Consider the following 40,912-nt stretch of genomic DNA (forward strand, 5'->3'; position numbering starts at 1 on the left):
GGACGTGTTGTTGCGGTCGCCCACCTGCCACAGACCGGTGACTCCGGGCTTGAGCGCGTAATACGCTTGGCCGGGGTAAAGGTCGCGCTGCGAGGGCAGCATCGGACGCGGGCCGACGACGCTCATGTCGCCCAGAAGAACATTCCAGAATTGCGGCAGCTCATCCAGCGATGTCTTGCGGATGATCCGGCCCACGAAAGTGATGCGGGGATCGGATTTCAGCTTCTGGTTGCGGTTCCATTCGTCGCGGGCCTCTTCGTTCTGCGACAGGAAAGCGGCCAGCTTGCGGTCCGCATCCACCACCATCGAGCGCAGCTTGACCATGTTGAAGATCTTGCCGTCCTTGCCGACGCGCCGCTGCACGAAGAACGGCGAACCGCCATCGGACATGATCATCAGGGCAAGGAGTACAGTGACAGGGACCGCCACGATCGAGGCGGCCAGCACGAACAGAATATCGAACACACGCTTGAAGACAGAGCGGTAAAGGCTCTTCCGAGGCGTGTAATCCACAATTCCTTTAATCACGTCTGACGAGTTCGGGAAATGTGCCGTCACTACCGTTCACCCTCATTTAACTCTATTCACCACTCATACAAGTCGTGGCTCAGGCAGACTTCCACCGTGTAGCGCACAACATCACCCCTACCATGCTCAAGACAATCCTTTCAACATTTAGCAGCTTTTGGCCCAAATTTCACCAAAACTGGAAACCGCTTGGTAAACAGTTGGTTACACTACTTTAGGTGGAACCGGGGACACCAAACCGTGTCAAGAATCACACAATCGGGAGGCGAATTTCCGCTCGAAATCAGATCAACCGCCCGATCGCTGGGCATCTGGACAACGCATGGACAGGCCAGTGCAGCGCACACAGAGTGAATATCGGACCGAAGCAGAACAGGAAACCGGCATGCAACACTTGGAATACTTGCGACTTTTTGAACGTCTTCCGCGATTCATCCTTCATACGGCTTGAGTTTGCGCATAAGACCCTGTGAGGTTAAGTGTGCTTGTGTGTGTGCCCGAAGGGCAGGAACTCAACGCCGGGTTGCTGGTGCTTCAGGTCGGGCTGCGGGATAATGAATACAACTGCTCCAGTAGATATTTACAATTCGTTCTTCGGGTTTCACGAGCGTCCATTCACGCTTGTCCCCGATCCTGACTTCCTGTTCTGGTCCAAGTCGCACCGACTGGCCTATACGATGCTGGAATACGGTATCCTCACGCGCTCGCCGATCACCGTGGTGACGGGAGAGATCGGCGCCGGCAAGACGACCTTGCTGCAGCATCTGCTGAAAACCCTGCCCGACGACGTGCTTATCGGCCTGATCTCGAATGCGCAGGGCGACCGGGGCGAATTGCTGCAATGGGTGCTGCACGCCGTCGGTCAGAAATTCGATCCGCACGCCTCCTATGTACAGCTGTTCCAGCAGTTGCAGGATTTCCTTCTGGAGTCCTATGCCAACGGGCACCGGGTGATCCTGATCATCGACGAAGCCCAGAACCTGAACGTGAACACGTTGGAAGAGCTTCGGATGCTCACCAACATCAACTCCAACAAGGATGAACTGGTGCAGCTTGTGCTGGTGGGGCAGCCGGAGCTGCGCAGCCTGATCATGCGTCCCGAGTTGAAGCAGTTCGTGCAACGGGTCGGGTCTAGCTTCCATCTGTCGGCCATGTCCGAGGAAAACGTCGGCGCCTACATCGCACACCGGCTGCGAGTGGCGGGCGGCAGCGGGCAGGAATTCAGCCCCAATGCGATCCATCGCATCTATGAACTTTCGCGGGGCATTCCCCGTCTCGTGAACCAGATCTGCGATCTGGGATTGGTCTATGCCTTCTCGGCAGAGGAACATGTGGTGACCGAAGAAACCATCGAATGCGTGCTGAACGACGGCGTCTTCTTTGGTGCTTCGAGCCTGGAAGGAGATCAGGCATGAAGCTTGACCTGAAATATTACCTGCGCGTCTTCATGCGCCGCAGCCCGTACTTCATTCTGATCACGGCGCTGTTTTCCTCGATCGGCTTCTCGGTGGCGATGCTGCTGCCCGCCGAATACGAGGCCCGCGCGACGCTGCTGGTGGAAGCCGAACAGATCCCGGCGGCCCTGGCAGCCTCGACGGTGCAGGTTCAGGCGGCCGAACAGCTTCAGATCATCGAACAGCGGCTGATGACCCGCGCCAACTTGCTCGACATGGCCAACCGGCTGGGTCTGTACCAGGACAGCGATCAGGGCAATGCGCCGACCGCGACCGCGATCGTGACGGATATGCGCAACCGCACCACGTTCCGGACCACCAACACGGTCAAGCCGGTCTCGCGCAGGAACGCCCCGGCCACGACACTTCTGACGATCACTTACCGTGGCGACTCTCCCGGCAAGGTGGCCGAGGTGACCAATGAATTTGTCACCCTGGTGCTTCAGGAAAACGTCGAGATCCGCACCGAACAGGCGGGTGACACGCTGGAATTCTTCGAACAGGAAGTGGATCGGCTCGGGACCGAGCTGGACACGCAAAGCGCGCGCCTTCTGGAATACGAAGCGCAGGCCGGTCTGGCCCTGCCCCAGCATCTGGAATATCTGCGCGGCCGCCTTGGCAGCCTGAACGCCGGGATCGATTCCCGCGCCCGCCAGATCACGGTTCTGGAAGATCAGATCAAGCGGCTGGAGGATCTGTTCCGCCTGACCGGCGGCGTTGCCGGCGCGAGCGGTGGCCAGCTCACGCCCCGTCAGCAACAGCTGGAAGCCGCGCGGCAGGCCCTGTCGGATGCCGAGCTGATCTATTCCCAGACCAACCCCAAGCGCGCCATGCTGGCAGCCAAGGTCAAGCAGCTTGAGGAACAGGTCGCCACCGAAGCCGTGACGGCCAGCGGTCTTGCCGAGGAAGTCGAGGACCAGAAGATTTCCCAGCAGGAGGCCCAGTTCCGCGCCCAGCTGTCGGACCTTGATTCGCAAATCGAGCTTCTGCAGACGGAAATCGAGGAAATGAACACTCAGATTGCCGCAACTGAGGTGTTGATCGCCGAAGCCCCCGCCAATGGCGTTGGCCTGTCCAAGCTGCAACGCGACTTCAACAACACGCAGGGTCAGTACAACACGGCTGTTGCGCGCCTGTCCAAGGCCGCGACCGGTGAGCGGATCGAATTGCTTGCCAAGGGCCAGCGGATCTCGGTGATCGAACAGGCGATCCGCCCTGACCGGCCGTCCAGCCCCAACCGTCCGCTGATCATGGCAGGAGGCGTGGGTGCCGGCATGGCCACGGGTCTGGCCATCATTCTGCTGATGGAATTGCTGAACAAGTCGATCCGGCGCCCGGTGGAACTGACCAACAAGCTGGGGATCACCCCGATCGCGGTGCTGCCCTACATCCGGACCGACCGCGAAATCTTCGTCAAACGTATGATGGTATTCGGCGCGATTGCCTTCTTTATCATCTTCATCCCCCTTGGCATGTACGCCATCCACACGCTGGTCGCCCCGCTGGAAACGATTCTGGAACCGTTTCTGAACAGGGTCGGCTACTCGATGATCTGATCGCGACGCATTCGTGCGCCCGCACGCGGGTGCAGGCGGGGCTCTGAACAAAGGCTTGGCAATGGAACGACTTCAAGACGCCCTCAACCGGGCACGCGAACGGCGCAACGAAACCATCGGCGCACAGCAAACGCCGCCGAAGGACAAGGCCGCACCCGTTCAGGAGACGCCCCCGGAGCAGGCGCAGGTGCCGCAATCGGCCCAGCCCGCCGCTGCCGATGATGCCGTCCTCTCGGCCTGGCGCGCCCTGCCGCAACTGGCCCCGAACGAGGAACTGTACCGCACCAACCGGCTGGTGTCCTTCTTCGGTGGCAAGCAGGCCGCCGAGATCGACATGATGCGGACCAAGATCCTGCAACAGGCCAAAGTCAACAATTGGCATCGCATCCTCGTGACCTCGCCGACGCCCCGCTGCGGCAAGACCACCGTCACCGCGAACCTGGCGTTTTCGCTGGCCCGGCAAACCGACCTGCGCATCCTTGTGATCGAGACCGACATGCGCCGCCCGGAAATGGCCCGCGTGCTGGGCATCAAGGAAAACATGGCTTTCGCCCGCGTGCTCAGCGGTCAGGAGCCAGCGGAATATCACATGGTGGCCTATGGCAGTAACCTCGCCTTTGCCACCAACCAGGTGCCAGCTGCGAATTCGTCGGAACTGCTGCAAAGCAGCAAGGCCCGGCAGGCGCTGAAGAAGGTCGAAGAGACCTATGCGCCCGACATCATCCTGTTCGACGCGCCGCCGGTTCTGGCCTCGGACGACACCGTCGGGTTCCTGGAATACGTGGATTGCAGCCTGCTTGTCGTCGCGGCCGAAGTGACCTCGATCGACGAGATCGACGTTGCCGAAACACAGATCGCCGCAGTCTCGAACGTGTTGGGCGTGGTGATGAACAAGGTCCGCTACACCAGCGGCGGCTACGGTTACGACAACGCCTATTACTGATCCGTGCCATCGGCGCGAACTGTCACCAGGACCAGCGGCCCCTTCCGCGATTTCTGGGCGATATGCGCGACCGGCCCGTCTGCGGTGCCATAGCCCAGCCCCGATTTGTTCAGGGTAAGAACGCCGCCGCCGCCATGGTCGCGGCGCAGGATCCAGCCCCCCGACTCTGCCGCCTCGAAGCTGTCGGTCCAGGCGGCGGTCGGCCAGATCAGCGGATCGGCATAGGGATCGCCCGGATCCGCGCGGTAGTTCATGGATTGCGGGACCGGATCTCCGGTCTGGGCATAGACGCGATTCTGGAACAGCGGCAGGCTGACCGAAAAGAACGACGGTGCCGAAAGATGCACGCCATTGTTGGCAATCACGGCCACCTCGATACGAGAGGGACGCGGCGTGGTGGGTGGCACCACCGTTACCGGGTCGTGCCAGTCCATTTCGATGGTCACACGGCCGCCGCGCGCATCTTCGGGCGTGATTCGCACCTTGGCGGGATCGCCCTTCACCACCACCCAGTGAAATGTCAGATCACGTCCTGACGGGTCTTCGGTGCCGGTCACGTCCAGCGTGATGCCACGCCGACTGGACAGGCCGCGCCACGCCCGCCCGATGGCCGTGGATGTCGTGAACAGAACCTCGCCCAGATTGCCGGCCAGGAAATCGCGGCCCGGCACCCCTGAAAAATCCCGCACCACGCTGAGCATCACCACCGGCGGAAGCGCGTCCGGCGCGATGGAATTGGCCAGCGCCACCATCACCGAGGGCCGCAGCAGATTGCCCGCAAACGCCGTGGGATGCGCGCGAGGGGTCAGATAGTCGGTGTCGGACTGCACGCCGGACAGGCTGCGCCGCAGGATCATCTGGGCGGTCGGTGCCAGCAAGCCCAGAGCCTCGGCCCGGGCGCGGGTTTCCGGTTGCAGGGCGGCCAAGGCCTCGGCCACCGCTTCCATGACCGGGCGGTCGGTGCGCGACGACCCTTGCGACAGCGCGAAATGCGGGGTCATGGCGAACAGCCGGTCGCCCTTGTCGACATCGTGGTCGCGATGCTCGGGGTACACGTAGAAATGGTTGGACAGGTACAGCGTGTTGGCGCGGCTGGCATCGGCCTGGCTGCCGGTGGCCATGCGCCCGATCGACCGCTCCAACGGCCCCTTGGTAAAAGCCGTCGAGGAATTGCCGATCACCGGAAGCGAGAATTTCATCCGCCCCGCCAGCCCGTGATCCAGCATCTGGGTCAGGAACGGCGGGTCGTAGACGACGCGCGCCATCTGCGGAAAGGCATCGGGCAACAGGGCGGAATGCCCCCGGTCGCGGTTGTCATACAGGACGCCGGCCAGACCCGCCGCCCTGCCCTGCGCATAAAGCCGCCGCAGCTGACCCGCCACCGGATCGCTGCGCGACGGATCGACGATGGGCAGGGCGGCCATTTCGGGATCGGGTAGCAACTCGACCAGCCACTGATCGCGCAGCGCCTGCCGCCGCGTGTTGGCCGAGGTCACGGGGGCAATGCGGTCAGCCACGGGGGCCGCGACCTGTGCCAGCCCGGCACCGGAGCCGCCCGCAAGCCAGACCAGGGCGACCGCGCAACGCACGGTGGCTTTACAGAAGGTTAAACCGAACTTCCGACAGTTGTTGCGCATACAGACGTCATCCGCTTGTGGCCTCATCCTTCTGGCACAGTCTGCGCCCGAAGCCACCTGCGGTTCAACAACTTGCACGCTGACCCCGGCCCAAGTGGCCTGAACGGAGAACCCTATGGCTGATCTTTTCGCTGACACCGCCCCAGGCCTGACCTCGCCCGCCATCGACGGCATCATGGTGGCCCCGCATGATTCCAACCCGCTGGGCCATGTCTCGCGCGCAGTCTACGTGGGCGTCGGCGGCGATATCCGGGCCGAACTGGTATCGGGCGCGCAGCTGACCTTTTCCGCCGTGCCCGCAGGCTCGATGCTGCCCATGCGCGCCACCAAGATCCTGTCGTCGGGCACCACCGCAAGCAGCATCGTCGCCTTGTGGTAAGGCAACCGGCCTACATGGTGCGCAGACTGTGCGCACAAGGACACGGGCCCCGGCAATCTGCCGGGGCCTTCGCGTATTGAGGGGGCCGACAACTTGTTGTTCGGTGGGGCGCACTCTATGTGCTGACCATGAAGAAATTTGTGCCCTTCCTGAACCGCCCCCCCCGCGTGGCCGTGGTCCGGCTGTCCGGCGTCATCAACGGCGCCGGGTCCGGCACCTCTGGTCTGAGCGACGAATCCCTCGCGCCGCTGCTGGAACGCGCCTTTGCCAAGCACAAGCCGGTGGCGGTGGCCCTGTCGATCAATTCGCCCGGCGGCAGCCCGGTCCAATCTTCGCTGATCGGCGCGCGCATCCGGCGGCTGGCCGAGGAAAAGGACATTCCCGTCTATGCCTTTGTCGAGGATGTCGCGGCGTCGGGCGGCTACTGGCTGGCCTCTGCAGCGGATGAGATCTGGGTCGATCCCAGTTCGGTGATCGGCTCCATCGGCGTGATCTCGTCGTCCTTCGGCGCGCATGAGTTCATCGCCCGCCACGGGGTCGAACGGCGGGTTCATACCGCGGGCACGTCGAAAAGCATGCTGGACCCCTTCCGCCCCGAGAAGGAAGAGGATGTGGCCCGTCTGAAGGTCATCCTTGAAGACATTCACACGGTCTTTATCGATCATGTGAAGGCGCGGCGCGGCGCGAAGCTGGATCTGTCGCAGGATCTGTTCAACGGCAACATCTGGCTGGGCCACCGTGCCGTCGAGGCCGGTCTGGCCGACGGCATCGGTCATCTGGTTCCGAAGATGAAGGAACGCTTCGGGCCCAAGGTGAAATTCCAGAAGTACGGACCGAAGAAGGGCCTGCTGCGCCGATTCGGGATGCAGGCCGCCGAAGGTGCCCTGCTCGGCATTGAGGAGCGCGCGCAGTTTGCCCGTTTCGGGCTCTGATGCTGGTCAAGATCGTCACATTCTTCCTGATCGGCATGGCGGTTCTGGCCATGTTCGGACGCCTGCGCCTGCCCGGCCAAGGCAAGCTTGAGGCGCGCAAGTGTCGCGACTGCGGCACCTACCGGATCGGCAAGGGACCGTGCCGCTGCAAGGACAAGAAATCTTCATGATGGATTGGGTATATGTCGCGCTTGGCCTGGTGATCCTGCTGCTGGCCGGCGACGCGTTGGTGAAGGGCGCGGTCAACCTGAGCCTGCGGCTGGGTGTTCCCGCTCTGATCGTCAGCCTCACCATCGTCGCCTTCGGCACCTCGGCGCCCGAGCTTCTGATCTCGATCAACGCGGTTCTGGATGACGCACCGGGAATCGCGCTTGGCAATGTGGTCGGCTCGAACACCGCCAACATCCTGCTGGTGCTGGGGATACCCGCGATGATGAAGGGACTGGCCACATCGGGCTGCGATACGCGGCACAGCTATCTGCTGATGATCCTGGCCTCGATCGCGTTCATTGGGCTGTGTTTCACCGGACCGCTGACATGGATGCACGGGCTGCTGCTGCTGGCCGGGCTGACCTTCATGCTGGTCGATCAGGGACGCCGCGCCCACAATCACCGCAATGCCGCAGCCCTTGTCACCGAGGATCCCGAGGAACTGGAAGGCGCCGATCCCAGCCTGCCGGGCTGGCGCATCGCGCTGCTGCTGGTGCTGGGCCTGATCGGCCTGCCCCTGGGCGCCGATCTGCTGGTGGACGGCGGCATCAACATCGCCCGCCGGTTCGGCATCAGTGAAACCGTGATCGGCCTGACCCTGATCGCCATCGGTACCTCGCTGCCGGAACTGGCCACCACCGTCATGGCCGCGATGCGCAACAAGGCGGAAGTGGCGCTTGGCAATGTCATCGGGTCGAACATCTTCAACCTGCTGGGCATCATCGGCGTGGCCAGCCTGTTCGGCACCATCCCGGTGGATCCCGAGTTCCTGCACCTGGACCTGTGGGTGATGCTGGCCGCCTCTGTCCTGATCGCCCCGTTCGTGTTTCTGAAGTGGAACCTGACACGTGGGTGGGGTGTGCTCTTGACCTTGATATATCTGGTCTACCTGAGCATTCTGCTCGCCTGACACCAAGGAGATCGCCATGGCCGAAGCTGCACTTGTCACCGGAGCGGGCAAGCGCCTTGGCCGCGCCATGGCCCTGGCGCTTGCCGACGCCGGACACGACGTGGCCGTCCACTATGGCACCTCGCGCGGACCGGCCGAAGACGTGGTGGCCGAGATCGAGGCCAAGGGCCGCAAGGCCGTCGCCCTTGGCGCGGACCTGCTGGACGAGGCCCAGACCGTGCCACTGGTCGGGCGCGCCTCTGCGGCCCTTGGCACGCCGCTGACGGTGCTTGTGAACAACGCCTCGATCTTCGAACACGACGATCTGGACACCGCGACCCGCGACAGTTGGGACCGGCATCTGGAAAGCAACCTGCGCGCGCCTTATGTCCTGACCCAGGCCTTCGCCCGCCAGGTGCCGCCGCCCGATCCCGATGCGCAGGGCGAACCGGTCGCGCGCGGGCTTGTGGTCAACATGCTGGATCAGCGGGTGCACAAGCTGACGCCCGAATTCAGCACCTATACCATCGCCAAGATGGGCCTGTGGGCCTTCACGCGCACCGCCGCCATGGGGTTGGCGCCGAAGGTGCGGGTGAACGGCATCGGTCCCGGCCCGACCCTGCGCGGCGGCCGCCAATCTGCAGAGGATTTCGCCCAGCAACGCGCCGTGACTCTGCTGCAACGCGGGGCCAATTCCGAAGATATCACCGGTGCGTTGATGTATTTCCTGACCGCCAGGGCGGTGACGGGACAGATCCTTTGTGTCGACGGAGGTCAGCATCTGGCATGGAGAACGCCGGACGTCGACGGGGTTGAATGACCATTCTCAAATGCAAGTTTTGCACTGCGCACAGGCCGTCACATTCCTGTCACGAAAACGTTAGGCTTCTCATGCACTTATCCTGCGCGGAAAAAACTATGCAGCAAAATCAGTGCCTTGAAAAACAGCACATTTTTTAGGCAAACCAAGGAAGTCCTATCCTGACAAGGGAAAAACCGGATACCCCAAAACTTGCCAACAGAGTTATCCACAGAAACCGTGGACATGTTCGCCCTTGTGATCAACCGCAAATGGTTGCAGCGACACAAGGGAATCGCGTTGATGGACCCATGCCCGACACACTGCCCCCTACCCCCGCGAAGACCGGCCATGATTGCATTCAGGGATACCTGAAATCGCTGGACAGTTCGCCCGGCGTCTACCGAATGCTGGATGCGGAAAGCCGGGTGCTTTACGTCGGCAAGGCTCACAACCTGAAGGCGAGGGTGTCGAATTATGCGCGCCCGTCCGGCCACAGCCGCCGGATCGCGCGGATGATCTCGGAAACCGCGTCGATGATGTTCCTGACCACGCGCACCGAGACCGAGGCGCTGTTGCTGGAACAGAACCTGATCAAGCAGCTCAAGCCGCGCTACAACGTCCTGCTGCGCGACGACAAGAGCTTTCCGAACATCCTTGTGACCAAGGACCACCGCTTCCCGCAGATCCGCAAGCATCGCGGCCGCAAGTCGGTCAAGGGCAGCTACTATGGCCCCTTCGCCAGCGCCGGGGCGGTGAACCGGACGCTGAACCAGTTGCAGAAGGTGTTCCTGCTGCGCAACTGCTCGGACGCGATGTATTCCAGCCGGACCCGGCCCTGCCTGTTGTACCAGATCAAGCGCTGTGCGGCGCCCTGCACCGGCGAGATCAGCGAACAGGACTATGCCGGGCTGGTGGCGGATGCCGAACGCTTCCTGTCGGGACGCTCGACCAAGGTGCAGGAAACGCTGGCCGCTCAGATGGCCGAGGCCGCCGAGGCAATGGAATTCGAACGCGCCGCCATCCTGCGCGACCGCATCAAGGCGCTGACACAGGTGCAGACCGCGCAAGGCATCAACCCGCGCGGCGTGCCCGAGGCCGATGTGGTCGCCCTGCATATGGAGGGCGGGCAGGCCTGCGTGCAGGTGTTCTTCATCCGCGCCAACCAGAACTGGGGCAACAAGGATTTCTATCCGCGCGTGGCCGAGGCCGAGGCGTCCGAGGTGCTGCAGGCGTTTCTGGGCCAGTTCTATGATGGCAAGCAGCCGCCCCGCCGCCTGATCCTGTCCCACCCCATCGACGATCCCGACCTGATGGCCGAGGCGCTGAGCCAGAAGGCCGGGCGAAAGGTGGCCATCGACGTGCCCAAACGTGGCGAGAAGGCCGAACTGGTGGCCGGGGCCGCCCGCAACGCCCGCGAGAGCCTGGCCCGCAAGATGGCTGAGACCGCGACGCAGGGCAGACTGCTGCGCGGTCTGGCCGAGGCGTTCGGCCTCGACAGCCCGCCGCAGCGGGTCGAGGTCTATGACAACTCGCACATCCAGGGCACCAATGCGGTCGGCGGCATGATTGTCGCCGGTCCCGACGGGTTTGAGAAAAGCGCCTATCGCAAGTTCAACATCAAGGGCGAGGATCTGACGCCGGGCGACGATTTTGGGATGATGACCGAGGTTCTGACCCGGCGGCTGTCGCGGCTCATCAAGGAAGATCCCGACCGGCAAAGCGGCAGCTGGCCCGACCTGCTGCTGATCGACGGCGGACCGGGACAGGTCAGCGCCGTGCAGAAGGTGCTCGAGGAACTGGGTGTGCCCGACATCGCCATGGTCGGCGTGGCCAAGGGCATCGACCGCGACGCCGGCAAGGAAGAGTTCCACCGCCCCGGCCAGCGCCCCTTCGCGCTGCGCCACAATGATCCGGTGCTGTATTTCATCCAGCGCCTGCGCGACGAGGCGCACCGCTTCGCCATCGGCACGCATCGCGCCAAGCGCGCCAAGTCGATGAGCGCAAATCCGCTGGACGATGTGCCCGGTGTCGGCGGTGCCCGCAAGCGCGCGCTACTGGCGCACTTCGGGTCGGCAAAAGCGGTGACACGCGCAAATCTTTCCGATCTGAAGGCCGTTGACGGGATTTCCGACGCATTGGCGGAAACCATCTATGATTTCTTCCACGCCGGATAGGTGCCGGAGTCGCGCGAAGGACGTCTCTCAACCTGTTGCACGCAAATAACGATTGCCACGCGAATTGATCCTGCGGCAACAAAAGCCTTTCGCGCGTGCCGCCCCTGTGGCTTGCTGCACCCAAACGGCCCCCAAGGCACAACTTTCTGAGAGGCAGCGAGCCATGAGATTTCTGATCGGGATCATTGCATTCGTGATGATGGCGACCGCAAGCGCGGCGCAGAACTACACATTGCAGGTGGGGGACCGGGTGAACGTCGAGGTTCTGGAGGATGCCAGCCTGAACCGCACCGCGATGGTTCTTCCTGACGGCAACATCACCTTTCCCTTCGCCGGCACCATCAAGGCCTCGGGCCGCACGGTGACCCAGGTTCAAAGCAGCCTCGCCACCGCCCTGGCCCCCAATTTCGCCACCAAGCCGACCGTTTTCGTCTCGATTGCCCAGTTGAATTCGCCGCCTGTGGCCGGGTCGTCGGGGTCGTCCATCAAGATCTACGTTCTGGGCGAGGTGAACCAGCCCGGCGAGAAGATCATCGACAGCGACCTGAATTTCCTGCAGGCGCTGGCCGTGACCGGCGGTTTCACCAACTTCGCCGCGACCAAACGGGTGCAGCTGCGCCGCACCGATCCGAAAACCGGTCAGGAACTGGTCTATACCTTCAACCTGAAGGCAGCGGGCAAGGGCGCCGCGATCTCCGGCAACGCCCGCCTGCGCGACGGCGACGTCATTCTGGTGCCCGAACGCCGCCTGTTCGAGTGAGAGGAAGACCGTCCGTGAAACGCATGCGCCCAGCCATCGCTCTGGGTCTGGCAACGGGACTGGGCGTGGCGGCGGTAACCGCCGCAGCCCAGTCCACGACTCCTGCCCAGTCCGCGAACCCGCCCCTCTTGACGGGCACCAACCCGATCAACAATTCGGCGGTTCGCAACGTGAACCGGAACCAGCCGTTCCGCCAGTTCTTCCTGACCGGCGCCCGGCCAGCATTCAGCCGCCTGTCGCTGGGCGCGCCGGGACGGCGCCAGACGGCCAGCTACAACACCAACATTGAATTCAACGACAACTACGACCTGCGCGAGGATTCCCTCGGCAATGCGCTGATCTGGAACAACATCCTGGGCTACGGGATCGAACGCCGGTCCCTGACCGACGAATTCACCTTCGACGGTCTGGTCAATGTCCGCGCCACCGATCTGCCGACCTTCGGCAATGACGTCGAGGCCGACGACTGGCGGTTCAACCTGGGCTATCTGCGCGTCGTCGGTGACAATTCCCTCGATTTCGACGTGCGTTACCAGAACGTGGATGTGGCTTTCTTCAACCCGTTGAGTGACCTGGATATCAACGGCGACTTTGACGACACCTTTGGCCAGGGCCGCCGCGAATCCATGCGCGGCAACTTCGGGGCCTCGCTGAACCAGAATGGACCGGTCAGCTTCGATCTGGTGGGCTACCTGTCCCGTGTCAACTTTTACGACACCACCGATCCGAGCCTGAACGACCGCGATCGCGCCGACATTGCCGCCGATTTCGGCTTTGCGCTGTCGCCGATCCTGAAGCTGACCGCCGGCGGTTTCTACGGACGCCGGACGGAAGACGACGCTGACGATCTGGACTCGACCCACCGCCGGCTGAACTTCGGCATGGATGGCCTGGTCAATCAGCGCATGCGCCTGCGCGCCTGGGTCGGCTATTCGGAAGTCGATACGAAACGCAACTCGGGCGACAAGTTCCAGTCGGGATATGTCGGCGGCTTCAACGTCACCGTTGCGCAGAAGAATGGAGATTTCCGCTTCGGTGCCTCGTCCCGCTATGACGAGAACGGCCTGCGTCTGGACACCACCGTCGGCAAGTCGCTGAACTGGGATTCCGGCAGCCTGGATGGCAATATCGGCGTTTCGGGCACCGACACCACCGACCTGAGGCTGATCGGCGATCTGGCCTATACCTACAACCTGAAGAACGGGCAGTTCTGGGCCGATTTCGCCCAGATCACCGGCGTCGACCAGAACGGCGACAACGTGATCAACACGGCGCTGGACCTGGGCTATCGGCAGGCGGTGAACAGCGTGTCCTCGTTCAACATCGGTGTCGGCGGTGCGCTTCAGCGCTATGACAGTTCCGGCAAGACCGAGAAGGATCGTTTCAACCTCACCGCCGCCTACAACCACGCCCTTACCCGCGACTGGAGCCTGAACACCGGCTACCGCTATCGCCTGCGCGATACCGAAGCGCAGGACCGGGCGCAGTCCAACGCCGTTTTCCTGGGGCTGGGACGCAATTGGCAGTCGGATCTCTGAACGGAACCGTAACCGACCAACAATCATGTTACCTTAGGGGGTAATGCTTTTGACCCGTCGTTATTATATGACGGGACAACGTGTGGTGATGTTTGTACGGGAATCTGTTGGATGAGTGTGATTGGAGATCCGAAGTCGCCGACCGTGTCGATTGCCGGCCTGCCGCTGAACCCCGTGGGCTTCGGCGCCTTCGTCCTGCTGATCCTTGTGTCGATCCCGTTCTTCCTGGCCGGGTTCATCGAATTGGCGGTCAACTGGGCAACGCCGGAATACAGCCACGGGCCGCTGATCCCGGTCATCTCGCTGTATCTGTTCCTGCGCGAGATGCGCCGCGTGCCCCAGGTCGGGTACGAACCCGACGCCAAGCGCTGGCAGGGCCTGCTGGTGCTGCTTCTGGGGCTGGTGATCGCCGGCTTCGGCAACCTGGTGCTGATCCCCGACATCGTCGCCTATGCCTTCATCATCTGGGTGATGGGCGTCGTTCTGGTCATCTTCGGGTGGGAACGCGGCAAGACCCACTGGGCGCCGGTGCTGCATCTGATCTTCATGCTGCCCCTGCCCCAGTTCATGTATTGGCAGCTGTCGATCTTCCTGCAGGGCATTTCCTCGCAGATCGGGGTCTGGTTCGTGGAACTGGCGCAGATCCCGGTGTTCCTGGACGGCAACATCATCGATCTGGGCATCTACAAGCTGCAGGTCGCCGAGGCGTGTTCGGGCCTGCGCTACCTCTTCCCGATCCTGTCGTTCTCCTACCTGTTCTCGATCCTGTATCGCGGGCCGATGTGGCACAAGGCGGTGCTGCTGTTGTCGGCCGCGCCGATCACCGTGCTGATGAACTCGTTCCGGATCGGCATGATCGGCATCCTGGTGAACTACTATGGCATCGAACAGGCCGAGGGTTTCCTGCATTTCTTCGAAGGCTGGGTCATCTTCCTGTCCTGCGTCGGCATCCTGTTCCTGATGGCGATCTGCCTGCAGCGGCTGACGCCCAACCCGCTGCCGCTGGGCGACGCCATCGATCTGGACACATCCGGGTTTGGCCCGATCCTGGCGCGGGCGCTGGCCATGGTGCCCAGCGTGGCGCTGATCCTGGCCATCGGCATGTCCGGGACAATGTCGCTGCTGTGGCTGAACGCCCCCAGCCCACAACACATCGTGCCGGACCGCACGCCCTTCATGCTGTTCCCGCGCGAGATCGACGGCCGCTATGCCTCGTTCGAATCGCTGTCGCCCAGCGTCGCGGCAGTGCTGGATGCCGATGACTACGTCTCTGCCAACTACTCCCGTGAAAGAGAGATGCCGATCAACTTCTTTATCGCTTACTACGAGAATCAGACCGAAGGCGGCGGCATCCATTCGCCCGAGGTCTGCCTGCCCGTCGGCGGCTGGGAGATGTTCAGCCTCGCCCCCTATGAGATGAGCTTCCCCGACACCGTCTATGGCACCTTCGAAGTCAACCGCGCGGTGATCCAGAAGGGGCTGAGCAAACAGCTGGTCTATTACTGGTTCGAACAGCGCGGCCGCCGCATGACCAATGATTTCGCGGCCAAGTTCACCGTGGTCTACGACAGCTGGACCCGGGGCCGCCTGGATGGCGCATTGGTGCGCTTCGTGACCCCCATCGCGGATGAGGACGGCGGCGAGGCTGCGGCGGAGGCTCGGTTGCAGGTCTTCATGGCGGAGGCGCTCAAGAAATTGCCGCGCTATGTGCCCGAGTGAGTGACAGCGCCCGAAATTCCGCCTCGGGGAGCGGGCTGGCCGCGCTGATCCAGCGCCGGTATCGCGGCGGGCAGCACTGGGGCCCCAAGGGTGCCGCCAGGGGGCCGCGCTTCCTGCTGTGGGGGGTGCCGATCTCGCTTCTGGCGATCATGGTCCTGACCGTCGCGATCGAAGCTGTGTTGACCGCCGGCGACCACTCCGTGTTTTTTAGCAGCGCGACCCGTGGCTTCGCCTATCTGCTGGGCGCCTTCCACAACTCTTTGCTGCACGGCGCGCGCGAGGTGTTCCCCGGCCAGAGCGTCAGCATGTTCGTCACCTATGCCTTCATCCACGGCGGGCCGGTGCATCTGATCGTCAACATGGTTGCGCTGGCCAGCTTCGGCATGGTGATCGTCCAGCGCATCGGACAGAAGCGCTTTCTGGTGGCCTATTTGCTGTGCGCCATCGGCGGCGCCGCGGGGTTTGGCCTGCTCAGCAACAGCCCCGCCCCCATGGTCGGCGCCTCGGGGGCGCTGTTCGGTCTGGTCGGCATCTGGGTCTGCTGGGACTACCTGGATCGCCGCCACTATGGCGACCCGCTCTGGGTCACGCTGCGGGCGCTGGCGTTCCTGGTTCTTTACAACCTCGTGTTCTTCCTGCTGCTGCATGGCAGCCTGGCCTGGGAAACCCATCTGGGCGGCTTTGTCACCGGCTGGCTGCTGGCGATCTACTGGGGCCGCCGGGTGCTGCCGGAAAGCCGCCGCCGGCGCTTCGGCTCGGAAGATCGTCCCGACACCTGAATGGCCGCACCGATCGACAGATTGCGGCGCGGTCTGGCCGCCCTGCGCCCCGGCGCCGAGCGGCAATTCACCGGCGCCTCTGCCCCCACCCCGGCCCGACCCGCCTATGTGGTCGGGGATGTGCACGGCTGCGCCAACCTGCTGGCCACCCTTCTGACCGCCATCGAGGACGACAGAACGGCGCGCGGCTGGTCCGATACGGATCTGGTCCTTGTGGGTGACTACGTGGACCGAGGCCCGGACAGCCGGGACGTGCTCGCCGATCTCAGGGCGCGCCAATCCCAAGCGCCGGACCGGGTGCATTGCCTTTGCGGCAACCACGAGGCGATGATGCTGGATTTTCTCACCGATCCAGTCAGTGCGGGGCCGACCTGGCTGAACAACGGCGGCCGCGAGACCCTGCTCAGCTTCGGCGTGACTGTCGCCCGCCGCCTGCCCGATCTCGAGGCTTTGGTGGAGCTGGCGGTCGCCGCTCGCGCGGCGATCCCCGCAACGGTCACGGACTGGGTGCGCGGCCTGCCGTTGCTGTGGCGCAGTGGTGATCTGGTGGCGGTTCATGCCGGGCTGCACCCCGACCGCACGCCCGAGGATCAGGCCGAGGTGGATATGCTGTGGGAACCGCCGCTGTTTCGCCAGGCCGCGCGGCAGGACGGGCTTTGGGTTGTCCACGGCCACCGCATCACTGTGCCGCCGGTGGCCGAGGCCGGGCGGATCAGCGTCGATACCGGCGCTTTCGCCTATGGCGTGCTGAGCTGCGCGGTTCTGGCACCCGGCGAAGCGCCCCGGTTTCTGCAGGCCAAAGCCTAGCCCCGGCGCGCCCGCACCCCGGCGGTTACCGCGAAAAGCCCGGTGGCCACCGCCACGATCGACGGCCCGGTCGGCGTGTCCGCCACCATCGACAGCCACAGCCCCAGTAGCGCCGACAACGCCCCTGCCGCCACGGCCAGCGCCGCCATCCACTCCGGCGTGCGCGCCAGCGGCCGCACCGTGGCGGCCGGGATGATCAGCATGGCCGAGATCAGCAGTGCCCCCACCACCTTCAGCGAGACCGCCACCACCACCGCCAGCGCGACGGTCAGGATCAACTGTTCCCGGCGCGGGTCGATGCCGCTGGCATGGGCCAGATCGGCGTTCAGCGTCGCCGTCAGCAGCGGCGCCCACCGCCAGGCCAGCAACCCCAGCACCAGTGCCGCGCCGGTCCAGATTACCGCCAGATCCGCCTTGCCCACCGCCAGGATATCGCCCAGCAGCACCCCCATCAGATCGACCCGCAAGCCGGGGATCAGGGCCATCACCACCAGCCCCACCGCCAGCCCGCCATGGGCAAAGACCCCCAGCAGCGTGTCCACCGGATAGCCGCGCGCCGACAGGCCCGACACCGCCAGCGACAGCACCAGCGCCACCGCCAGCACCCCGACAAACAGCGAAAAGGAAAAGGCAAAGGACAGCGCCACCCCCAGAAGGGCGGCATGCGCCGTGGCATCGCCGAAATAGGCCATCCGCCGCCAGACGATGAAGCAGCCCAACGGACCGGCAGCCACCGCCACGCCAACCCCGGCGATGGCGGCGCGGATCAGGAAGTCATCCAGCATGATGGCCCCCGTCACCTTGGGAATGGTCGTGGTCGCAGTCGTGGTCGGCGTCATGGGCGTGGTCATGGGTGTGGCGATACAGGGCCAGCGTCCCGCGCGTGCCCATGCCAAACAGCGCCCGGTATTCCGGCGCCGAGGCCACGATCTCGGGCGTGCCATGACAGCAGATGTGACCATTCAGGCAGATCACCCGGTCGCTCGCGCTCATCACCACATGCAGATCGTGGCTGACCATCAGCACGCCGCAGTTCAACACCTGCCGCAGATCCTCGACGATTTCATAGAAGGCAGCGGTTCCGGGCTGGTCCAGCCCGCGGGTGGCCTCGTCCAGCACCAGAAGGTCGGGCTCCATCAGGATGGCGCGGGCCAGCAGCACGCGCTGGAACTGACCGCCCGACAGGCCGGTCATCGGCTGGTCCTCGACCGCCTCGCTCAGCCCGACCTGGGCCAGCGCGCGGGCGCGCGACAGCCGGTCATGGGGATGCGGCAGCGCCAGAAAGCGGCGCACCGGCATCGGCATCGACGGATCGATGTGCAGCGATTGCGGAACATAGCCGATGCGCAGCCTTGGCGCCCTGCGGATCTTGCCCCGGTCAGGGCGGATGGCGCCGATCAGGGTTTCCAGCAGGGTCGATTTGCCCGAGCCGTTCGGCCCGACGATGGTCACGATCTCGCCGCGATCGACGCTCATGTCCACGCCGTCCAGAACCAGACGGCCGTCCCGGAACACCGAAACCGAGTTTGCAGATAACAGGGCCACGTGCACCTCCGCCGGGTTCCCAAGGCGCATCTACATGCCGGGACGCGGCGCAAATGTCCATTCCGTTTCGCAGACAGCCCTAGGTCTGCAGTGGCCCAGCGTTGCCCAGGTCGAAGATCTTGCCGGGGTTCATGATGTTGAGCGGGTCCACCGCCCCCTTGATCGCCCGCATGACAGCGACGGCCTCGGGACCCAGCTCAGCCACCAGATAGGGCATCTTGCCCTGCCCGATCCCATGTTCGCCGGTGCAGGTCCCCTGATAGGAGATCGCAAGCTCCGCCAGCCAGCCGAGGAAGCCCTTGACCCGCCGCATCTGGTCGGGATCGCCTTCCTGCAAGGGCACCAGCATATGAAAGTTGCCATCCCCCACATGGCCCAGAACCGGCGTCGTCAGATCCATGCCCTCGGCCTTTTCACGGGCGCGGGCCACACATTCCGCAAGGGACGAGATCGGGACACAGACATCGGTGGACACCGACTTGAGGCCGGGCATCAGGGTGTGGAACGCCCAATAGGCGTCGTGCCGGGCTTGCCACAGCTTGTTGCGCTCCTGCGGGTTGGCGGTCCAGCGGAAGCCCTGCCCGCCGTGCTCCTCGGCGATCAGGCCGAAGGATTCCGCCTGTTCCGCCACCCCGGCGGCGGACCCGTGGAACTCCAGAAGAAGCATCGGCGTTTCCGGCAGGCCCAGCTTGGAATGCAGGTTCACGGCTTTTACCGACAGCGCATCCATCAGTTCCATGCGCGCCACCGGCAGACCCATCTGCAGGGCCTCGATGGCGGTATTGCAGGCATCTTCGACGGTTGGGAAGGCACAGGTCGCCGCCGAGATCGAATCGGGGATGCCGTGCAACCGCAGGGTCAGTTCGGTGATGATGCCCAGCGTGCCTTCCGAGCCGACCATCAGCCGTGTCAGGTCATAGCCGGCCGAGGTTTTGCGCGCGCGGTGGGCCGAGGTCATCACCTCGCCGTTGGGCAGCACCGCCTTCAGCCCCAGCACCGCGTCGCGCATGGTGCCATAGCGCACCGCGTTGGTGCCCGAGGCCCGCGTCGCCGCCATGCCGCCCAGCGAGGCATCGGCGCCGGGATCGACCGGGAAGAACAGCCCCGTGTCGCGCAGATAGGTGTTCAGCGCCGTGCGGGTCACACCGGGCTGCACCCGGCAATCCAGATCGGCGGCGTTGACTTCCAGCACCTGATCCATGGCCGACAGGTCGATGCTGATGCCACCGGCGGGCGCGTTCAGATGCCCTTCCAGCGAAGTCCCGGTACCATAGGGAATCACCGGGACCCTTGCCGCAGCACAGGCCCGCACCACTGCCTGCACCTCTTCGGTGCTGCGCACGAAGACCACCGCGTCGGGGGCCTGCGTTGCCAGCCATGTCGTCGTGTGGCCGTGCTGGGCGCGGATGGCGGCGCCGGTCTGCACCCGGTCGCCCATCTGGCCGCGCAGGGTGTCGATCACACCGGCGACGGCGGCTTCATCGCGCGGCGGCAGGGTGACGGTGTCTGAGGGCATCGGTCTACTCCGGTTCTGCATCCCCGTGGATGGCAAACTGGTCCAGCCCGGCCTGTTGCGGCGGGATGAACCGATAACTTTCCCGCACGCCGGCCGGGGTCAGTTCGCGGCTGACGGTCAGCAGGGTGTTGGCGGGATGCTCGTCGCACAGGGCGGCCATATGGTCCAGTTCTTCCCGCGCCACCGGCAGGGCTGCCTCGACCGAGGGCGCGCCGTAATAGGTCACGAAGTGTTCGGCCAGGCTTTGGTCCAGCGCGGCACGCTCGGCGGGCTGGACCTGGGTGACCGCGACCACGGTGACCCGACCGAAGGTTTCGATGCCCAGCCAGCCGTTGGCAAAGGCCTGACGCGCCTTGCCGGTCAGATCGGCCTCGGACCAGTTGGAGAACTCGAACCCCCCCGAGATCGCCCATTCGCCGGTGCGGGCGGGGCTGTGGAACACGTTTCGGTCGCTGTCATCGAAGTGGATGGCGCGGGCGAGTTTCATGTCAGTCCTCCAGAAGCGTCGTCAGCGGGATCAGATGGGTGGTCTCGGCGTCGCGCAGCAGCAGGCCGAAATCCTCGTCCACCCCCAGGAAGGTGCCGCTGCGGCTCTGGATGTCCAGAGGCGCGCCGATGCCACGCGCGATCCCGCGCCAGTCGTCATGCAGGACGCGAGCGCCGCCATCCTCCCAGCGGTTGATCCAGACCAGCATATGCCGGGTCCAGGCTTCCAGCAGATGCACCGGATGCACGTCGACGCAGCCTTCGGCGAACAGCGCGGTGCTGTCAGGGGTCAGGCCGGGATCTTCCGACAGCTCGATCAGCGGCAGATCCAGCCCGATCACCAGCCAGTCAGGCAGTGCATCGGCGGCATCGTTCGCCGCCGCCACCCGCAGGCCGCCGCAGCGCGCACCGTTGAGGTACAGCGCCCCGTCCCAGCTTGTGTGCACCGCAACCTCGGGCGGGGCCAGCGCACCAAGGGCGTTCTGGAACCCCACCGCCGCCAGCGGCAGCATGGTCAACGCCTGCGCCAGCGGAACCTCGGGGGCAAGCACCACGGCGGCGCGCAGCCGGTCGGCCTGCACGTTGTAGACCACCAGCCCGGCATCGCAGCCGCGCGCGGCCTGCATCCGGGCGGTGTCGAACGGGTCGGTCGCGCCGGTGACCGCCAGGCCGGAGAACAGCGGCGGGAACACCGGATCGCCGGGAGGTGCATCCAGATCGGTCATGCCTGCCCGGCCTCCACCAACTGCCGCGCCACATGGCGAAAGCCCTGTGCTTGCGGCCCGTCGGGCTGGGTCACCACGATTGGCGCGCCGCCGTCGGCTGCCAGACGGATCTGCAAGTCCAGCGGGATCTCGGCCAGCAGGGGCACGCCCATCTTGGCAGCCTCGGCGACCACGCCGCCATGGCCGAAGACATGCTCTTCATGGCCGCATTGCGAACAGATGTGGGTCGACATGTTCTCGATCATGCCCAGGATCGGCGTGTTCAACTGGCGGAACATGTCCACGCCCTTGCGCGCATCCAGCAGCGCCACGTCCTGCGGGGTCGAGACGATCACCGCACCGTCGATCTTCGCCTTCTGGCACAGGGTCAGCTGCACGTCGCCGGTGCCCGGCGGCAGATCGACGATCAGCACGTCCAGCGCCCCCCATTGCACCTGCGTCAGCATCTGTTGCAGCGCCCCCATCAGCATCGGGCCGCGCCAGACCACCGCCTGATCCTCGTTGGTCATCAGACCAATGGACATCATGGTAACGCCATGGTTGCGCATCGGCAGGATGGTCTTGCCGTCGGGCGAGGCCGGCCGCCCCGACACCCCCAGCATCCGCGGTTGCGAGGGGCCGTAGACATCGGCATCCAGCAGCCCGACCCGGCGGCCTTCGGCGGCCAGTGCGCAGGCCAGGTTGGCCGCAACCGTCGATTTGCCGACCCCGCCCTTGCCCGAAGCCACGGCGATGATCCGGGCGATACCCGGCACCGGCTGCGGCCCGTCCGGCTCGGCGCGCCGCCCCGGTTTCAGATCCGGCGGCGGGGCCTTGGCGGCATGGGCGGTCATGACGATGGACACCGCAGCAACGCCGTCGACCCGTTTCACCGCGGCCTCGGCGGCGTCCTTGATGGTGCCATAGGCTTCGGCCTCCTGCGCGGCCACTTCCAGCACGAAGCGCACCACCCCGTCGGAAACATCCAGCGCGCGCACCACGCCGGCGGCCACGATGTCGGTGCCGCCGCCGGGGACGTGGATGGATTTCAGCGCCTCGAGAACGGCGTCCCGCGTTGCGGCCATCTCAGGACCCGGACCCGATCTTGCCGGTCACCACGTGCTCCAGATCCAGCCCTTCGACGGTCAGCACCACCTTGGCCTCAAAGGTCTGCCCGGGGGCTGCGCCCTTGTCGCGCAGCGCCTCTTCGATGGCCTGCTGCGAGGTCACGCCCACCTGCTTGAGGAATTTGCGCATGCTCATGTTGAAGTCGTCGTTCATCGGGTCTCTCCGGTTCTACGTGCCAATTGACGGACGCTGCTGTTCGCGCCTAGCCTGTTGCGCAGGCTGTCTAAGGGAGTAGCCTGTTGCGCATGTTGCTGAAAATGCTCGCCCTCGGGCTGAGCCTGACCGTTTTCCACCCCGCCACGGCGCAGGACAAGTCGCTGGTCCTGACGGTGCCGTCCGAGATCGCCGACAGCGGGCTGTGGCGGTACATCCTGCCGCGTTTCGCACTGAAGACCGGGGTACGGGTATCGCTGGGGCCGGGTGGCCAGATGGAGCTGACCGAAGCGCCGGGCGGCACGGCGGTGCTGCAATCGCCGCAGGCGCGGTACGGGGTGGCCCGCGCCGAGGGTCCGCACGCGGCGCGGTTCGCCGACTGGCTGCGTTCGGACGTGGGCCGCCGCACCATCGCCAGCTTCACCCCCGAGGATGGGGACATCGCCTTCACGGCGCCCGAAGCCGGGGCGGCGGAAGACACCGCGCACGTGTTCGACGGCGACGCCGCACGGGGCGAGGATCTGTCCTATGCCCATTGCGGGCGTTGCCATGTGGTCGGCGCGCGCAACCGGATGAACGGGCTGGGCTCGACTCCGTCCTTCGGCGTGCTGCGGTCGCTGGGCGACTGGTCGCGGCGGTTCGAGGCCTTCTATGCCCTGAACCCGCATGGCGCCTTCACCCAGATTGCCGGCGTCACGCCGCCTTTCCCCGAGACCCTGCCGCCGCCCATCGCGCCCGTCGAGATGAGCCTCGACGATCTGGAAGCCATCCTGGCCTTCGTGTCCGTGCTGGCACCGGCCGATCTGGGCGCGCCCTTGCAGCATCAGTGATCCTTGCGGTCCGAGAAATAGTCGTCGGTGGTGCGCGGGCGGCGCGGTTCGCCCACGGCGAAGGGATTGTCGGTGGCCTTGAACTGGGCGTTGACGCGGCAGTCGTCGCACATCTGGATCATCCGCAGCGCGTCTGGCCGGGCGAACATGGCATGCTGGCCGGCCAGTTTCTCGGTGACTTTCTCGATGGTGGATTTCACGCCGAACAGCTTGCCGCATTCCACGCAGGCAAAGGGTTCTTCCTCGTTCAACACCTGCTGTGACAGGGCCGCGTCGGACAGGTCCAGTTGCGGCTTCAGGGTGATGGCGTCCTCGGGGCAGACGGTGCGGCAGATGCCGCATTGCAGGCAGGCGTCCTCCTGAAACCGCAATTCCGGCCGGTCGGGATTGTCCAGCAGCGCGCCCGAGGGGCACAGCGACACGCAGGACAGGCACAGGGTGCAGGCCTCGGTGTCCACCAGAACGGCACCGTAGGGCGCTGTGTCGGGCAGCGGCAGCGGTGCCTCGATGCCGGGATTCAGCGCCTGGGCGGCCAGCCGCGCCACCTGCCGGCGGCTGCCCATCGGCAGGATCGGTGCGGGGGCCGGGGCCGCTGGCGCGATGCCGTACAGCAGATCGCACAGGGCGTCGGGCTCGGCCGGATCCAGCAGCCGCAGCTTGCCCGGACCGGCGATGGCCTCGGCCAGTCGGGTTTCGCTTTCCAGCGCCTCGCGTTCGGTGGTGGGAGCCAGCAGCAGATCGACCGTGGCAAAGCCACAGGCCAGCGCCGCCAGCTGTTCGGCATGACCAAACCCGGAAATCCGCTCCAGCTCCAGCGGCAGCACATCGGCGGGCAGTCCGCGACCATGGCGCGCGGCCAGCCGGATCATCTCGGCCCCATGGTCCGCGTCATGCACCAGCAGCCGGGGGGCGGTGCCACCGGCGGTGCGATATGTCCGCGAGAGAACCTCGATCCGGCGGGTCAGATCCCCGAAGGACGGATCGTCGAAACTGATCGCACCGGATGGGCACAGGGCCGCGCACATGCCGCAGCCGGCGCAGACCATCGGGTCCACGGCAACATGATCGCCATCGGGGGTGATCGCTCCGGCCGGGCAGGCATTCAGGCACTTGGAACAGCCGACCTGCCCGGCGCGGGTGTGCGCACATAAGGAGGATTCCAGATGCAGGTAAAGCGGTTTCTCGAAAATGCCCGCCATTTGAACAGCTTCGGTCAACAGACGGGCCACGGCGAGCGGATCGCGCGGATCGGCCCTGAGGTAACCTTCGCGCTTTTTCGGTGCCGGAACGAAGGCCGGGCCGCCGGTCAGGTCGACCAGCACATCGCATTCAGAGCGCCCGCCATCCTGCGGCGGACCGAATCGGCGCGGGCCACGTCCGCCGGGTTCCATCTGTTGCAGGGCATTCAGTCGCACCTTGAAGCCGCCAAGCGCCCCCGAAACCGATTTGATCTGCCCGCGCACCACGTCGAAATCACGGGTTTCGGGCGGGTCGGTGTTGTCGGTCAGACACAGGGTCACGCTCAATCCCGTGGCCAGTTGCGCGGCGGCCTGCACCGCCACCTCACCCGCGCCGACGATCAGGCACATCCCTTCCGAGATCACGTCCAGGGTCTTGCGCGCGGCCCGTGGCAGCACCGCCTCGGCCAGAAGCGCCGCCTGCTTGGGGCCGGCCTTGGCCCCCTGGTCCGACCAACCGGCACGGTCGCGCAGATCGACGAAGACCGGTTCAGGGGCGCCAAGGTCTCCGGCCAATTCATCAAACAAAGCATGCTCTTGCTGACATGCCAGCACGACCTCGCCCGCCTCCAGCGCCTTTGTGGCCTGCTCCAGATTGCGGGTGCAGAGCGCCTCGACCGGACGCGTGCAGGGCAGCCCGGTGGCCTCAGACAGCGCATCGGCATCCAGTGTCTGGCTGCCCAGACAGGTGCACAGCAGGACCGTTTTCGTCATGTGTCTTCCCCCCACTCGCAGCGTTGTCCGCCGCGTCGTTGCCGCAGGTAGGCATATTCCCGGGGCGGGGTAAAGCGCCGACCGGAACCGGCCCAAGCGGACCGGGCCGGGCCGCCGACAACCGCGGCCCGACACATTACATCTATAACGTTGAATGCGCGGGCCCATTCGTCACGTTTAGGTAAGAATTGGAACAATTTTCTTGCCCCGCGCGGAGCGAACGCGCCATAGTTTTTAAACAGCGTAAAAATAATGCGTGTCAGGGAGGTACGGCTTGCATTCAGCAACGCCATCGAAGGCGATGCCCTTGGGCGTCGTCATGCGTCGCACCCCCGGGGTAACCCGGTGGGCCAGGTGGCACTGGATCGCGTCCGGCATTTTGCCCGGCGCGCAGGCGGCCGACTGGCGTGAGTTGCGCCGCGACGGTGAGACCGTGGAATATCATGCGGATACGGTTCCGCTGACCCTCTGGGCCACGGACACCGAAGCCTATCGCGTCGGTCTGGCCGACAACCCGCCCTGCATCTACGTGATCCTGCGCGAAGCCACCGCGACAGACGCCCGGATGCCCTATGAGGTGCATCTGGTGACCGCCTCGCCCTACGAGGCGCAGGATTATGCCGACAGCGGGGAAGAGATCGTCGAGAAAGTGCCGATGAGCGCCGGGCTGATCGCCTGGGTGCAGGCGTTCATCGACACCCACCACGAGGACGAGGTGTTCATCAAGCGCCGCCGCGACAAGAAACGTGTGGATCTGGTCGAAGACGGCATCGGCGATTCCCGCATCGAACAATTGACCGACGTCTACCGCGCGCCGCGGCGGAAGGCGGGTCTGCAATGACCGCGCGCAGCGATTTCTGGTCCCGCCGCAAGGCCGCCGTCGAAGCCGAACAGGCGGCCGAGGCACAGGCCGTCGATGCCGCGCAACTGGCCGGGGAACAGGCCGCGCTGGACGAAAAGACCGACGATGAAATCCTCGCCGAACTGGATCTGCCCGACCCCGACAGCCTGTCCCAGGGCGACGATTTCACCGCTTTCCTTGCCCGCCGCGTGCCTGAACGCATCCGCCGCCGCGCCCTGCGCAAGCTGTGGCTGACCAACCCGGTGCTGGCCAACGTCGATGAGCTTGTGGACTATGGCGAGGACTACACCGACGCCGCCACCGTCGTGGAGAACATGCAAACCGTCTATGAGGTGGGCAAGGGCATCGTTCGGAAACTGTCCGAAGAGGACGCGGAGGCGGACAAGGCCGCGCCCGAAGAGGCGGTCGCTGTGACAGACGCGCCCGAGGCGGAAGACGCGCTGCCCGACGACGACCCGCTGCCCGCCGAACCCGACATGCAGACCGTTGCCCAGGCGCAAGACGCGCCCGACGCAGGCCCCGCCTACATTGACCCCGAACCGCAGGCCGCCCCGATGCGGCGGCGGATGCGCTTTGCCTTTGCCGACTGACCGAAAGGAGACCCGATGACCATGGCCACGGCCCTTGAGATTGCTGAAGAAGACCGGCTGCGTGCCGATCTTTACGATTTTCTGGGGGCGCTGCTGGCGGCGCCGGCCTCGGCGGAGATGCTGAAAAAATGCGCCGCGCTGTCGGGCGACGACAGCGATCTGGGACAGGCCATCGGCGCGCTGGCGCGGGTGGCGAGGGTTTCCAAGCCCAAGGCCGTCGAGACCGAGTTCAACGCGCTGTTCATCGGGCTGGGCCGGGGCGAGCTGCTGCCTTATGCCAGCTACTACCTGACCGGGTTCCTGAACGAAAAGCCGCTGGCGCAATTGCGCCAGGACATGGCCGCGCAACAGATCACGCGGGCCGAGAACGTCTATGAACCCGAAGACAACATCGCCTCGCTGATGGAGATGATGTCCGGGCTGATCCTGGGCCGCTTCGGCGCGCCGGCGGCCCTGAACGTGCAAAAGACGTTCTGGAACAAGCATATCGGCCCCTGGGCCGCGCATTTCTTTTCAGATTTGGAAGCCGCGCAACACTCGGTTCTCTACGCCTCGGTCGGCACCATTGGCCGGGTGTTCATGGAGATCGAGCGCGAAGCTTTCCGAATGACCGCAGAGGCGTGAGGCCCTGCATTCCCTGCCGTGCGTCCGCGCGCGGTGCAACCAAAGGAGAAACGCGATGAGCGACAAGACAGAGGACGGCGCCAGCCGGCGCGACTTCCTCAAGCTTGCGTCGGTCTCGGCCCCGGCGGCAATTGCCGCAGCGGCAGTGGGCGGCACGGCTGCCCAGGCTGACGAGGCGCCGACCGGGGAAACCCGGATCCAGGACACCGCGCATACCCGCGCCTATCTGGACAGCGCCCGGTTCTGACCGGCCTGCCCGATCCGTTGCCGCCCGGCCCGACCGGACGCTGACACCCCCGACCCTGAGGCAACTGGTTGCGTGACGCCCGACCGCTTCAAGGATTTGCAACACCAAGCCCGCAACGGCCCCGTGCCTGCGCCAGCGAGGAGAGAGAAACATGCTGAGGAAAAAGACCAACGGGGTTGCGCGACGCTCCCAGCGGACAAGTATCCTGAACAACATCGCCGAGACATCCGTCGACCGCCGCGCCTTCCTGCGCGGATCGGGACTGGCCATCGGCGGGCTGGCGGCCATTGGTGCCACCGGCGGAACCGTGACCCGCGCATCGGCCCAGGCCGCGATCAGCAGCGCCGTGGAGACCGTCAAATCGGTCTGCACCCACTGCTCGGTCGGCTGTACCGTGATTGCCGAGGTCAGCGACGGTGTCTGGATCGGGCAAGAGCCCGGCTGGGACAGCCCGTTCAACCTGGGCGCCCATTGCGCCAAGGGTGCTGCTGTCCGCGAACATGCCCATGGCGAACGCCGCCTGAAGTACCCGATGAAAAAGGAAAACGGCGAATGGGTCCGGATTTCCTGGGAACAGGCGATCGACGAGATCGGCGACAAGATGTTGCAGATCCGCGAGGAAAGCGGCCCCGACAGCGTCTATTGGCTGGGTTCGGCCAAGCACAACAACGAACAGGCCTATCTGTTCCGCAAGTTCGCCGCCTACTGGGGCACGAACAACGTGGATCACCAGGCCCGGATCTGTCACTCGACCACGGTTGCAGGTGTTGCGAACACCTGGGGCTACGGGGCGATGACGAACTCGTACAATGACATCCACAACTCCAAGGCGATCTTCCTGATCGGCGGCAACCCGGCCGAAGCCCACCCGGTTTCGCTGGTGCACATCCTGCGCGCCAAGGAACAGAACAACGCACCCGTCATCGTCTGCGACCCGCGGTTCACCCGCACCGCCGCCCATGCCGATGAATACGTGCGCTTCCGTCCCGGCACCGACGTGGCGCTGGTCTGGGGCATCCTGTGGCACATCTTCGAAAACAGCTGGGAAGACCGCGAGTTCATCCGCACCCGTGTCTGGGGCATGGACCAGATCCGCGAGGAAGTCGCCGCGTGGAACCCTGAAGAGGTCGAACGTGTGACCGGCGTGCCCGGAAGCCAGCTGCGCCGGGTGGCGCGGACGCTGGCCAACAACCGTCCCGGCACCGTGATCTGGTGCATGGGTGGCACCCAGCACACCAACGGCAACAACAACACCCGTGCCTACTGCATCCTGCAGCTCGCCCTTGGCAACATGGGCACCTCGGGCGGCGGCACCAATATCTTCCGCGGCCACGACAACGTGCAGGGTGCAACCGACCTGGGTGTTCTCAGCCACACGCTGCCGGGCTACTACGGTCTGACCGCAGGAGCCTGGTCGCATTGGGCCCGTGTCTGGGAAGAAGATCCCGAATGGCTGAAAGGCCAGTTCGCCACGGTGAAAAGCGCCGATGGCAAGGACAGCAACCTGATGAACCTGACCGGCATCCCGGTGTCGCGCTGGATCGACGGGGTTCTTGAGGATCCGGCCAACACCGATCAGCCCAATGCGGTGCGTGCCATGGTCCTGTGGGGCCACGCGCCCAACTCGCAGACCCGGATGACGGAAATGAAGACGGCGATGGAGCAGCTCGACATGCTGGTCGTGGTCGATCCGTTCCCGACCGTTTCGGCGGTGCTGCACGATCGCACCGATGGTGTCTACCTGCTGCCGGCCACGACCCAGTTCGAGACCCGCGGGTCGGTCACTGCCTCGAACCGGTCGCTGCAATGGCGCGACCAGATCATGGCGCCGCTGTTCGAATCCAAGCCCGATCATGTGATCATGGCCAAATTCGCCAACAAGTTCGGCTGGGCCGACCGGTTCTTCCGCAACATCGAGATGGAGGACCCCGAAACCCCCAACATCGAAAGCGTGACCCGCGAGTTCAACCGCGGCATGTGGACGGTGGGCTATACCGGGCAATCGCCAGAGCGGATCAAGCTGCACATGGCGAACCAGCACACCTTCGACCGCACCACGTTGCAGGCGATCGGCGGACCGGCTGACGGGGACTACTACGGCCTGCCGTGGCCGTGCTGGGGCACGCCCGAAATGGGGCATCCGGGCACGCCGAACCTCTATGACATGTCCAAGCCGGTGTCCGAAGGCGGTCTGACCTTCCGTGCCCGGTTCGGAGTGGAACGCGACGGCGACAACCTGTTGGCCGAAGGGGTCTATTCCGCAGGGTCGGAAATCCAGGACGGCTATCCCGAGTTCACCATGGCCATGCTGCATGACCTTGGCTGGGACAAGGATCTGACCAGCGCCGAATGGGCGGCCATCCAGGCCATCGCCGACGGTCAGTATGACGCCAGCAGCTTCCCGCTGAGCGACATTGCCGAAGCCGATCTGGAAAGCGGCGAGACGCCGGACGCCATCGAGGCGATCTGGTCCAGCTCGGGCGAGGCCATCGGCAAGATCAACTGGAAGACCGACCTGTCGGGCGGCATCCAGCGGGTCGCCATCGCCCATGAATGCGCGCCCTTCGGCAACGCCAAGGCCCGCGCCGTCGTCTGGACGTTTCCCGATCCGGTGCCGATCCACCGCGAGCCGCTGTACACGCCGCGGCGCGATCTGGTGGCCGACTATCCCACCTATGAGGACCGGAAGTTCTATCGTCTGCCGACGCTCTACGCGTCGATCCAGAAGAACGACTTCAGCCAGGAGTATCCGATCATCCTCACCTCGGGGCGTCTGGTCGAATACGAAGGCGGCGGTGATGAAACCCGGTCCAACCCCTGGCTGGCCGAGCTTCAGCAGGACATGTTCGTCGAGATCAACCCGCGCGACGCCAACAACCTTGGCGTGCGGGACGGCGCACAGGTCTGGGTCGAAGGCCCGGAGGGCGGCAAGGTCAAGGTCATGGCCATGGTCACCAACCGGGTGGGCGAAGGCGTGGCCTTCATGCCCTTCCACTTCGGCGGCCACTTCCAGGGCGAGGACCAGCGGTCGAAATACCCCACTGGCGCTGATCCCTATGTGTTGGGGGAATCCACCAACACCGCCCAGACCTATGGTTATGACAGCGTGACCCAGATGCAGGAGACCAAGACCACTCTCTGCAAAATCTGGTCGGCATAAGGAGGACACCAATGGCACGAGCAAAGTTCCTTTGCGACGCCGAGCGCTGCATCGAATGCAACGCCTGCGTCACGGCCTGTAAGAACGAGCACGAGGTGCCCTGGGGCATCAACCGGCGACGGGTCGTTACCATCAACGACGGCAATCCGGGCGAGCGATCGATCTCGGTCGCCTGCATGCACTGTTCGGACGCGCCCTGCATGGCGGTCTGCCCGGTGGATTGCTTCTATCAGACCGAAGACGGCGTGGTGCTCCATTCCAAGGATCTGTGCATCGGCTGCGGCTATTGCTTCTACGCGTGCCCCTTCGGCGCACCGCAATACCCGCAGGCGGGCAACTTCGGATCCCGTGGCAAGATGGACAAATGCACCTTCTGCGCCGGTGGCCCGGAAGAGACCCACTCCACCGCCGAATTCCAGAAGTACGGACGCAACCGGATCGCCGAGGGCAAACTGCCGCTCTGCGCCGAGATGTGTTCGACCAAGGCGCTTCTGGCCGGCGATGGCGACGTGGTCTCGGCCATCTACCGCGAACGCGTGGTGGCCCGCGGCTTCGGCTCCGGCGCCTGGGGCTGGGGCACGGCCTATGACCAGAAAGGCGGCTGAGCCGGCTTTCTTCCAAGGCTGAAACACGGCGGCGGCCCTTCCTGCAAAGGGCCGCCGCCCGACCCTTTGACCCATTGTTTTTCGCGCGATCCTGCCCGTATCGTGATCCCACCACGTGGCGACCGCGCCCCGAATTGATCCGCTGGGCAAATGCCCCGCAAATGCTACGTTAGGGAAAGGCCGGGTCCGGCCCGAACCCCTCCGCGCCCTTTGCGGCACACCGATGTCATGGAGAGAGTGACCATGCTCAAACACGCAGTTCTGGCCCTGTTCCTTTGCCTGGGCAGTCTGACCGCCGCCGCTGCGCAGGAGGCCGCGCCCGAAGCCACCGCCGCACCGGACCGCAGCGCCACCGGCGGCGCCCAGACGCTGGAAGACATCCTTGCCCGCCAGCGCGGCGAGAAGATCGACGACAGTTTCCGGCGCAACGCCACCGGCGACCCCGATGCTGCCGCCGCCATCGCCGCGCAACTGGGCACCCTGGGCGGTGCCTCGGATTCGGAAGTCTACCGCGCCCTGCGCTATGGCAGCGCGGATGTAACAGTCTCGAACGATGGCCCGGCCTCGGACGTGCTGATCCAGGACAGCGGCATGAAATGGCTGGAATTCCGGCAGGGCCCGCTGGCCACCTATGGCGGCTATGCCCTGCTGGGCATGATCGGCCTGCTGCTGCTGTTCTATCTGCTGCGCGGCAAGATCCGCATCGACGGTGAAAAGACCGGGCACAAGGTCTTGCGGTTTTCCAGCATCGAACGCTTCGGGCATTGGCTGTTCGCGGGGTCGTTCCTGCTGCTGGCCTTCACCGGGCTGATCGTGTTCTTCGGCCGCAAGGGGCTGATCCCGCTTCTGGGCAAGGATGCCTATGCGCAACTGGCGCAGGTGTCGAAATGGGTGCACAACAACGTCGCCTGGGCCTTCATGCTGGGGCTGGTGATGATCACCGTCATGTGGCTGGTCCACAATATTCCCAACCGCCATGACCTGAAGTGGTTCGCCGTCGCCGGCGGGCTGTTTTCCAAGAACGTCCATCCACCGGCCCGCAAGTTCAACGGCGGACAGAAGATCATCTTCTGGTCTTGCGTGGTGCTGGGGGTGTCGATCTCGATTTCCGGCCTGTCGCTGCTGTTCCCCTTCGAGATGCCGATGTTCGCCAAGACCTTCGTGATCCTGAACGACACCCCGATCCCCGGCTGGCTGGGACTTGCTCCCCTGCCCGAACAGATGGCGCCGCATCAGGAAATGCAGCTGAGCCAGGCCTGGCACGCCATCGTCGCCTTCGTTTTCATGGCCATCATCATCGCCCATATCTACCTGGGCTCGGTCGGCATGGAGGGCGCCTTCGACGCCATGGGCTCGGGCGAGGTCGAGGAACAATGGGCGCGCGAGCACCACGGCCTCTGGGTCAAGGAGCTGGAGGAGAAGGGCAAGACCGCCGCCACTTCCGCCGGCGGACAGCACAGCCCCGCCGAGTGATGCCCCGCGCCGCGGCCCTGCTTCTGGCGCTGGCCCTACCGGGGCTGGCGCAAGCGTCGGAATTCTTCACGCTGAAAGGCCATGGCGGCCCGGTCAAAGGGCTGGCCGTGGCCACCGACGGCACCATCGCCAGCGCCAGTTTCGACAATGCCGTGGGCCTGTGGCAGGGCACCGCCCCGCGCTGGCTGGACGACCATCGCGCGGCGGTGAACACGGTGGCCTTCGCGGCGGCTGACCGGCTGATCTCGGCCGGCGATGATTTCCGGGTGGTGCTGTGGTCGCTGCCGGATGGCACCGCGACCGAGTTGTTCCAGCACAAGGGCAAGGTGATGGGTCTGGCGGTCAGCGCCGATGGCACCCGCGCCGCCAGTGCCAGCTGGGATGGCACCATCGCGCTGCTGGACCTTACCGCTGACACGCCCCCGGTCCTGCTGCGCGGCCATGCCAGCGGCGTCAACGCGGTGACCTTTGCCCAGAATGATCAGCGCCTGATCTCGGCCGGGGTCGATGGCACGGTGCGCTACTGGAACACGGCCTCGGGCGCCGAGACCCGCCAGCTTCTGACCAATGGCTTCGGCGTCAACACCCTGATCGCCACGCCCAGCTGGCTGGCCTATGGCGCGGTGGACGGGGTCACGCGCATCATCGATCCCGATACCGGCACGGCGCTGGCCGATTTCACGCTGGACCGCCGCCCGATCCTGGCCATGGCCCATAGCCCCACAGCACAGCGGCTGGCCGTGGGCGATGGCGAGGGCTACATCATGGTGCTCGATACCCAGTCCTGGCGGATCGCGGGCGACTTCCGCGCCTCTCTGACCGGGCCGATCTGGGCGCTGGCGTTCTCGCCCGACGGGCAGAACCTCCACGCCGCCGGGCTGGATCCGACGGTATATTCCTGGCCGTTGGACACGCTGGACGATCAGGATCCCATGGCCGCCCCCGACCGCCCCTATCTGCGCGACCCCGCCGAAATGACCAATGGCGAGCGTCAGTTCGCCCGCAAATGCTCGATCTGCCACAGCCTGACCCCCGACAGCGCCCGGCGCGCCGGGCCCAGCCTGCACGGGGTGTTCGGACGCCCGGCGGGCGCCCTGCCGGACTACAGCTATTCCAAGACCCTGACCGAGGCCGATTTCGCCTGGGATGCCGCCGCCATCGACCAGCTGTTCGACCTCGGCCCCGACCATTTCATTCCGGGCACCAAGATGCCCATGCAACGGATCACCGCCCCGCAGGATCGTGCCGATCTCATCGCCTTCCTGCGCCGCGCCACCTCATCGACCGGAGAGTGACATGAAAGCCATGTTCCTGGCGTTTGCCGCCGTCATCGTCATCGCCTTTGCGGCAGACCAGATCCTGCAACGGGCGGGGTTTTCCGCGGCCGAGCGCACAAGCGGCGATTCGGTGCGGCTGGAATAGCGGCCTTTTCCGCCCAAGCCTGAGGCATTCGTGGCCACTATCCGCCGTGTCTTCGGGCATCGGCGCCCATTCCGAGAAAGCCGTGGCCGGGGCGCGGGCCACGTGCTAGCGCAGGGGAAACGAGGGCGCGACTCGCCCCCTCCCCGGCCGGAAAGGCACGCCAAATGGCACTTCTCACCCCCGACGGCACCAGGACCGTCAATGACATCGCAAGCCGCTACGGGCTGTCCCCGGATGCGGTGCTGACCCTGCTGGTGGCGGTCAACAACGGCGGCGGCTCGCAGGCGCAATTCTCGCATCCCGAACTGGGCGGCATGGGCCAATGGTCCATGGGCGGCATGGTGATGGTCGGCGACATGTTCAACAATTCGCTGAAGTTCACCGTCGACCAGATCTGCACCGAACTGTCCAACGCGCTGGCGGGGGGGCAACTGTTCAAACCGGTCCCGCGCCCGACCCAGATGTCCAGCCAGTCGCAAAGCCAGGGCAGCGGCGCCAGCTTCTCGGTGCAGGGCGGCTACGGCGGCGGCTCGGGCTGGCCGTCAGAGCTGGGCGCGCCGTCCTCGGTCGGCAGCCAGAACAACCTGCGCTATGCGGTCTTTCCCAACACCCGGCGGCTGGCCATCGACCTGAACGGCCAGATCACCGTCTATGACATCGGCGATCACCAGATCAGCGGCTTTTCGCAGCAACAAGGCGGCGACCAATCGATCACCTTCACCAGCCAATACGGTCTGGTGCGCGTGGCCGACCTGCCGGTTGTCCCGGCGCAGGGCAGCGCGCCCGCGCCGCAACCGCCCGCAGCAGACCCGACCCCTGCCGCAGACGAGCCGACACCGGAACCTGCGCCCGCCTCCAAGGCCGCCGAGACCACCCCAACGGCACACAAAGGCGCTGGCGCCGACAGCAGCGAGATTTTCTCGCTGATCGAACAACTGGCCAGCCTGCACGACAAGGGCATCCTGACCGATGCCGAGTTCGAGACCAAGAAGGCGGAACTTCTGGCCCGGCTCTGACAGGGGCAGATCGCTCAGCCTGTTCACGGTTGAGACCCGAGCATCGCCGCCACCGGCCACCCCGGCGTCAGCGTCTCGCGCAGCAACCCCATGGGATGGGCGCGCAGCGACAGGCGCAGGGCGACGTAATCCTCGACCATCTCTTCGCCCAGCGTCATCTGCGGCAGATCGGCGGCGCGCTCAAAAATCCCTTCGCCGTCCAGATCGCCCTCGAACAGCGGCAGGGGCTTCTCGGCGGTGATGGCGCGGGCCTCCCACAGGGCCTCGCGGCGGTTCAGCCCGAGGCTGGCGAAGACATCCGCCTCGGCCAGCCGGGCGATCTGGCGCGGCGGCACCCCGGCGCGGCGCCAGACGTCGGCCAGGCTGCGGTAACCGTTGCCGCGCGCGGCGGTCAGCCAGGTGATGTCCTCTTCCTTCAGCGCCTTGATCTGGCGAAACCCCAGCCGCAGGGCCAGCCCGCCGTGCCCGTCGGGCTCCATCACACTGTCCCAGAAGCTGGCGTTCACATCCACCGGGCGCACCTCGACCCCATGGGCGCGCACGTCGCGCACGATCTGTGCCGGGGCATAGAACCCCATGGGCTGCGAGTTCAGCAACGCGCAGGCAAAGATCCCCGGATGATGGCATTTCAGCCAGGCCGAGGCATAGACCAGCAGCGCGAAACTGGCGGCATGGCTTTCGGGAAATCCATAGGATCCGAAACCCTCGATCTGCCCGAAACAGCGTTCGGCGAAATCGCGGTCATAGCCGTTCTTCGCCATGCCCTTCAGGAACCTTGTGCGGAATTCGGACACATTGCCGTGCTTCTTGAAAGTCGCCAGAGAGCGGCGCAACCGGTCGGCCTCGTCGGGGGAAAACCCGGCCCCGACGATGGCGATCTGCATCGCCTGTTCCTGAAACAGCGGCACGCCCAGGGTCTTGCCCAGCACCTGGCCAAGGGCATCCGAGGGAAAGCGCACCTCCTCCTCGCCGTTGCGGCGGCGGATGTAGGGATGCACCATGTCGCCCTGGATCGGGCCGGGGCGGATGATGGCGACCTCGATCACCAGATCATAGAAACAGCGCGGCTTCATCCGGGGCAGGAAGTTCATCTGCGCCCGGCTTTCCACCTGAAAGACCCCGATGGCATCGGCCCGGCACAGCATGTCGTAGACCGCCGGATCCTCGGGCGGCAGGCTGGCCAGGGTCAGGTCGCGCCGGTGATGCAGCGCCACCAGGTCAAAACCCTTGCGGATGCAGCTGAGCATGCCCAGCCCCAGCACATCGACCTTCAGGATCCCCAGCGCATCAATGTCGTCCTTGTCCCAGCAGATGACGGTGCGGTCTTCCATGGTGGCGTTCTCGATCGGCACCAGTTCGTCCAGACGATCTTGGGTGATGACGAAGCCGCCGACGTGCTGGGACAGGTGCCGGGGGAAGCCCTGGATGTCCTGCACCAGCGCCATGGTCTGGGCCAGCTGGGGATCGTCGGGGTCCAGCCCGATCTCGCGCATCCGGCTGATCGCCGAGCCGGCGCCGCCGCCCCAGCCCCAGATCTGGCTGGACATGGCGCCCAGCGTGTCCTCGGAAAGGCCCATGGCGCGACCCACCTCGCGCACGGCGCGCTTGCCGCGATAATGGATGACCGTGGCGGTCAGCCCGGCGCGGTGGCGGCCATAGCGCTGATAGATGTGCTGAATCACCTCCTCGCGCCGCTCGTGTTCGAAATCGACATCGATGTCGGGCGGCTCGTTGCGCGCCTCGGAGACGAAGCGTTCGAAGACCATGGTGCCGATCTCGGGGCTGACCGAGGTCACCCCCAGCAGGTAGCAGACCACCGAATTGGCCGCCGAGCCGCGCCCCTGACACAGGATGCCGCGCGACCGGGCGAAATCGACGATGTCATGGACGGTCAGGAAATAGGGGGCGAAGTTCAGCTTGCCGATCAGGCGCAACTCATGCCCCATCTGGGCGAGCACCTTGTCGGGCGCGCCGCCCGGATAGCGCCAGGACAGACCGGCCCGCGCCAGTTGCGTCAGCCGTTCCAGCGCGGTTTCGCCATCGCGGGTTTCCGAGGGGTAGTCATAGCGCAACTGGTCAAGTGAGAACCCGATGCGCCCGGCAATGGTCCGGGCATGGGCCAGCGCGTCTTCATGGCCGGCAAAGATCCGCGCCATCTCGGCCGGGCTGCGCAGGCGCTGTTCGGCGTGGACCTGCGCGGCACGGCCCAGATCGGCCACCTTGCAGCCGGTGCGAATGGCGGTCAGCACATCGGCCAGCTTGCGGCGGCGGGCGTCGTGCAGCACCGGCGCGCAGGCGGCCACGGGGGGCAGGCCCAGGTGTGTGGCCAGGGCGGCAATGGCAGCGAAACGGGCCCGGTCCTGCCCGTCGTATTGCGGGGTCAGCAGCACCGCGCAGGCCTGGGGGAAGCGGCGCGCCAGCCGTTCTGCCTGTGGCCAGCGCCCGCCCGCGCCGCCCGGCACCGGCAGATCCCGTGGCGGGTGCAGCAGCAGCTCCATCCCCGCGCCCAGCTCCAGCAGGTCCTCGAGGCACAGATCGCAGGCGCCCTTTTCGGCCCGCAGCCGCCCGCGCGACAACAGCCGCGACAGCCGCCCCCAGGCCGCGCGATCCCGTGGCAGGGCCAGCACCCGGCTGCCGCAGCGCAGGGCCAGCGTCGCCGCGGGCAGCAGCCTCGGTACGCAGGTCAGGATCGGCGCCGGGCGATGCGGGCGGCCTGCGGGCAGTGGCGGGCCAATGGGCCCGTCCTCGGCCAGCACCGCCGCCCGGTCCCGCACATGGCGGGCGATCTCGCGCAGTTCCACATGCGCGCGCACGATCCCCGCCACCGAGTTCTCATCGGCGATGGCAAAGGCTTCAAACCCCAGTTCCGCCGCCTTTGCCGCGTATTCCTCGGGATGCGCAGCGCCGGTCAGGAAGGTGAAATTCGATGTGATGCAGAGTTCCACGGACATGAGGGCGGCTCCGAATCCCCTGAGTCACCGCAGTATATTCCCGTTTTGTTCTCATCCCTAGGCTCTGGACTTCGATAATGGGATTGTTTCTGCCCGCCGTATCTTTTGGCGTGGGTCCTTGGGTACATGCATCGGTCCGGGTCAACGCGCTGGCTGCCAACACCATGCTGGTTCGATGCAATTCCGACCTGCCCATCACATAAGCGTGCTTGATGGATGTCAGCGACGGTCCAGAGCACGGCATCATCGGAACCAAGTCTCTGCGGGACCTCGAGGGCTTGCGATTAGGATGGCCGCGGGCGCGGACCGCCCGGCGCAGCTTCGAATTCAAGGCCTCTATGGCATTCATGGTGTAAATGATCCGGCACACGCTCTCCGGAAAGGCAAAGAACGGGATGACCATATCCAAGTTCCACCGCCAAGCGGGGCCGATGGCAGGGTATTTCGCTCCCCAAGGGCCTTCCTCGAAGGCGTCCAGAGCGATCGCGGCCTCTTCGGCGTCTTTGGCCCGGTAGACGGCCCGCAGCGCCTGCGCCACCGGCTTGCGGTCCTTCCAGGACGCGAAGCTCATGGAATGGCGGATCAGATGTACGATGCAGGTCTGGACCACGGTGTCCGGAACGACCACGTTGATCGCTTCCGGGAAGCATTTCAACCCATCCACGACAGCGACGAGGATGTCGCCTAAGCCGCGGGCCTTCAGCGCGTTCATCACGCGAAGCCAGAACTTCGCACCTTCCGTCTGCTCTATCCAGAGGCCGGGAATGTTCTTGGTTCCATCGGGCAGGATGCCCAAGGCGATGTAGACCGCCTTGTTTCGGATCTTGACCCGGATCGCGTCAAGTAAGACCTGCGGATGACAGGCGACGAGCGGCCGGTTCTGCTATTCCGCGACCACCTCGAGCACCGCAGTCGTCACCGCCGAGATCAGGTCGGGCGACACGTCGATGCCGTAGATATCTTCCAGATGCATACGGATCTCGCGCAGGCTCATGCCGCGCGCGTACATCGAAATGACCTTGTCGTCGAACTCCGGAAAACGCCGCTGAGATTTGGCAACCAGCTTCGGATCGAAGCTGCCGTCGCGGTCCCGCGGGATGTCCAGCGACACTTTCGAAGTGCCGTTGCGGTGGTTGCCAGCCACGCGACCGGCATCGCCGACCAGATGCTCGTCCAACTCCGCGTTCAGAAGCCGCTGCGACAGCGCCTTCTTCCGCTATGCGACAAGCCCGACCTTCGCGAACAGATCTTGAGGGACGCGGCCAGCCAGAAGCTGGTCCGATAGGTCTTTCACGATCGCCATGTGTTGCTCCTCTTCGTTCCATCACTATGGCCCCGCACACAAGATTCCTGACAGTCCCGACGGGTATCCCTTTGTCTTTCAATGCTTCCCGAAACCAATCGGCATCATAGCCGTGATCTCCAAGTAGCCATTTCACTTCGGGGAACCTGCCCAGCTGCACACTTGCGCCGACATTTTCGCTGACTTGTTCGGCTGAGACGAAAACGTTGATGGGACGTCCCTGGCTGTCGGTCACGGCATGCAGCTTGGTGTTCATCCCGCCCTTTGTTCGCCCGATCGGGCGCCCACGCCCCCTTTTGTGACGCCCATACGGGTGGCGGTGCGGTGTGCCTTCAGGTCAGGCACATCGATCATCACGGTCGTCTCTTCGCCGTGCTGGGCGGCAAGACCGGCCATCATCCGGGCACAGATGCCTTTGTCGCGCCACCGCTTCCAGCGGTTGTAGAGCGTTTCCGACGTTTTCGCGGTCCCACTGGGGCCACGGTCTCCTTCAACTGTGCGGGGCATATTCCTTCGGCGCATCCCGCCAGCGCAACCCGTTTCTATTGCTGAAGATAATCCCACTCAACACACGCCTATCATCAACGCGTGGCTTGCCATGAGACCTAAAAAAATAGGGCTCAAGCCGCGCCATCTGCACATCGGTCAGCCAGAAAAGATCAGACATGTCACCGCGCGATTTTCGACCGGTGAATCATGACGATCAGCCGAAATCAATGGGCCCTTCCCTATTCGGCGCTCCATGGTCACGCACCTTCAAGCCGTCGTCCTTGGTGGCTCCATGGTCGGTCTTTCGCGGGTCCTTGCTTCTCTTCAGGATCGGCCCTTCAGCCCTCCCGATATGGGGCCAAAAGCGTGAAGCGACGCAATCTGACTCTCAGTCTGACAGGCATTGTTCTGCCGGAACTGGACCCATTGCAAACGCGCTTCACCCACCGTCCCGCGAAGGACGTCGACCCACACTTGGTGCATGATCGCCGCGAGACGGCGGGCCAGAGCGACTACGGCTTTCTTGAACCCGCTCCGCCTTGCGACTGCGCCGCCCAAACTCGCAGCCAAGACCATGTCTTTACCCAGGTTAGCTTGGCTTTCGCCGCCTCGTACAGCAGATCGCGCATCATGCCATGGCCACAGAGGGACATCCGGGCCACATGTTGGCTCTCTCCCGACGGCTCGAGGGGTGGCGTCAGCCCCAGGATCGGCCCCACGGCGCGGGAACTTCGAAAGCGCGCCGGGAT

Annotated in this window: 38 protein-coding genes and 2 pseudogenes (1 of these 40 cut by a window edge); 25 read left to right on the forward strand and 15 right to left on the reverse strand. The window is 65.0% G+C overall.

The annotated features are described in order from the left end of the window. Nucleotides 1-528, reverse strand: partial view of a sugar transferase gene (locus AB0T83_RS10110; RefSeq protein WP_366192905.1) — the 5' portion only. It extends 114 nt beyond the left edge of the window; the window shows 528 of its 642 coding nt (coding positions 1-528); its start codon is at nucleotides 526-528; its stop codon lies beyond the left edge, outside the window. A gap of 554 nt (nucleotides 529-1,082) precedes the next feature. Between AB0T83_RS10110 and AB0T83_RS10115 the strand changes: the two genes are divergently transcribed. The 3 genes from AB0T83_RS10115 (at nucleotide 1,083) to AB0T83_RS10125 (ending at nucleotide 4,481) form a co-directional block, all read left to right on the forward strand. Further along, the gene (locus tag AB0T83_RS10115) at nucleotides 1,083-1,943 is read left to right on the forward strand and encodes an ExeA family protein (protein WP_366192906.1); all 861 of its coding nucleotides are present in this window, start codon (nucleotides 1,083-1,085) and stop codon (nucleotides 1,941-1,943) included. Further along, nucleotides 1,940-3,538, forward strand: coding sequence for a GumC family protein (locus AB0T83_RS10120; protein WP_366192907.1), 1,599 nt, complete (start codon nucleotides 1,940-1,942; stop codon nucleotides 3,536-3,538). The genes AB0T83_RS10115 and AB0T83_RS10120 overlap by 4 nt, the downstream gene beginning before the upstream one ends. A gap of 61 nt (nucleotides 3,539-3,599) precedes the next feature. Beyond that, nucleotides 3,600-4,481, forward strand: coding sequence for a CpsD/CapB family tyrosine-protein kinase (locus AB0T83_RS10125; RefSeq protein WP_366192908.1), 882 nt, complete (start codon nucleotides 3,600-3,602; stop codon nucleotides 4,479-4,481). On the opposite strand, the gene AB0T83_RS10130 is transcribed toward AB0T83_RS10125, so the two are convergent. Next, the gene (locus AB0T83_RS10130) at nucleotides 4,475-6,070 is read right to left on the reverse strand and encodes a hypothetical protein (protein WP_366192909.1); all 1,596 of its coding nucleotides are present in this window, start codon (nucleotides 6,068-6,070) and stop codon (nucleotides 4,475-4,477) included. The genes AB0T83_RS10125 and AB0T83_RS10130 overlap by 7 nt on opposite strands. A 163-nt stretch (nucleotides 6,071-6,233) precedes the next feature. Here AB0T83_RS10130 and AB0T83_RS10135 point away from each other — a divergent pair, with 163 nt between their 5' ends. From AB0T83_RS10135 to AB0T83_RS10185, 11 genes are all read left to right on the forward strand, one after another. Then, entirely contained in the window at nucleotides 6,234-6,497 is a 264-nt protein-coding gene (locus AB0T83_RS10135; RefSeq protein ID WP_366192910.1) for a spike base protein, RCAP_Rcc01079 family, read from the forward strand. Between the two features lie 128 nt (nucleotides 6,498-6,625). Next, entirely contained in the window at nucleotides 6,626-7,429 is an 804-nt protein-coding gene (locus AB0T83_RS10140; protein ID WP_366192911.1) for a S49 family peptidase, read from the forward strand. Then, nucleotides 7,429-7,599, forward strand: a complete 171-nt coding sequence (locus tag AB0T83_RS10145) for a hypothetical protein (RefSeq protein ID WP_366192912.1) — start codon at nucleotides 7,429-7,431, stop codon at nucleotides 7,597-7,599. Before AB0T83_RS10140 ends, AB0T83_RS10145 begins: the two co-directional genes overlap by 1 nt. Further along, nucleotides 7,596-8,549, forward strand: coding sequence for a calcium/sodium antiporter (locus tag AB0T83_RS10150; protein ID WP_366192913.1), 954 nt, complete (start codon nucleotides 7,596-7,598; stop codon nucleotides 8,547-8,549). The genes AB0T83_RS10145 and AB0T83_RS10150 overlap by 4 nt, the downstream gene beginning before the upstream one ends. Before the next feature lie 16 nt (nucleotides 8,550-8,565). After that, entirely contained in the window at nucleotides 8,566-9,348 is a 783-nt protein-coding gene (locus AB0T83_RS10155) for an SDR family oxidoreductase (protein WP_366192914.1), read from the forward strand. A 290-nt stretch (nucleotides 9,349-9,638) separates the two neighbouring features. Further along, the gene (gene uvrC / locus AB0T83_RS10160) at nucleotides 9,639-11,504 is read left to right on the forward strand and encodes an excinuclease ABC subunit UvrC (protein WP_366192915.1); all 1,866 of its coding nucleotides are present in this window, start codon (nucleotides 9,639-9,641) and stop codon (nucleotides 11,502-11,504) included. A 163-nt stretch (nucleotides 11,505-11,667) separates the two neighbouring features. Further along, complete coding sequence (locus tag AB0T83_RS10165; RefSeq protein WP_366192916.1) at nucleotides 11,668-12,264, forward strand: polysaccharide biosynthesis/export family protein; 597 nt, start codon at nucleotides 11,668-11,670, stop codon at nucleotides 12,262-12,264. 14 nt (nucleotides 12,265-12,278) lie between these two features. After that, nucleotides 12,279-13,802, forward strand: coding sequence for a hypothetical protein (locus AB0T83_RS10170; RefSeq protein WP_366192917.1), 1,524 nt, complete (start codon nucleotides 12,279-12,281; stop codon nucleotides 13,800-13,802). A 111-nt stretch (nucleotides 13,803-13,913) separates the two neighbouring features. Continuing rightward, nucleotides 13,914-15,521: a VPLPA-CTERM-specific exosortase XrtD gene (xrtD, locus tag AB0T83_RS10175; protein ID WP_366192918.1), complete on the forward strand. Its 1,608-nt coding sequence runs from the start codon at nucleotides 13,914-13,916 to the stop codon at nucleotides 15,519-15,521. Beyond that, nucleotides 15,518-16,300 (forward strand): rhomboid family intramembrane serine protease, encoded by a 783-nt coding sequence (locus AB0T83_RS10180; protein ID WP_366192919.1) that lies wholly within the window; start codon nucleotides 15,518-15,520, stop codon nucleotides 16,298-16,300. The genes xrtD and AB0T83_RS10180 overlap by 4 nt, the downstream gene beginning before the upstream one ends. Next, nucleotides 16,301-17,107 carry a metallophosphoesterase family protein gene (locus AB0T83_RS10185; RefSeq protein WP_366192920.1) on the forward strand — a complete coding sequence of 269 codons (807 nt, stop codon included), beginning with the start codon at nucleotides 16,301-16,303 and terminating at the stop codon, nucleotides 17,105-17,107. It begins immediately after the preceding gene. Here the strand turns inward: AB0T83_RS10185 and AB0T83_RS10190 are convergent. The 7 genes from AB0T83_RS10190 to AB0T83_RS10220 all read right to left on the reverse strand — a co-directional run bounded on the left by AB0T83_RS10190 (nucleotide 17,104) and on the right by AB0T83_RS10220 (nucleotide 22,639). Continuing rightward, the gene (locus AB0T83_RS10190; RefSeq protein ID WP_366192944.1) at nucleotides 17,104-17,892 is read right to left on the reverse strand and encodes a metal ABC transporter permease; all 789 of its coding nucleotides are present in this window, start codon (nucleotides 17,890-17,892) and stop codon (nucleotides 17,104-17,106) included. The genes AB0T83_RS10185 and AB0T83_RS10190 overlap by 4 nt on opposite strands. Next, on the reverse strand, nucleotides 17,882-18,652 hold the full coding sequence (locus tag AB0T83_RS10195) for a metal ABC transporter ATP-binding protein (RefSeq protein WP_366192921.1): 771 nt from the start codon (nucleotides 18,650-18,652) through the stop codon (nucleotides 17,882-17,884). Before AB0T83_RS10195 ends, AB0T83_RS10190 begins: the two co-directional genes overlap by 11 nt. Before the next feature lie 79 nt (nucleotides 18,653-18,731). Next, complete coding sequence (locus AB0T83_RS10200; protein WP_366192922.1) at nucleotides 18,732-20,168, reverse strand: FAD-binding oxidoreductase; 1,437 nt, start codon at nucleotides 20,166-20,168, stop codon at nucleotides 18,732-18,734. Nucleotides 20,169-20,172: 4 nt separating this feature from the next. Further along, nucleotides 20,173-20,655, reverse strand: a complete 483-nt coding sequence (locus tag AB0T83_RS10205; RefSeq protein WP_366192923.1) for a DUF6505 family protein — start codon at nucleotides 20,653-20,655, stop codon at nucleotides 20,173-20,175. A 1-nt stretch (nucleotide 20,656) separates the two neighbouring features. Beyond that, nucleotides 20,657-21,379 carry a biotin/lipoate--protein ligase family protein gene (locus tag AB0T83_RS10210; protein WP_366192924.1) on the reverse strand — a complete coding sequence of 241 codons (723 nt, stop codon included), beginning with the start codon at nucleotides 21,377-21,379 and terminating at the stop codon, nucleotides 20,657-20,659. Further along, a complete protein-coding gene (locus AB0T83_RS10215; RefSeq protein WP_366192925.1) occupies nucleotides 21,376-22,443 on the reverse strand; it encodes an Mrp/NBP35 family ATP-binding protein in 1,068 nt (355 codons plus the stop codon). The genes AB0T83_RS10210 and AB0T83_RS10215 overlap by 4 nt, the downstream gene beginning before the upstream one ends. A gap of 1 nt (nucleotide 22,444) precedes the next feature. Further along, nucleotides 22,445-22,639, reverse strand: a complete 195-nt coding sequence (locus tag AB0T83_RS10220) for a DUF6494 family protein (RefSeq protein WP_366192926.1) — start codon at nucleotides 22,637-22,639, stop codon at nucleotides 22,445-22,447. A gap of 92 nt (nucleotides 22,640-22,731) precedes the next feature. On the opposite strand from AB0T83_RS10220, the gene AB0T83_RS10225 reads away from it, so the two are divergent. After that, on the forward strand, nucleotides 22,732-23,469 hold the full coding sequence (locus AB0T83_RS10225; RefSeq protein ID WP_366192927.1) for a hypothetical protein: 738 nt from the start codon (nucleotides 22,732-22,734) through the stop codon (nucleotides 23,467-23,469). On the opposite strand, the gene AB0T83_RS10230 is transcribed toward AB0T83_RS10225, so the two are convergent. Then, nucleotides 23,463-25,421, reverse strand: a complete 1,959-nt coding sequence (locus AB0T83_RS10230) for a 4Fe-4S binding protein (RefSeq protein ID WP_366192928.1) — start codon at nucleotides 25,419-25,421, stop codon at nucleotides 23,463-23,465. The genes AB0T83_RS10225 and AB0T83_RS10230 overlap by 7 nt on opposite strands. Before the next feature lie 319 nt (nucleotides 25,422-25,740). Between AB0T83_RS10230 and AB0T83_RS10235 the strand changes: the two genes are divergently transcribed. From AB0T83_RS10235 to AB0T83_RS10280, 10 genes are all read left to right on the forward strand, one after another. Then, nucleotides 25,741-26,262 (forward strand): DUF3305 domain-containing protein, encoded by a 522-nt coding sequence (locus AB0T83_RS10235; protein WP_435891153.1) that lies wholly within the window; start codon nucleotides 25,741-25,743, stop codon nucleotides 26,260-26,262. After that, entirely contained in the window at nucleotides 26,259-26,873 is a 615-nt protein-coding gene (locus tag AB0T83_RS10240) for a DUF3306 domain-containing protein (protein WP_366192929.1), read from the forward strand. The genes AB0T83_RS10235 and AB0T83_RS10240 overlap by 4 nt, the downstream gene beginning before the upstream one ends. Before the next feature lie 15 nt (nucleotides 26,874-26,888). Further along, nucleotides 26,889-27,497 (forward strand): TorD/DmsD family molecular chaperone, encoded by a 609-nt coding sequence (locus AB0T83_RS10245; protein WP_366192930.1) that lies wholly within the window; start codon nucleotides 26,889-26,891, stop codon nucleotides 27,495-27,497. 55 nt (nucleotides 27,498-27,552) lie between these two features. Next, complete coding sequence (locus tag AB0T83_RS10250) at nucleotides 27,553-27,744, forward strand: twin-arginine translocation pathway signal protein (RefSeq protein WP_366192931.1); 192 nt, start codon at nucleotides 27,553-27,555, stop codon at nucleotides 27,742-27,744. 151 nt (nucleotides 27,745-27,895) lie between these two features. Beyond that, nucleotides 27,896-30,904, forward strand: coding sequence for a formate dehydrogenase subunit alpha (locus tag AB0T83_RS10255; protein ID WP_366192932.1), 3,009 nt, complete (start codon nucleotides 27,896-27,898; stop codon nucleotides 30,902-30,904). An 11-nt stretch (nucleotides 30,905-30,915) separates the two neighbouring features. Beyond that, nucleotides 30,916-31,509 (forward strand): formate dehydrogenase FDH3 subunit beta, encoded by a 594-nt coding sequence (gene fdh3B / locus AB0T83_RS10260; protein WP_366192933.1) that lies wholly within the window; start codon nucleotides 30,916-30,918, stop codon nucleotides 31,507-31,509. Between the two features lie 228 nt (nucleotides 31,510-31,737). Continuing rightward, nucleotides 31,738-32,982, forward strand: coding sequence for a formate dehydrogenase subunit gamma (locus AB0T83_RS10265; protein ID WP_435891154.1), 1,245 nt, complete (start codon nucleotides 31,738-31,740; stop codon nucleotides 32,980-32,982). Next, complete coding sequence (locus AB0T83_RS10270) at nucleotides 32,982-34,277, forward strand: c-type cytochrome (RefSeq protein ID WP_366192934.1); 1,296 nt, start codon at nucleotides 32,982-32,984, stop codon at nucleotides 34,275-34,277. Before AB0T83_RS10265 ends, AB0T83_RS10270 begins: the two co-directional genes overlap by 1 nt. Before the next feature lies 1 nt (nucleotide 34,278). Beyond that, complete coding sequence (locus AB0T83_RS10275) at nucleotides 34,279-34,404, forward strand: hypothetical protein (RefSeq protein WP_366192935.1); 126 nt, start codon at nucleotides 34,279-34,281, stop codon at nucleotides 34,402-34,404. 164 nt (nucleotides 34,405-34,568) lie between these two features. Next, nucleotides 34,569-35,420, forward strand: coding sequence for an SHOCT domain-containing protein (locus AB0T83_RS10280; RefSeq protein WP_366192936.1), 852 nt, complete (start codon nucleotides 34,569-34,571; stop codon nucleotides 35,418-35,420). Between the two features lie 23 nt (nucleotides 35,421-35,443). On the opposite strand, the gene AB0T83_RS10285 is transcribed toward AB0T83_RS10280, so the two are convergent. The 5 genes and pseudogenes from AB0T83_RS10285 to AB0T83_RS10305 form a co-directional block, all read right to left on the reverse strand. Further along, complete coding sequence (locus AB0T83_RS10285) at nucleotides 35,444-38,371, reverse strand: error-prone DNA polymerase (protein ID WP_366192937.1); 2,928 nt, start codon at nucleotides 38,369-38,371, stop codon at nucleotides 35,444-35,446. A gap of 289 nt (nucleotides 38,372-38,660) precedes the next feature. Continuing rightward, nucleotides 38,661-39,674 (reverse strand): annotated as a pseudogene (locus AB0T83_RS10290) (IS256 family transposase); the annotation flags it as partial. A 70-nt stretch (nucleotides 39,675-39,744) separates the two neighbouring features. After that, nucleotides 39,745-39,987, reverse strand: a pseudogene (locus AB0T83_RS10295) (transposase); the annotation flags it as partial. 177 nt (nucleotides 39,988-40,164) lie between these two features. Further along, nucleotides 40,165-40,341, reverse strand: coding sequence for a transposase (locus AB0T83_RS10300; protein ID WP_366192938.1), 177 nt, complete (start codon nucleotides 40,339-40,341; stop codon nucleotides 40,165-40,167). A 334-nt stretch (nucleotides 40,342-40,675) separates the two neighbouring features. Continuing rightward, a complete protein-coding gene (locus tag AB0T83_RS10305; protein ID WP_366192939.1) occupies nucleotides 40,676-40,912 on the reverse strand; it encodes a transposase in 237 nt (78 codons plus the stop codon).

Origin of the sequence: Meridianimarinicoccus marinus (genome assembly GCF_040689105.1) — a bacterium.
Taxonomy (GTDB): Bacteria; Pseudomonadota; Alphaproteobacteria; order Rhodobacterales; family Rhodobacteraceae; genus Meridianimarinicoccus; species Meridianimarinicoccus marinus.

Excerpts from the sequence above, each read along its gene's own strand:
- AB0T83_RS10115 (WP_366192906.1), top strand. The coding sequence starts at position 1,083 with ATGAATACAACTGCTCCAGTAGATATTTACAATTCGTTCTTCGGGTTT.
- AB0T83_RS10120 (WP_366192907.1), top strand. The coding sequence starts at position 1,940 with ATGAAGCTTGACCTGAAATATTACCTGCGCGTCTTCATGCGCCGCAGC.
- AB0T83_RS10125 (WP_366192908.1), top strand. The coding sequence starts at position 3,600 with ATGGAACGACTTCAAGACGCCCTCAACCGGGCACGCGAACGGCGCAAC.
- AB0T83_RS10135 (WP_366192910.1), top strand. The coding sequence starts at position 6,234 with ATGGCTGATCTTTTCGCTGACACCGCCCCAGGCCTGACCTCGCCCGCC.
- AB0T83_RS10140 (WP_366192911.1), top strand. The coding sequence starts at position 6,626 with ATGAAGAAATTTGTGCCCTTCCTGAACCGCCCCCCCCGCGTGGCCGTG.
- AB0T83_RS10145 (WP_366192912.1), top strand. The coding sequence starts at position 7,429 with ATGCTGGTCAAGATCGTCACATTCTTCCTGATCGGCATGGCGGTTCTG.
- AB0T83_RS10150 (WP_366192913.1), top strand. The coding sequence starts at position 7,596 with ATGATGGATTGGGTATATGTCGCGCTTGGCCTGGTGATCCTGCTGCTG.
- AB0T83_RS10155 (WP_366192914.1), top strand. The coding sequence starts at position 8,566 with ATGGCCGAAGCTGCACTTGTCACCGGAGCGGGCAAGCGCCTTGGCCGC.
- uvrC (WP_366192915.1), top strand. The coding sequence starts at position 9,639 with ATGCCCGACACACTGCCCCCTACCCCCGCGAAGACCGGCCATGATTGC.
- AB0T83_RS10165 (WP_366192916.1), top strand. The coding sequence starts at position 11,668 with ATGAGATTTCTGATCGGGATCATTGCATTCGTGATGATGGCGACCGCA.
- xrtD (WP_366192918.1), top strand. The coding sequence starts at position 13,914 with ATGAGTGTGATTGGAGATCCGAAGTCGCCGACCGTGTCGATTGCCGGC.
- AB0T83_RS10185 (WP_366192920.1), top strand. The coding sequence starts at position 16,301 with ATGGCCGCACCGATCGACAGATTGCGGCGCGGTCTGGCCGCCCTGCGC.
- AB0T83_RS10190 (WP_366192944.1), bottom strand. The coding sequence starts at position 17,892 with ATGCTGGATGACTTCCTGATCCGCGCCGCCATCGCCGGGGTTGGCGTG.
- AB0T83_RS10200 (WP_366192922.1), bottom strand. The coding sequence starts at position 20,168 with ATGCCCTCAGACACCGTCACCCTGCCGCCGCGCGATGAAGCCGCCGTC.
- AB0T83_RS10205 (WP_366192923.1), bottom strand. The coding sequence starts at position 20,655 with ATGAAACTCGCCCGCGCCATCCACTTCGATGACAGCGACCGAAACGTG.
- AB0T83_RS10210 (WP_366192924.1), bottom strand. The coding sequence starts at position 21,379 with ATGACCGATCTGGATGCACCTCCCGGCGATCCGGTGTTCCCGCCGCTG.
- AB0T83_RS10215 (WP_366192925.1), bottom strand. The coding sequence starts at position 22,443 with ATGGCCGCAACGCGGGACGCCGTTCTCGAGGCGCTGAAATCCATCCAC.
- AB0T83_RS10220 (WP_366192926.1), bottom strand. The coding sequence starts at position 22,639 with ATGAACGACGACTTCAACATGAGCATGCGCAAATTCCTCAAGCAGGTG.
- AB0T83_RS10225 (WP_366192927.1), top strand. The coding sequence starts at position 22,732 with ATGTTGCTGAAAATGCTCGCCCTCGGGCTGAGCCTGACCGTTTTCCAC.
- AB0T83_RS10230 (WP_366192928.1), bottom strand. The coding sequence starts at position 25,421 with ATGACGAAAACGGTCCTGCTGTGCACCTGTCTGGGCAGCCAGACACTG.
- AB0T83_RS10235 (WP_435891153.1), top strand. The coding sequence starts at position 25,741 with ATGCGTCGCACCCCCGGGGTAACCCGGTGGGCCAGGTGGCACTGGATC.
- AB0T83_RS10240 (WP_366192929.1), top strand. The coding sequence starts at position 26,259 with ATGACCGCGCGCAGCGATTTCTGGTCCCGCCGCAAGGCCGCCGTCGAA.
- AB0T83_RS10245 (WP_366192930.1), top strand. The coding sequence starts at position 26,889 with ATGACCATGGCCACGGCCCTTGAGATTGCTGAAGAAGACCGGCTGCGT.
- AB0T83_RS10250 (WP_366192931.1), top strand. The coding sequence starts at position 27,553 with ATGAGCGACAAGACAGAGGACGGCGCCAGCCGGCGCGACTTCCTCAAG.
- AB0T83_RS10255 (WP_366192932.1), top strand. The coding sequence starts at position 27,896 with ATGCTGAGGAAAAAGACCAACGGGGTTGCGCGACGCTCCCAGCGGACA.
- fdh3B (WP_366192933.1), top strand. The coding sequence starts at position 30,916 with ATGGCACGAGCAAAGTTCCTTTGCGACGCCGAGCGCTGCATCGAATGC.
- AB0T83_RS10265 (WP_435891154.1), top strand. The coding sequence starts at position 31,738 with ATGGAGAGAGTGACCATGCTCAAACACGCAGTTCTGGCCCTGTTCCTT.
- AB0T83_RS10270 (WP_366192934.1), top strand. The coding sequence starts at position 32,982 with ATGCCCCGCGCCGCGGCCCTGCTTCTGGCGCTGGCCCTACCGGGGCTG.
- AB0T83_RS10275 (WP_366192935.1), top strand. The coding sequence starts at position 34,279 with ATGAAAGCCATGTTCCTGGCGTTTGCCGCCGTCATCGTCATCGCCTTT.
- AB0T83_RS10280 (WP_366192936.1), top strand. The coding sequence starts at position 34,569 with ATGGCACTTCTCACCCCCGACGGCACCAGGACCGTCAATGACATCGCA.
- AB0T83_RS10285 (WP_366192937.1), bottom strand. The coding sequence starts at position 38,371 with ATGTCCGTGGAACTCTGCATCACATCGAATTTCACCTTCCTGACCGGC.
- AB0T83_RS10300 (WP_366192938.1), bottom strand. The coding sequence starts at position 40,341 with ATGTCTGATCTTTTCTGGCTGACCGATGTGCAGATGGCGCGGCTTGAG.